This window comes from Phycicoccus avicenniae (assembly GCF_050496545.1).
Lineage (GTDB): Bacteria > Actinomycetota > Actinomycetes > Actinomycetales > Dermatophilaceae > Phycicoccus > Phycicoccus avicenniae_A.
In genome coordinates this window covers 1-55733 of the sequence record NZ_JBNVZV010000027.1, presented here as the reverse complement: position 1 = coordinate 55733, position 55733 = coordinate 1, and the positions used below count along the sequence as shown (strand labels likewise).

The 55733-nt window shown below is 73.6% G+C and carries 54 protein-coding genes (1 of these 54 running past the window's edge); 17 read left to right on the top strand and 37 right to left on the bottom strand.

Annotation, left to right across the window (positions count from 1 at the left end; all coding sequences use genetic code 11):
• From ACQZ2A_RS18245 to ACQZ2A_RS18200, 10 genes are all read right to left on the bottom strand, one after another.
• Window positions 1-1130: the 5' portion of a flotillin family protein gene (locus ACQZ2A_RS18245; RefSeq protein WP_430213928.1), read on the bottom strand. 442 nt of this gene lie to the left of the window's left edge; the window shows 1130 of its 1572 coding nt (coding positions 1-1130); it begins with the start codon at window positions 1128-1130; its stop codon lies beyond the left edge, outside the window.
• A 110-nt stretch (window positions 1131-1240) separates the two neighbouring features.
• On the bottom strand, window positions 1241-1738 hold the full coding sequence (locus ACQZ2A_RS18240; protein ID WP_430213926.1) for a hypothetical protein: 498 nt from the start codon (window positions 1736-1738) through the stop codon (window positions 1241-1243).
• Window positions 1739-1852: 114 nt separating this feature from the next.
• Window positions 1853-2077 carry a hypothetical protein gene (locus ACQZ2A_RS18235; RefSeq protein WP_430213924.1) on the bottom strand — a complete coding sequence of 75 codons (225 nt, stop codon included), beginning with the start codon at window positions 2075-2077 and terminating at the stop codon, window positions 1853-1855.
• A 59-nt stretch (window positions 2078-2136) separates the two neighbouring features.
• Window positions 2137-3036, bottom strand: coding sequence for a carbon-nitrogen hydrolase family protein (locus tag ACQZ2A_RS18230; RefSeq protein ID WP_430213922.1), 900 nt, complete (start codon window positions 3034-3036; stop codon window positions 2137-2139).
• Window positions 3036-3695 (bottom strand): SRPBCC family protein, encoded by a 660-nt coding sequence (locus ACQZ2A_RS18225; RefSeq protein ID WP_430213920.1) that lies wholly within the window; start codon window positions 3693-3695, stop codon window positions 3036-3038. Before ACQZ2A_RS18225 ends, ACQZ2A_RS18230 begins: the two co-directional genes overlap by 1 nt.
• Entirely contained in the window at window positions 3692-6097 is a 2406-nt protein-coding gene (cutA, locus tag ACQZ2A_RS18220) for an aerobic carbon-monoxide dehydrogenase large subunit (protein WP_430213918.1), read from the bottom strand. Before cutA ends, ACQZ2A_RS18225 begins: the two co-directional genes overlap by 4 nt.
• Window positions 6094-6606, bottom strand: a complete 513-nt coding sequence (locus tag ACQZ2A_RS18215; RefSeq protein ID WP_430213916.1) for a (2Fe-2S)-binding protein — start codon at window positions 6604-6606, stop codon at window positions 6094-6096. Before ACQZ2A_RS18215 ends, cutA begins: the two co-directional genes overlap by 4 nt.
• Complete coding sequence (locus tag ACQZ2A_RS18210; protein WP_430213914.1) at window positions 6603-7484, bottom strand: FAD binding domain-containing protein; 882 nt, start codon at window positions 7482-7484, stop codon at window positions 6603-6605. Before ACQZ2A_RS18210 ends, ACQZ2A_RS18215 begins: the two co-directional genes overlap by 4 nt.
• A gap of 113 nt (window positions 7485-7597) precedes the next feature.
• On the bottom strand, window positions 7598-9097 hold the full coding sequence (locus tag ACQZ2A_RS18205; RefSeq protein ID WP_430213912.1) for a uracil-xanthine permease family protein: 1500 nt from the start codon (window positions 9095-9097) through the stop codon (window positions 7598-7600).
• Window positions 9098-9271: 174 nt separating this feature from the next.
• Window positions 9272-10015 carry an SDR family NAD(P)-dependent oxidoreductase gene (locus tag ACQZ2A_RS18200; protein WP_430213911.1) on the bottom strand — a complete coding sequence of 248 codons (744 nt, stop codon included), beginning with the start codon at window positions 10013-10015 and terminating at the stop codon, window positions 9272-9274.
• 74 nt (window positions 10016-10089) lie between these two features.
• Here ACQZ2A_RS18200 and ACQZ2A_RS18195 point away from each other — a divergent pair, with 74 nt between their 5' ends.
• A complete protein-coding gene (locus ACQZ2A_RS18195) occupies window positions 10090-10602 on the top strand; it encodes a 2'-5' RNA ligase family protein (RefSeq protein WP_430213909.1) in 513 nt (170 codons plus the stop codon).
• A gap of 10 nt (window positions 10603-10612) precedes the next feature.
• On the opposite strand, the gene ACQZ2A_RS18190 is transcribed toward ACQZ2A_RS18195, so the two are convergent.
• A complete protein-coding gene (locus ACQZ2A_RS18190) occupies window positions 10613-12358 on the bottom strand; it encodes a lipase family protein (RefSeq protein ID WP_430213907.1) in 1746 nt (581 codons plus the stop codon).
• Between the two features lie 110 nt (window positions 12359-12468).
• On the opposite strand from ACQZ2A_RS18190, the gene ACQZ2A_RS18185 reads away from it, so the two are divergent.
• Window positions 12469-12858, top strand: a complete 390-nt coding sequence (locus tag ACQZ2A_RS18185) for a hypothetical protein (RefSeq protein WP_430213905.1) — start codon at window positions 12469-12471, stop codon at window positions 12856-12858.
• Between the two features lie 23 nt (window positions 12859-12881).
• Here ACQZ2A_RS18185 and ACQZ2A_RS18180 read toward each other — a convergent pair whose 3' ends face one another.
• The 3 genes from ACQZ2A_RS18180 to ACQZ2A_RS18170 all read right to left on the bottom strand — a co-directional run bounded on the left by ACQZ2A_RS18180 (window position 12882) and on the right by ACQZ2A_RS18170 (window position 16900).
• Window positions 12882-13703 carry a methyltransferase domain-containing protein gene (locus ACQZ2A_RS18180; RefSeq protein ID WP_430213903.1) on the bottom strand — a complete coding sequence of 274 codons (822 nt, stop codon included), beginning with the start codon at window positions 13701-13703 and terminating at the stop codon, window positions 12882-12884.
• Between the two features lie 38 nt (window positions 13704-13741).
• Entirely contained in the window at window positions 13742-14809 is a 1068-nt protein-coding gene (locus tag ACQZ2A_RS18175) for an HNH endonuclease signature motif containing protein (RefSeq protein WP_430213902.1), read from the bottom strand.
• Window positions 14810-15580: 771 nt separating this feature from the next.
• Window positions 15581-16900 (bottom strand): PucR family transcriptional regulator, encoded by a 1320-nt coding sequence (locus tag ACQZ2A_RS18170; RefSeq protein ID WP_430213900.1) that lies wholly within the window; start codon window positions 16898-16900, stop codon window positions 15581-15583.
• A gap of 76 nt (window positions 16901-16976) precedes the next feature.
• Between ACQZ2A_RS18170 and ACQZ2A_RS18165 the strand changes: the two genes are divergently transcribed.
• Genes ACQZ2A_RS18165 through ACQZ2A_RS18155 form a run of 3 tightly spaced genes read left to right on the top strand, consistent with a single transcriptional unit; the run spans window position 16977 to window position 20721 of the window.
• A complete protein-coding gene (locus tag ACQZ2A_RS18165; RefSeq protein WP_430213898.1) occupies window positions 16977-17822 on the top strand; it encodes a DUF2877 domain-containing protein in 846 nt (281 codons plus the stop codon).
• The gene (locus ACQZ2A_RS18160) at window positions 17819-19318 is read left to right on the top strand and encodes an FdrA family protein (RefSeq protein ID WP_430213897.1); all 1500 of its coding nucleotides are present in this window, start codon (window positions 17819-17821) and stop codon (window positions 19316-19318) included. Before ACQZ2A_RS18165 ends, ACQZ2A_RS18160 begins: the two co-directional genes overlap by 4 nt.
• Complete coding sequence (locus ACQZ2A_RS18155) at window positions 19315-20721, top strand: DUF1116 domain-containing protein (protein WP_430213895.1); 1407 nt, start codon at window positions 19315-19317, stop codon at window positions 20719-20721. Before ACQZ2A_RS18160 ends, ACQZ2A_RS18155 begins: the two co-directional genes overlap by 4 nt.
• Here the strand turns inward: ACQZ2A_RS18155 and ACQZ2A_RS18150 are convergent.
• Together ACQZ2A_RS18150 and ACQZ2A_RS18145 are read right to left on the bottom strand one after the other, a co-directional pair.
• Window positions 20657-21808, bottom strand: a complete 1152-nt coding sequence (locus ACQZ2A_RS18150; protein WP_430213894.1) for a hypothetical protein — start codon at window positions 21806-21808, stop codon at window positions 20657-20659. The two genes, ACQZ2A_RS18155 and ACQZ2A_RS18150, sit on opposite strands and share 65 nt — an antisense overlap.
• Window positions 21809-21828: 20 nt before the next feature.
• Window positions 21829-22179 (bottom strand): hypothetical protein, encoded by a 351-nt coding sequence (locus ACQZ2A_RS18145; protein ID WP_430213892.1) that lies wholly within the window; start codon window positions 22177-22179, stop codon window positions 21829-21831.
• A gap of 265 nt (window positions 22180-22444) precedes the next feature.
• Between ACQZ2A_RS18145 and ACQZ2A_RS18140 the strand changes: the two genes are divergently transcribed.
• Window positions 22445-23326, top strand: coding sequence for a bifunctional methylenetetrahydrofolate dehydrogenase/methenyltetrahydrofolate cyclohydrolase (locus ACQZ2A_RS18140; protein WP_430213891.1), 882 nt, complete (start codon window positions 22445-22447; stop codon window positions 23324-23326).
• A gap of 1 nt (window position 23327) precedes the next feature.
• Window positions 23328-24431, top strand: a complete 1104-nt coding sequence (locus ACQZ2A_RS18135) for a calcium:proton antiporter (protein ID WP_430213889.1) — start codon at window positions 23328-23330, stop codon at window positions 24429-24431.
• A gap of 87 nt (window positions 24432-24518) precedes the next feature.
• Here the strand turns inward: ACQZ2A_RS18135 and ACQZ2A_RS18130 are convergent, their stop codons facing one another.
• The gene (locus tag ACQZ2A_RS18130; RefSeq protein ID WP_430213887.1) at window positions 24519-25508 is read right to left on the bottom strand and encodes a malate dehydrogenase; all 990 of its coding nucleotides are present in this window, start codon (window positions 25506-25508) and stop codon (window positions 24519-24521) included.
• Window positions 25509-25604: 96 nt separating this feature from the next.
• Here ACQZ2A_RS18130 and ACQZ2A_RS18125 point away from each other — a divergent pair, with 96 nt between their 5' ends.
• A complete protein-coding gene (locus ACQZ2A_RS18125; RefSeq protein ID WP_430213885.1) occupies window positions 25605-26423 on the top strand; it encodes a ceramidase domain-containing protein in 819 nt (272 codons plus the stop codon).
• A 10-nt stretch (window positions 26424-26433) separates the two neighbouring features.
• Here ACQZ2A_RS18125 and aqpZ read toward each other — a convergent pair whose 3' ends face one another.
• The 4 genes from aqpZ to ACQZ2A_RS18105 form a co-directional block, all read right to left on the bottom strand.
• The gene (aqpZ, locus tag ACQZ2A_RS18120) at window positions 26434-27249 is read right to left on the bottom strand and encodes an aquaporin Z (protein ID WP_430213884.1); all 816 of its coding nucleotides are present in this window, start codon (window positions 27247-27249) and stop codon (window positions 26434-26436) included.
• Window positions 27250-27326: 77 nt separating this feature from the next.
• Window positions 27327-29540, bottom strand: a complete 2214-nt coding sequence (locus ACQZ2A_RS18115) for an NADP-dependent isocitrate dehydrogenase (protein WP_430213882.1) — start codon at window positions 29538-29540, stop codon at window positions 27327-27329.
• 107 nt (window positions 29541-29647) lie between these two features.
• Window positions 29648-30412: a class I SAM-dependent DNA methyltransferase gene (locus ACQZ2A_RS18110; RefSeq protein WP_430213881.1), complete on the bottom strand. Its 765-nt coding sequence runs from the start codon at window positions 30410-30412 to the stop codon at window positions 29648-29650.
• Window positions 30413-30432: 20 nt separating this feature from the next.
• Window positions 30433-31407 (bottom strand): hypothetical protein, encoded by a 975-nt coding sequence (locus tag ACQZ2A_RS18105; protein ID WP_430213879.1) that lies wholly within the window; start codon window positions 31405-31407, stop codon window positions 30433-30435.
• 96 nt (window positions 31408-31503) lie between these two features.
• Between ACQZ2A_RS18105 and ACQZ2A_RS18100 the strand changes: the two genes are divergently transcribed.
• Window positions 31504-32724 (top strand): hypothetical protein, encoded by a 1221-nt coding sequence (locus tag ACQZ2A_RS18100; protein WP_430213877.1) that lies wholly within the window; start codon window positions 31504-31506, stop codon window positions 32722-32724.
• On the opposite strand, the gene ACQZ2A_RS18095 is transcribed toward ACQZ2A_RS18100, so the two are convergent.
• Genes ACQZ2A_RS18095 through ACQZ2A_RS18055 form a run of 9 tightly spaced genes read right to left on the bottom strand, consistent with a single transcriptional unit; the run spans window position 32713 to window position 43349 of the window.
• Window positions 32713-34197: a hypothetical protein gene (locus ACQZ2A_RS18095; RefSeq protein WP_430213875.1), complete on the bottom strand. Its 1485-nt coding sequence runs from the start codon at window positions 34195-34197 to the stop codon at window positions 32713-32715. The genes ACQZ2A_RS18100 and ACQZ2A_RS18095 overlap by 12 nt on opposite strands.
• Entirely contained in the window at window positions 34184-35128 is a 945-nt protein-coding gene (locus ACQZ2A_RS18090) for a glycosyltransferase (protein ID WP_430213874.1), read from the bottom strand. The genes ACQZ2A_RS18095 and ACQZ2A_RS18090 overlap by 14 nt, the downstream gene beginning before the upstream one ends.
• A complete protein-coding gene (gene wecB, locus ACQZ2A_RS18085; protein WP_430213872.1) occupies window positions 35125-36258 on the bottom strand; it encodes a non-hydrolyzing UDP-N-acetylglucosamine 2-epimerase in 1134 nt (377 codons plus the stop codon). The genes ACQZ2A_RS18090 and wecB overlap by 4 nt, the downstream gene beginning before the upstream one ends.
• Window positions 36258-37358 carry an NAD-dependent epimerase/dehydratase family protein gene (locus ACQZ2A_RS18080; RefSeq protein WP_430213870.1) on the bottom strand — a complete coding sequence of 367 codons (1101 nt, stop codon included), beginning with the start codon at window positions 37356-37358 and terminating at the stop codon, window positions 36258-36260. Before ACQZ2A_RS18080 ends, wecB begins: the two co-directional genes overlap by 1 nt.
• Entirely contained in the window at window positions 37355-38398 is a 1044-nt protein-coding gene (locus tag ACQZ2A_RS18075; RefSeq protein WP_430213868.1) for a polysaccharide biosynthesis protein, read from the bottom strand. The genes ACQZ2A_RS18080 and ACQZ2A_RS18075 overlap by 4 nt, the downstream gene beginning before the upstream one ends.
• Window positions 38395-39345 (bottom strand): NAD-dependent epimerase/dehydratase family protein, encoded by a 951-nt coding sequence (locus ACQZ2A_RS18070; protein ID WP_430213866.1) that lies wholly within the window; start codon window positions 39343-39345, stop codon window positions 38395-38397. Before ACQZ2A_RS18070 ends, ACQZ2A_RS18075 begins: the two co-directional genes overlap by 4 nt.
• On the bottom strand, window positions 39338-40582 hold the full coding sequence (locus tag ACQZ2A_RS18065) for a glycosyltransferase family 4 protein (RefSeq protein ID WP_430213865.1): 1245 nt from the start codon (window positions 40580-40582) through the stop codon (window positions 39338-39340). The genes ACQZ2A_RS18070 and ACQZ2A_RS18065 overlap by 8 nt, the downstream gene beginning before the upstream one ends.
• On the bottom strand, window positions 40579-41553 hold the full coding sequence (locus tag ACQZ2A_RS18060) for an MraY family glycosyltransferase (protein ID WP_430213863.1): 975 nt from the start codon (window positions 41551-41553) through the stop codon (window positions 40579-40581). The genes ACQZ2A_RS18065 and ACQZ2A_RS18060 overlap by 4 nt, the downstream gene beginning before the upstream one ends.
• Window positions 41550-43349, bottom strand: a complete 1800-nt coding sequence (locus ACQZ2A_RS18055; protein WP_430213861.1) for a polysaccharide biosynthesis protein — start codon at window positions 43347-43349, stop codon at window positions 41550-41552. The genes ACQZ2A_RS18060 and ACQZ2A_RS18055 overlap by 4 nt, the downstream gene beginning before the upstream one ends.
• 124 nt (window positions 43350-43473) lie before the next feature.
• On the opposite strand from ACQZ2A_RS18055, the gene ACQZ2A_RS18050 reads away from it, so the two are divergent.
• On the top strand, window positions 43474-44049 hold the full coding sequence (locus tag ACQZ2A_RS18050; protein ID WP_430213859.1) for a low molecular weight phosphatase family protein: 576 nt from the start codon (window positions 43474-43476) through the stop codon (window positions 44047-44049).
• Between the two features lie 19 nt (window positions 44050-44068).
• Here the strand turns inward: ACQZ2A_RS18050 and ACQZ2A_RS18045 are convergent, their stop codons facing one another.
• Window positions 44069-45460 carry a polysaccharide biosynthesis tyrosine autokinase gene (locus ACQZ2A_RS18045; RefSeq protein ID WP_430213857.1) on the bottom strand — a complete coding sequence of 464 codons (1392 nt, stop codon included), beginning with the start codon at window positions 45458-45460 and terminating at the stop codon, window positions 44069-44071.
• Window positions 45461-45610: 150 nt separating this feature from the next.
• On the opposite strand from ACQZ2A_RS18045, the gene ACQZ2A_RS18040 reads away from it, so the two are divergent.
• Complete coding sequence (locus ACQZ2A_RS18040; protein WP_430213855.1) at window positions 45611-46567, top strand: hypothetical protein; 957 nt, start codon at window positions 45611-45613, stop codon at window positions 46565-46567.
• 191 nt (window positions 46568-46758) lie between these two features.
• Here ACQZ2A_RS18040 and ACQZ2A_RS18035 read toward each other — a convergent pair whose 3' ends face one another.
• The 5 genes from ACQZ2A_RS18035 to cysC all read right to left on the bottom strand — a co-directional run bounded on the left by ACQZ2A_RS18035 (window position 46759) and on the right by cysC (window position 50292).
• Window positions 46759-47052, bottom strand: a complete 294-nt coding sequence (locus tag ACQZ2A_RS18035) for a HigA family addiction module antitoxin (RefSeq protein WP_430213853.1) — start codon at window positions 47050-47052, stop codon at window positions 46759-46761.
• Window positions 47053-47066: 14 nt separating this feature from the next.
• On the bottom strand, window positions 47067-47348 hold the full coding sequence (locus ACQZ2A_RS18030; RefSeq protein WP_430213851.1) for a type II toxin-antitoxin system RelE/ParE family toxin: 282 nt from the start codon (window positions 47346-47348) through the stop codon (window positions 47067-47069).
• Between the two features lie 73 nt (window positions 47349-47421).
• Entirely contained in the window at window positions 47422-48201 is a 780-nt protein-coding gene (locus tag ACQZ2A_RS18025; protein WP_430213849.1) for a 3'(2'),5'-bisphosphate nucleotidase CysQ, read from the bottom strand.
• On the bottom strand, window positions 48198-49175 hold the full coding sequence (locus tag ACQZ2A_RS18020) for a sulfite exporter TauE/SafE family protein (protein WP_430213847.1): 978 nt from the start codon (window positions 49173-49175) through the stop codon (window positions 48198-48200). Before ACQZ2A_RS18020 ends, ACQZ2A_RS18025 begins: the two co-directional genes overlap by 4 nt.
• Window positions 49165-50292 carry an adenylyl-sulfate kinase gene (gene cysC / locus ACQZ2A_RS18015; protein ID WP_430213845.1) on the bottom strand — a complete coding sequence of 376 codons (1128 nt, stop codon included), beginning with the start codon at window positions 50290-50292 and terminating at the stop codon, window positions 49165-49167. Before cysC ends, ACQZ2A_RS18020 begins: the two co-directional genes overlap by 11 nt.
• 102 nt (window positions 50293-50394) lie before the next feature.
• Between cysC and cysD the strand changes: the two genes are divergently transcribed.
• From cysD to ACQZ2A_RS17985, 6 genes are all read left to right on the top strand, one after another.
• Window positions 50395-51315 carry a sulfate adenylyltransferase subunit CysD gene (gene cysD, locus ACQZ2A_RS18010; protein WP_430213843.1) on the top strand — a complete coding sequence of 307 codons (921 nt, stop codon included), beginning with the start codon at window positions 50395-50397 and terminating at the stop codon, window positions 51313-51315.
• Window positions 51315-52556 carry a sulfate adenylyltransferase subunit 1 gene (locus ACQZ2A_RS18005; protein ID WP_430213842.1) on the top strand — a complete coding sequence of 414 codons (1242 nt, stop codon included), beginning with the start codon at window positions 51315-51317 and terminating at the stop codon, window positions 52554-52556. Before cysD ends, ACQZ2A_RS18005 begins: the two co-directional genes overlap by 1 nt.
• 4 nt (window positions 52557-52560) lie before the next feature.
• Window positions 52561-53373 (top strand): exodeoxyribonuclease III, encoded by an 813-nt coding sequence (locus ACQZ2A_RS18000; RefSeq protein ID WP_430213840.1) that lies wholly within the window; start codon window positions 52561-52563, stop codon window positions 53371-53373.
• 202 nt (window positions 53374-53575) lie between these two features.
• Window positions 53576-54181, top strand: a complete 606-nt coding sequence (locus tag ACQZ2A_RS17995; RefSeq protein ID WP_430213838.1) for a helix-turn-helix domain-containing protein — start codon at window positions 53576-53578, stop codon at window positions 54179-54181.
• A 37-nt stretch (window positions 54182-54218) separates the two neighbouring features.
• The gene (locus ACQZ2A_RS17990) at window positions 54219-54923 is read left to right on the top strand and encodes a B3/B4 domain-containing protein (protein ID WP_430213836.1); all 705 of its coding nucleotides are present in this window, start codon (window positions 54219-54221) and stop codon (window positions 54921-54923) included.
• The gene (locus ACQZ2A_RS17985; protein WP_430213834.1) at window positions 54920-55225 is read left to right on the top strand and encodes an antibiotic biosynthesis monooxygenase family protein; all 306 of its coding nucleotides are present in this window, start codon (window positions 54920-54922) and stop codon (window positions 55223-55225) included. The genes ACQZ2A_RS17990 and ACQZ2A_RS17985 overlap by 4 nt, the downstream gene beginning before the upstream one ends.
• A 25-nt stretch (window positions 55226-55250) precedes the next feature.
• Here the strand turns inward: ACQZ2A_RS17985 and ACQZ2A_RS17980 are convergent, their stop codons facing one another.
• Window positions 55251-55613 (bottom strand): NUDIX hydrolase, encoded by a 363-nt coding sequence (locus ACQZ2A_RS17980; RefSeq protein ID WP_430213832.1) that lies wholly within the window; start codon window positions 55611-55613, stop codon window positions 55251-55253.
• Window positions 55614-55733: the final 120 nt, after the last annotated feature.

Here is a 55733-nt window from a genome sequence, read left to right as displayed (position 1 = left end):
TTGTCGGCCTCACCGCGCCGAGTGCCCTCGATGGCCTCGGCGTCCGCGAGCGCGGTGCGTCGGGCCTTCTCGGCCTCACCGGTGAGCCGGGCCTTCTCGGCGTCGGCCTGGGCGGCGGCGATGCTCGCGGCCTTGCGGGCCTCGGCCTCGGCGATGGCGGCGTTGCGGGAGGCCTCGGCCTCCTGCTCGACCCGGTAGCGCGCGGCGTCGGCGGGCTTGCGGACCTCGGTGTCGAGCTGGCGCTCCTTGAGCGCGGCCTGCCGGACGGCGACCTTCTCCTGCTCGGTGAGGATCGCCTGGTCGCGGTCGGCCTGGGCGAGCGGGCCGGCCGCGGCGGCCTGGGCCTGCGCGGCGTCGGTCTCGGCCTTGATCTCGGCGGTCTTCAGCGCGAGCTGGCGCTGGCTGACCGCGATCTCCTGCTCGGCGACGATGCGCGCCTGCTCGGCGGCCTGCCGGGCGTTGGCCTCGGCGATGGCGGCCAGCTGGCCCACCTTGGCCGACTCGGGGCGCCCGAGGTCGGAGAGGTAGGTGCCGTCGTCGGTGATGTCCTGGATCTGGAAGGTGTCGAGGACCAGGCCCTGGCCGGTGAGCGAGGACTCGGCCTCGTCGGCGACCCGCTGGGCGAACGCCGCGCGGTCGCGGATGATCTGCTCGACGGTCAGCGAGCCGACGATCGAGCGCAGCGAGCCGGCGAGCGTCTCCTGCGTGAAGGTCTCGATCTCGCCCTGCTGGGTGAGGAAGCGCTGGGCCGCGGCCCGGATGGAGTCCTCGTTGCCGCCGACCTTGACGATGGCCACGCCGTCGAGGTTGAGCTTGACGCCCTGCCCCGAGACGGCGCCACGGATCTGGACCATGATGCGGCGGCTCGACAGGTCGAGGATGTGCAGCCGCTGGACGAACGGGACGACGAAGATGCCGCCACCCATGACGACCTTCTGGCCGGACAGGTCGGTGGACATCTCGCCGGTCTCGGGGTTCTTCACCTCCTTGCCCTTGCGCCCGGTGACGATGAAGGCCTCGTTGGGCCCGGCCACGCGGTAGCGGGAGGCGATGACGAGGCCCGTGAGGACGACGAGGATGACGAGCCCGAGGACGGCGACGAGGCCGGCCGAGACGTCGAACCCGAACATGGTTCCTGACCTTTCAGGGGCACCGGAGGTGCCCCGGGTGTGTGTGGTGGTGTGTCGACGCGGCCGACGGTCCCCCGGTTCCGTCCGCCGGTGTGCGTCAGGGGAGTCGGTCAGCCCTCGCGGCGCGAGACGCGGACCGAGGTCGGGCTGAGGACGGCGGTGACGACGACGGCGGTGCCGCTGCCGAGCGGCTCGTCGGCGCGGGCGTTGAGCCGGGTGATGTGCCCCGCGGCGACGACGCTGACCATCCCGTACCCGTCGGCCGGCACGGGCTCGACGACGGTGCCGGAGAGCCCGACGAGGCCGGCGGAGCGCACCGTGGACTCGTCGCCGCCGCGCATCAGGCGCCGGCTGGCGTACCCGGCCCCCGCGGCGGCGAGCACCCCGGCGACCAGGCCGACGAGGATCGCGACCGGTCCGGACGCCCCGGCGCCGAGCACCAGGGCGCCGACGAAGCCGAAGGCCCCGAGGAACCCGGCGACGGCGAGGCCGGAGAGCAGGTCGGGGCCGACGCCGTCGAGGAGGCCGTCGACGACGTCACCGAGCACGAGTGAGACGAGCAGCAGGAGGATCCCCACGCCCCCGATGACGAGCATCGTGACCTGCATGCCTGCGTTCCTCCCCGGGTCCGGTGGCGCCGCGCGTCGCGGTCCTCCCGGTCGTGAGGGTAGCGAACGACCCGGCGGACCACCCGGGGTCGGCGGGATCCCGGCCGGACGGGCCTAGAGCTTGTGCAGCCGGCGGAAGGGGCTGGCGATCCAGGTGCGCTCGCCGCCGAACTCGACGACGACGGAGGTGGGGCCGACCTGGACGACGCGGCCGAGGCCGTCGGCGTCGTGGGTGACGCGGTCGCCGACGGCGAACACCGGCACCTCGGGCTCGGGACGGGCCGTGAAGGGGCTGCCTGCGGAGAACGTGGGCGCACCGGCGCGTCGCTGAGAGGTCACGTCTCAGTATGCGCCCTCCCGGGCGGCGACACGCCGGGCCACCCCTGCCCGGGTCGGGCTCAGGCGTGCGGGAACGAGGTCTTGGCCGGGGCCTCGAGGTCCTCGCGGTGGTTCCGGATCAGGTCGAGGTTGCGGTCGCGCAGGTGGTCGAAGCCCTGGGTGATGTTCGAGCCCGGTGTCAGGGAGGCCAGCGCCTCGGCGGGGTCGAGCCGGGCCGAGACCCAGCCCTCGTGCGAGGCGGCCTTGGCGACGATGTGGCCCACCGGCGTCACGACGTGGCTGTTGCCGAAGTAGTGCACGCCCGCGGCGTCGGTGCCCGTGGCGTTGGCACCGACCACGAAGACGTGGTTGTCGTAGGCCCGGGCCCGGGAGGTGAGCTCCCAGACGTCGGCCGAGCGCAGCAGCGCCGACGGCCGGGCGATCACCTCGGCGCCGCGGACGGCCTGGATGCGGGCCAGCTCGGGGTAGTCGCCGTCGAAGCAGATGATCATCCCGATCCGGCCGAGCTCGGTGTCGACGACGGTGACGGTGTCGCCGGGGGTCACCCAGCCGCCGCCGGCGACCGCCTCGGAGCAGAACGGATGCGTCTTGCGGTAGACGCCCCGGATCTCGCCCGCCGGGTCGACGAGGATCGAGGAGTTGAACACCGTCTCGGGGGTCGGGCCGCGCTCGTAGGTGCCCGCGACGAGGTGGATGCCGAGCTCGGCGGCGAGGTCGCACAGGCGCTGGGTGACCGGCCCGGGGACCTCGGAGACCAGCTCCCAGAGGTCCTCGGTGGGGATGCCGGGGGTGAAGCCGGTGGTGCAGGACTCGGGGAGGACCACGAGCTCGGCGCCGGTGGCCTCGACGCAGCGGCGCACGTACTCGATGCAGCGGTCGATGTTCCGCGTCACCGACTCGGCGGTCAGCGGGCCGGGGTGCGGGGCGACCTGGACCGCGGCGGCGGTGAAGGCGCGCATCAGGACCGCCGCCCCAGCAGCCGGCCGAGCGCGACACCCGCGAGGGCGAGCACACCGCCGACCAGGGCCGCGGCGAGGAGGTCGCGGGTGGGGGCGGCTCCGGCGGGGGCAGCCGACGCGGCCCGGCCGACGAACGTGGTGCCCACCGGTGTCTCGCCGGGTGACGCGAGGGCCTCCGTGGGGACGCCCGGCGGCGCGAGGACCGGGGTGGCGGGCCCGACACCGGCGATGTCGGCGTCGAGGGCGGTGAAGAACTGGCCGGCCATCTTGCGGGTGACGCCGGCGAGCATCCGCTGCCCGACGCCGCCGATGGTGCCGCCGACGGTGGCGTCCGCCTCGTACTCGAGCTCCGTGCCCCCGCCACCGGAGGGCGTGAGGTGCACCCGGACGTCGGCGTCGATCGTGCCCGGGGCGCCGGAACCGTTGGCGCGCAACCGCAGCGCCGATGGCTTCTCCATGTCGGTCAGCGACACCTCGCCGGTGTAGGTGCCCTTGATGGCGGCTACGCCGGCCGTGACGGTCATCGCGTACCGGTCCTCCCCGACGGTGGTCAGGGCCTCGCAGCCGGGGATGCAGCGGGCGAGGACGGCGGGGTCGAGGATCGCGGCCCACACGCGCTCGACGGGCGCCTCGAGGGTGGAGGTTCCGGAGATCTTCATGACGCACCTTCCTGTGCGGGAACGGTTTCGGCAGCGTGCTGGCGGCGCAGGTCCCACAGCGCGGCGGGGCTGATGGGCATCGAGCGGATGGGGAAGCCCTCGGCGTCCTCGAGGGCCGAGGCGATGACGGCGGTGACCGGGATGGTGCCCGCCTCGCCGGCGCCCTTGAGGCCGAGCGGGTTGAGCGGCGAGGGCGTCTCGAGGTGGTCGGTCTCGACGTGCGGTACCTCAGAGGCGTAGGGCATCAGGAAGTCCATGAACGAGGCGTTGAGGAGCTGGCCGCCCTCGTCGTAGACCATTCGCTCGTAGAGCGCCCCGCCGACGCCCTGCGCGACGCCGCCGTGGACCTGGCCCTCGACGATCATCGGGTTGACCATGACGCCGCAGTCGTGGACGACGCAGTAGCGCAGGATGCGGATCTCGGCGGTGACGGGGTCGGTCTCGACGACGGCGGCGTGCATGCCGTTGGCGAAGGTCGCCTGGGTGGGGGAGTAGAAGTCGCGGCCCTCGAGGCCGGGCTCGTCGTCGTCGGCGACCGGCGGCTTGTCGGGGTCGAAGGTGCCGGCGAACTGGGTGGCGGCCGCGGCCGAGGCGTCGAAGGCGTAGCGCAGCGGGTTGGAGAGGACGGCGACGGTACGCAGCTCGATGGAGGTGCCGGGGGCGCCCTTGACCGAGATGACTCCGTCGGCGATCTCGAGGTCGTCCGCGGAGACCTCGAGGGCGTCGGCGGCGATGCGCAGGGCCTTGTCGCGGACCACCTTGGCGGCGAGGGCGACGGCGTTGCCGGACATCACCGCGCCGCGGGAGGCGAAGGTGCCGACGGCGTACGGCATCCGGCGGGTGTCGCCGGTGGTGACGTGCACGTCGTCGAGCGGCACCCCGAGGGTGTCGGCGACGATCTGCGCCAGGACGGTCTGGTGGCCCTGGCCCTGGGTGGTCAGACCGGTGGCGACGTTGACCCGCCCGCTCGACTCGACCTGCACATGGCCGCCCTCGTAGGGGCCGACGCCCGTGCCCTCGACGTAGCAGCCGATGCCGAGCCCGACCGTGCGCCCCTCGCGCGCGGCCTGCTCGCGGTAGGCGGCGAAGTCGTCCCAGCCGACGAGCGCCTTGAGCTTGGCGAGGCTGGCGGGGAAGTCGCCGGAGTCGTACTTGAGCGGCCGGCCGTCCTGGAACATCAGGCCGTGGTCGTACGGCATCTCGTCGGGCTGGATGAAGTTGCGGCTGCGGACCTCGGTGCGGTCGAGACCGAGGTGGGCGGCGATGGCGTCCATCGTGCGCTCCATGGCGTAGCAGCCCTGCGGGCGGCCGGCGCCCCGGTAGGGCGTCACGAGAACGGTGTTGGTGTACATCGACCAGAACTCGACCCGGTAGGCGCCCGGCTTGTAGGGGCCGAGCAGCTGGGTGGCGCTGATGATCGGGACGATGATGCCGTAGGGCGTGTAGGCGCCGTTGTCGTGCCAGAAGCGGACGTCGAGGGCGAGCAGCCGGCCGTCGTCGTCGAACCCGACCTCGACCTCCTGGAGCTGGCCGCGCTCGTGGGCGCTGGAGACGAAGTGCTCGCGGCGGTCCTCGGTCCACTTGACGTCGCGGGCCAGCCGGCGGGCCGCCCACGGGACGAGCACCTCCTCGGGCCAGGGGTGGACGATCTTCACGCCGAAGCCGCCGCCGACGTCCGGGGTGACGACCTCGACCTTGGCCAGCGGCATCCCGAGCTTGGCGGCGACGGCCGCGCGCACCCCGGTGCTCGTCTGCGTCGAGGAGTAGAGGCGCAGCGACTCGTCGTCGGCGTCCCAGCGGGCGAGGACGCCCTTGCCCTCCATCGGCATGCAGGCGCTGCGCTCGATCTCGAGCTCGAGGGTGAGCCGGTTGGGCGCGAGGGCCATGGCGGAGTCGACGTCGCCGACCTCCTGGCGCAGGTTCGCCGAGACGTTGCCGGGGACGTCGTCGTGCACGAGCCGGCCTGCGGCACGGGCGTTCTCGATGCCCACCACCGCGGGCAGCGTCTCGTAGCGCACGGTGATGCGGGCGCAGGCGTCCTCGGCGACGTACCGGTCCCGGGCGACGACCATCACGACGGCCTCGCCGACGTGGTTGACCTCGTCCCTGGCCAGGCAGTACCCGGTGCGGGCGTGGGTCATCGCCGGGTGGGGGATCAGCACCGGCAGCGGCTCGGCGACCCGGCCGTCGAGGTCCTCCCAGGTGTAGACCGCCTCGACGCCGTCGAGCTCCCAGGCGTCGGCGATGTCGACGTCGAGCACGCGGGCGTGCGCGTGCGGGCTGCGGACGAAGGCGGCGTGGAGGGCGCCGGCGCCGAGGTCGTCGACGTAGCGGCCGTTGCCGGTGAGGAGGCGCGGGTCCTCGCGGCGCTGGACGCGCTCGCCGACCTGACGGGTGGTCATCGAGGACCCTCGCCGCGCTCGCGGCGGATGTCGGCGGCGCGCAGGACGGCGCTGACGATGTTCTGGTAGCCGGTGCAGCGGCACAGGTTGCCCGAGATGGCCTCGCGCGCCTCCTCGGCCGAGGGCGACGGGTTCTCGTCGAGGTACGCGGTGATGGTGGTGATGAACCCCGGTGTGCAGAAGCCGCACTGGAGCGCGTGGCACTCGGCGAAGGCCTGCTGCACCGGGCTGAGCGCAGCGGGGTCGTGGCCGATGCCCTCGACGGTGGTGATGTCGTGGGCCTGCGCGGTGACGGCGAACATCAGGCAGGCCCGGGCCGGTTCGCCGTCGACGAGGATGGTGCAGGCGCCGCACACCCCGTGCTCGCAGCCGACGTGCGTGCCGGTGAGGCCGAGGTCGTGGCGGAGGAAGTCGGAGAGCAGGCGGCGGGCCGGGGCGGTGGCCGTGCGGTGGACCCCGTTGACGCGCAAGGTGATCGAGAGCTGCTGCTCGGTGACCGGCTCGGTCATGCCGCTCCCTCCACGTGGTCCGGGCGGTCCGAGGCGGCCTCGCGCAGGGCGCGGCGCGTGAGCTCGGTGGCGAGCATCCGGCGGTACTCGGCGCTCGCGTGGATGTCGGTCTCGGGGTCGACGTGGGCGCGGGCGAGCTCGGCGGCGGCGTCGAGGGGGAGGTCGGCGAGCGGGTGCCCAGCGAGAGCCGGTGCGAGGTCGAGGACGTCGGGGACCGGGGTGACCGAGACGAACGACGCGGTGGCCGTGGTGACGACGTCGCCGTCGGTGCCGAGCGCGACGGCCACGCCGGCCAGCGCGTAGTCGCCGGAGCGGCGGGCCGACTCGAGGAAGGCGGTGCGGGTGCCGGGGGTGAAGCATCCGAAGCGCACGGCGACGACGAGCTCGTCTGCGCCCAGCGTGGTCTCCAGCGGGCCGACGAAGAAGTCGCCCGCGGGGACCTCGCGCGGGCCCCGCGGTCCCACGACCTCGACGACCGCGCCCGTGAGCACGGCGACGGCGGGCATCTCGCCGGAGGGGTCGGCGTGTGCGATCGAGCCGACCGAGGTGCCGCGCGAGCGGACGGCGGGGTGGGCGACGTTGCGCACGGCCCGGCGGAGCAGGGGGAGGGCGGCGTGCGCGCCGTCGTGGCGCTCGAGCCCGGCGTGCCGCACGAGCGCGCCGACCCGGACGTGGCCGTCGCTCACCTCGACGGTGTCGAGCCCGGGGACCCCGTTGACGTCGACGAGGTGGCCGGGGGAGGCGAGGCGCATCGAGAGCAGGGGGATCAGGCTCTGCCCGCCGGCGAGCACCTTGCCGTCGTGCCCGACCTCGCCGAGGACGGCGACGGCCTCCTCGACGGAGCGCGGCGCGTGGTGGACGAAGGGGGCGGGCTTCACCTGGTCGATCCTGCCTCTCGGACGGGGGTCGCGGAAGGGTGCGTGCGGGTGGGTCGGGAAACGGGTGCGCCCCACCCGGCGTCGTCGCCGGGCGGGGCGCACACGCGGGCGGGTCAGGGGCGGCGGTCGCGCTCCGGGTCGCGCGGACCCTTCGAGCCGGGGTAGCCCTCCTGGTAGAGGTCGTCGACACCGTCGCTGTCGCCGTAGACGTGGTCGCCCACGGCGATGGCGGTGCCCTCGGCGTCGGCCCTCACCTCGGAGGGGGCGATCATCCGGGCGAGGTGCCAGCCTGCGACCGTGACGATCGTGCCGAGGGCGATCCCACCGAGCGAGAAGTCGTCGGTGACCTTCAGCTCGACGTTGCCGATGCCGATGATGATGCCCGCGGCGACCGGGACGAGGTTGACGGGGTTGCCGAAGTCGACCCCGTTCTCCTTCCAGATCTTCGCGCCGAGCAGGCCGATCATCCCGTAGAGGACGACGGTGATGCCGCCGAGCACGCCGCCCGGTACCGAGGCCACGAGGGCGCCGAACTTCGGCGAGAGACCGAAGACGACGGCGACCACCGCGGCCACGTAGTACGCGGCCGTGGAGTAGACGCGGGTGGCGGCCATCACGCCGATGTTCTCGGCGTAGGTGGTGGTGGGCGAGCCGCCGACCGAGGTGGCGATCATCGTGCCGACGCCGTCGGCGGCGATGGCCCGGCCCATCACGGGGTCGAGGTCGTGGCCGGTCATCTCGGCGACGGCCTTGACGTGGCCCGTGTTCTCGGCGATCAGGGCGATGACCGCCGGCAGGACGAGGAGGATCGCGGTGGCCGAGAAGCTCGGCAGGTGCCACCCGACGACCTCCTTGCCGTCGGCGGCGACCATCGTCTGGCTCGGGAAGCCGAGCCACGCGGCGTCGCCGACCCCCGAGGTGTCCCAGCGCAGGTGCGTGGTGGCCTCGGTGGCTCCACCGAGCTTGGAGGTGATCTGGCCGACCGTGCTGTCGAGCAGCCACGAGAGGAGCGTCCCGAAGATCAGGGCCAGGAAGATCGCGATGCGGCTGACGAAGCCGCGGAAGGCGACGGCGCAGACGATCGTGAAGAGCATCGTCAGGATGGCGACCCACTGGTCCTGCGGCCAGTAGATGCCGGCGACCACGGGCGCGAGGTTGAAGCCGATGAGCATGACGACGGCACCGGTGACGACCGGCGGAAGCACCTTGTGCAGGACGCCCGAGCCGAGGACGTGGATGGCCACGCCGACGAGCGCGAGGACGAGTCCGGCGACGAGGATCGCGCCGGTGACCTCGGCGGAGTCCCCGCCCTGGGCGCGGATCGCGGCGACACCGCCGACGAAGGAGGCCGAGGTGCCGAGGTAGCTGGGCACCTTGCCCTGGACGATGAGCAGGAACGCGACGGTCGCGATGCCGCTCATCATGATCGCCAGCTGGGGGTTCAGACCCATGACCAGCGGGAAGACGAACGTGGCGCCGAACATCGCGACGACGTGCTGGGCACCGAGGCCCACCGTGCGGCCCCACGAGAGGCGCTCGTCGGGGGCGACGACCTCTCCGGGGGCGAGCGACTTCCCGTCGCCCTTGACCTTCCAACCGAGACCGAGCGACATGGGGTGGACCTCTCTGCCGGTGCCGCGGTGGTGACGCGGCTCACAGGGACCGTGATACCGGGAACCTAGTGACCGTGTCTCGCGACACCCCCGGCAATGGTTGACAGCCGGAGGCCTCGGCGGTTGGCAAGTCGGCCCGCGCGGGCGCAGGTCGGTCGCGTAGGAAGGGGCGGCTCAGGGGTGGAGGACCTCGCGGCGCTCGCCGTCGAGGAGGGTGACGACCCGCCCGCCGGCACCGTCGCGGGCCAGCGCCACGACCTCGGCGGCCACGAGCGAGGGCGGGACGAGGGCGGGCAGGCCGGCCCGCTCGTCCTCCGGGAGGGCGTCCCACTCGCGGTGGGCGCGGTCGAGCCCGATCCAGCCGGGGACGACCGTGGTCACCCGGACGCCCTCGGCCCCGAGGTCGGCCAGCGAGGTGGTGATGCGGACCAGGCCGGCCTTGGCGGCGGCGTAGGGCGGGCTCCCGTACGCGCCCGCCTCCACGCCGGCGCTGGAGGCGACGGTGACGACCGCGCCGGTGCCCCGGGCGCGCATCGACGGGAGGCAGAGCTGGAGCAGGAGCATCGGGGCCCGCAGGTTGAGGTCGAGCACGGCCGACCAGTCCCCGACCTCGGCGCCGGGGTACTGCTCGGATGCGCCGCCCCAGCCACCGGCGTTGGCGACGAGGAGGTCGACCCCGCCGAGCCCGCGGGTGAGGTCGACGAGGGCGCGCAGGTCGTCGTCGACGAGCACGTCGCACCGGACGTCGGTGGCCCGGCCGCCGCCGTCGCGGACCTCCTCGGCCACCCGGGCCGCGGCGTCGGCGTCACGGTCGGCGACGACGACGTGGCACCCCTCCCGGGCGAGGGCGTGCACGAGGTGGGCGCCCAGCCCGCCCCCGCCCGCAGTGACGACGGCGACCGCACCGGTGAGCTCCATCCCCGGGACGCTACGGGCCGGGTCGGACATCGCGGTGCGGCCGGCGGCCGGGGCGGGCGGGGCACGATGGGGTGGTGCACCACCTCGACCTCGTCCTCGACGACGCCTCCGACCGCGCCGTCCGTGACGAGTGGGCCGGGCTGGTCGCCGCCGACCTGCCGAGCCAGGCACGGCACCGCAGCGCGTCGAACCGGCCGCACGTGACGCTGACGACGTCCGAGGGATGGCCGGCCGGCGGTGCGCTGGAGGCAGCACTGGCATCGCTCGACGCCCTGCCGCTGGACGTCTCCCTCGGCCCGCCGGTGCTGTTCGGGAGGGGCCCGTACGTGCTGGCCCGGCTGGTCGTCGCGACGGCCGACCTGCTGTCCCTGCACGCGCGCGTGGCGGAGGCGCTGGCCCCGCTGTCATCCGACCTGGTCCGCCCCGGGCGCTGGCTGCCGCACGTCACGCTGGCCCGCCGCCTGACTGCCGAGCGGGTGGAGGAGGCGCTCGCGGTGCTCGGGAGCGAGCCGGGCGAGGTGCGCATCGTCGGTGCGCGGCACTGGGACTCGGTGGCGCGACTCGACGAGTCCTTGGTCGGGCCCTGACCGCGGTCGGTCAGAGGCTGGAGCAGCTGTCGGTGGCCGGGGCGCCGGCCAGCCGGTCCTTCGTCCACTGGACGAGCTCGGGGATGGCGGGCGAGTCCGGCTCGACGAGCGGCACGTGGTCGCGTCCGTCGTAGACGCGGTAGTCGAGGGCCTGGCCGGCGTCGCATCGTGCGGTCACGTACGCCTTCTGCGCAGCGGGGATGACGAGGGAGTCCGCGCCGCCCTGCCCGATGAGGAGCGGGGCCTCGATCGGGCCGTCGGGGATGTTCTCGCGCAGCCGGGCGGCGAAGGCGCCGCGGTCGGGGTCGCCGTTCCAGATCGGCTTGTCGAGGGACAGGGCGGTGGCCACCGAGACGAGGGTGCTCTTCTCGGCGAGGCAGCGGCCGGCCATCTCCCGGACGATCGGCTCGGCGCCGGGGCGCACGAGCTGCCGGTAGGTGACGTCGGGGTAGACCTTGCTGTAGGAGTCGATGACGTAGGAGGCGAACAGCTCGCCGCCGGTGACGTTCGGCAGGTTCTGGACGAGGCCGGGCAGGTTGCTGGCGGGGGCGAGCGCGGCGACGCCGTCGAGCTCGAGGTCGGGCGCGTAGGTGGGGGCCAGGATGCCGCTCCACAGCGCGGCGTGCCCGCCCTGGCTGTGGCCCCACACGACGGTCTTCTCGCCGAGCCCGGCCTCGGTCAGCCCCCGCGCGGCCCGGGCCGCGTCCAGGACCGAGCGGCCCTCGCCCTGCCCGATGAGGTACGGGTGCGGACCGGCGGTGCCGAGGCCGACGTAGTCGGTCCCGACGTACGCCCAGCCGTTGGAGAGGACCGTGTCGAGGGAGAAGAACGCCCCGGCCTCGAACGGGTCGATGACGGTCGGCGCACAACCGGGGGCCGCGCCCGTGGTGCCGTGGGCCCAGGCGATGACGGGCAGCCCGGCGGCCCGCTCCTTCGGCACGACGACCAGGCCGCTGGCCACCGCGGGCTGCCCGTCGTCGCGGGTCGTCGTGTAGAGGATGCGCCACGCCTGCGCGTCGTCCGGGATCTCGCGCGTGTACGCCTCGCTGCGCACCAGCTGTCCCGGCTCGGACGGCACCGACGACGGTGCCCGGTAGAACGCGTCCGGGGTGGGGGCCGACCGGTCCAGGGTGAGCCCGACCAGGGCCAGGACGAGCGCGAGCAGGGCGGCGGCGGCATTGCCGACCAGCCGCAGCCACGGGCGCCGCTGCGCGGCGGAGGGGCGGATGGCCCGCCACAGCAACCGGCCGCCGAGCAGGACCAGCCGGAGGCCGAACAGCACCCCGAGAACGATGACGCTGACGTCCGGCCAGGACAGGACCAGCACGCCGAACACGACCGAGGCCAGGCCGCCGAGGCCGGTGTTCCATCGCTCGACCCCGGCCTGGGTGCGCGCCTGGAACAGCTCGAGCAGACCGGTGAGGACGAGCGAGACCCCGATGACGACCAGGGCCGCACGCACCCCGGCGCCGGTCCAGACCAGCAGGGCCAGGGCCGCCGCGGCGTAGACCGCGGCACGGGCGTAGGCGAGATGGCGCAGGTTCGGCCCGTCGGGGAGGTCGCTCAGCTCGGATGCTGCCGCGACCGCCAGGCCGAGCAGCAGCAGGAAGAGGAGCACGGCGAGGGAGGTGAACGGGCGGACCGCCAGCCACCCGCCGAGCAGGATCGCGACGACTCCGAGGACGGCGGCGGCGGGTCGCCCCGGGGAGCGGCGCGGGGCGTCGTGGGTCGGGCCGCCGGTCGGCGCGGTGCTCATGGCCCGAGGGTAGGGCCGGGAGGGCCGGCTCGGCACCCGCTCCGTGCCCGGGGCGGACGCGTGTCGCACGCCCGACCCTGCGGCGGGGTGAGCGGCCGTAGCGTCGGGGGATGACGACCCAGCGCTTCGACTTCGCGTTCTCCCCGCCCTACCGGGTCGCCGGCCTGCCGTTCGGCGTGCTGCCGTCGACGACGTGGGTCGAGGTCGGGGACGGGATGCTCCGGGCGCGCTTCTCGTGGTGGCGGCTGGAGACATCCCTCCACAACGTCGCGCACGTCGAGCAGTCCGGCGGCTACGCGTTCGTCAAGACCGCCGGGCCGCCGCACCTGTCCTTCAGCGACCGCGGGGTGACCTTCGCGACGAACGGCGACCGCGGGACGTGCGTTTCGTTCCACGAGCCCGTCCCGGCGATCGACCCCACGGGGCGGATCCGCCACCCCGGGGCCACGTTCACCCTCGCCGACCCCGAGGCCTTCGCGGCGGCGCTGCAGGCCGCCTGATCCCGCTGGCGGCCGCCGCGCTCTCAGGTGCCGGACCTCGGGGTGCAGAGGATCTCGCCGTGCAGGACGGCGAACCACGCGTCCGGTGCGGCGGCCCAGCGCTGCCATCCCGCGGCCAGGCGGTCGAGGTCGCCGGCGCTCGCCACTCCTCGTTCGAGGGCCTGCTCGGCGAGCCCGGAGCCGACGACCCGCTCGGCCCACGTGCCGCCCCACCAGGCCACGTCCTCCGCGGTCGAGAAGCACCACACGCCTGCCGTCGACGCCACCACGTCGAGCCCGGCCTCCAGGGCCCAGCCCTTCAGGTGGCGGCCGGCGTCCGGCTCCGCGCCGTTGCCGCGGGCCACCGCCCGGTAGAGGCCGAGCCACTCGTCGAGCTCGGGTACGGCCGGAGCCCAGGTGAAGGCCGAGTAGTCGGCGTCGCGCACGGCGACGAGCCCCCCGGGCCGGCAGACCCGGCCCATCTCGCGGAGCGCGGCGACGGGGTCGGTGAGGTGCTGGAGCACCTGGTGGGCGTGGACGACGTCGAACGAGTCGGCCGCGTGGTCGAGGGCGTGGACGTCACCGACGGTGAGCTCGACGTTCGTCAGCCCGACCCGTCCCGCCGCCGCGCGGGCCTCCGCGATGACCGCCTCGGACCGGTCCGTGCCGACGACGTGCCCGGCGGGGACGCGTCGCGCGAGGTCGAGGGTGATGGTGCCCGGCCCGCAGCCGACGTCGAGGACACGGGCTTCCTGCGTGAGGTGCGGCAGCAGGTACGCGGCCGAGTTCTCGGCGGTCCGCCACCGGTGGGATCGCAGGACCGGTTCCGCGTGCCCGTGCGTGTACACGTCCTCGGGTGCGTCCATGGTCGCGATGCTTCCACCCCGACCTCGGGTGACGCCGGTCAGAAGGGGGGCGGGTCGTCAGGCGAGATGGCGTGCGGGAGCCGGGGTCGGCGGCGGTGGGTGGGGAGGGTGTCGAGGGTCATGGGGACACGGGGTCGGGTGATGTGGACGCGGCAGCTCCAGGCGGTGGCGGGGTCGGTGTGTTCGAGGTGGTGCTCGAGGGCGGAGTGGGGTCCGTCGGGCAGGACGAGGGAGGGGTTGCCGGGCGGTGCTGGGGGTGGGTCGGTGCCGCTGTCGCGCAGCTGGATCGGGTGGAGCTGGTCGGGTGGGTGGCTGGTGCGGACGCGTCCGGTGGGGTCGGTCCAGGTCATCGTGGCGTCGGGGTGGAGGGCGGCGCGCCAGCCGGGGCGTTGCTTGATGCGGTGGTGGCGCCGGCAGAGGCAGGCGAGGTTGGCGGCGCTGGTCGGCCCGGCGGGGTGGGGTCGGACGTGGTCGAGGTCGCAGTAGCGGGCGGCGACGGTGCAGCCGGGGAAGCGGCAGTGCCGGTCCCGGGCCCGGACGAACGCGGCGAGGCGCGGGCTGGGTCGGTAGGCGCTGGTGGTGAGGTCCTCGTCGGGGTCGACGGGTGCGCCGGTGCCGGTGTCGCAGGCCAGGATCCGCGGCCGGCCGAGGCGGTCGTGTCCGGTGACGGCGGTCGCGGCGACAGCGCGGTCGAGCCAGCCGCGCTCGACGAGCACGGGCTCCCCGGCGCGGCCCGTGTCGACCTGCACGAGGTCGGTGGCCGCCCGGCCGGCGACCTCGGCAGCCGCGTTCTCGGACGGGTCCGCGGCAGTGATCGCGAACCCGGCGGCCGCGCCGTCGGACAGGTCGTCGGCGGTGACCGCCAGGCCGATGACCCCGCCGTCCTCGACGGATGCGGGGGCGGCGCCGGGGTCGGCCGGGGTGGTCAGGACGACCTGGACGTCGATGGTGGCGTTGCTCGTGACGAGGTCGGTCAGGGCCTTGGCCCGGGCCCGGTCGATCCGCGGGCAGACCCCGTCGGCGACGTACTGCTGGGCCAGGGCGTCGATCGCGGCCCACGCGGTGCACGCCTCCTCGGAAGGGAACGTCCCGAGCCAGGTGTCCACCCCCGGCTCGTCGACCCACCGCCGCAACCCGGAGGCCTCCCGGGCCCGGACCGCCCGCTGGCGCAGCAGGTCCGGCGAGCCTCGCCAGCAGGCGCCGGGTCCGCCGGCGCAGGTGGCTGCCGTCCTCCCGCGCGAACCACTCCTGCAGCGAGGCGACCACCGTCTCGGCAACCGCGGCGGGGACCTCCTCCAGCTCGTACGCCACCACCTGCGCCCGGTAGCCGTCCAACCGGCCCTCGCGCATCGCGGCGTGCAGTCCGCCCAGCCCGGTGCACGACGACGACCCCTCGGGTCCGTCGGCGGCACGTCGGACCGCATCCCGCACCCGCCGCTCGGCGTGCACCGCGGATACCTTCAGCACCCCCGACACGATCGACGGGGCATCGAGCGCGACGTGCCCGAAGGGCTCACGGACCTCGACCAGCGTGCCGTCCTCGGCCCACTCGGGCTCCAGCGCTGCCAGGGCGACGATCGTCTCGTCCTGCACCGCGGTCGCCACGTCCACGACCTGTTGCAGGGCCGCCACGGCAGCGCACCACTCCTCGCGCGTGGCGCCGGCCACCGCCCGGGAGGGAAGGCCCGACAGCACACCGAGGGCCTGGTCGGCAGCGGCCAGGACGTCCTGCGGACTCGTCGTGGTGGTCATCGGCTCCCCCTCCCCTCGTACCCCCGATCCTACCGGACAGGCGTTCGATAGGGAAGGGTTGAGGGCGACGAAACATATTGTCGGACAGCAGAATCGAGCGTCAAACAGTGCCGTCGAACGACTCCTTACAGGCCCTTCATCCGGTGCACCCGCAACGCCAGCGCCAGCGTCAGCCGCAGCTGCGGATCGGTCGTGAACGGCCCGAGCATCCGCTCGAGCTTGGCGATCCGGTAGCGCAGCGTGTTGTAGTGGAAGAACAGGCGGCGCGCGGTCTCGGCGACGTTGAGGTTGGTGTCGATGAGCACCGACAGTGTGTGGCGCAGGTCGGCGTTCTCGGGGGCGTCGTCGGTGGCGAGCTCGCCGAGGCTCTCGTTGACGAACCGCCGCAGGTCCGCGGAGTCGGGCACCAGCGCGAGCAGCCGGTCGATGCCCAGCTGGTCGAAGTGCGCGACCCCGGAACCACCCTCCACCTGCCGGCCCACCTGCACCGCGGTCTGCGCCTCCTCGTACGCGCGGGGCAGGTCGGCGGCCGAGGAGACGGTGCGCGAGACCCCGAGGGTGAAGGTTCGCCGCCCGCCCCCGCCGTCGCCACGCACCACCCGCACGAGCTCGCCGACCCGCCGGAGCACCGCGTCGGCGTCGGCATCCGCCTCGACCGGCTGCAGCAGGACGACCTCCTGGCTGAACCCGGCGACCGCCATCGACGCGTCGCGGGCGCGCACGGCCTGCACCCACGCGCGGGCGAAGCGGTCCTGCAGGGCGCGCACCTCGTCGGCCGACCGCGTGCTCTCGGCGTCGTTCTCGTCGGTCTCGGCGACGACGACGGCCATCGGCCGGTCGAGGTCCCACCCGAGGGAGGCGGCGTGCGACACGGCATCGGCCGGTTCGCCGGCCCGCCCGGCGAGCAGGTCGCGGAGGAACTCGGCGCGGTACCGCCCCTCGACCGCGGCGACCGCCTGCTCCTTAGTGATGGCCAGCGCCGCGACGGTCGCGGCGCGCTCGAGGACGTGGACATCGGTGGGGGACAACGCAGGACCGGGGGAGAAGGCCGCCAGGACGCCGAGGTCGGAGGAGCCGGCGACCACCCGGACCAGGGCGCGCGTGGGGTCGGCCGACCCGGCGGGGTCCCGCCAGCCGACGGGCTCGTCCTCCACCACGAGCCGCCCCGTGCGGTCGAAGCAGGGGAGGGAGGTGAGGTCGTCGACGCCGTCGAGGGACCCGGCCCCGGCCAGCACCCGTCCGTCGCTCGTGGTGACGGCCGCGGCTCCGCCGTAGAAGCCGGCGACGGCCTCGGCGACCTCGCCCAGCCCGCCGCCGTCGAGGACGACGCGGACGAGGACGCGGTGCACCTCGTCCTCGCGCTGGAGGAGCGCGCGCTGCTGCTCGACGAGGGCGAGCAGCTCCTCACCCGCGGGATGCCCGCCGACCTCACCCGCCGATGGCAAGGTGTGTGCGTCGTGGGGGCCATCGTTGGCAACTCTGACCATCCGGCCACTGTAGTGGCGTCACTAGCGTCTCCGTATGCCCTCGCCCGCGCCGGCCCCGCCCCGCGGGGGAACCGTGCTCGCCGGGGCGCTCTCGCCGCTCACCGCCGACCTCGTGCGCGGGCCGCGCCGCCCGCTCGTCGTCCTCGGGGTCCACCGGGCCGGCGCCTACCTCGGAGCACACGACCGGGTGCTCCCGGTGCTGGGCCGCGAGGCCCTCGCGCTGCCGGGGGCGCTGCTGCTGGCCGGGCCCGGGCCGCTCCCGGACCTCGGGGTCTCGGCGGGTGACGTCGTCGTCGTGGGCGGTGGTGCCGTGCGCTTCCCGACCGTCGTCGTCCGGGGGGTCCGCACCTGGCGACCGGCGCGGGTGCGACGCGGCGTCGCCTCGGCCGTCCCACCGGGGTCCGCCGTGGACGACCTCCTCCACGCCGCCACCCCGAGCACCCCCGCCTGGCTCACCGACGCCGTGCGCGCTGCCCTCGCCGGGCAGGTCGATGCCGTCGCCCGTCTCGTCGGTCGGGGCCCGGGACTGACCCCCAGCGGCGACGACGCCCTCGCGGCGGCCCTCCTCGCCCGTCGCGCCCTCGGGATGCTCGCGCCGTCCTGCGCGCCCGACGCGCCCGACCCGCTCGTCACCGCCGTCCGCGACCGCCTGCACGCCACCACGGCGGTCTCGGCCTCGCTGCTGTCCTCCGCCGTCGACGGCTGGGCCACCCCCGAGGTCGTCACGCTCGTCGAGGCGGCCGCCCGCGGTGACGCCGCCGCCGTGAGCGCCGCGCTGCCCCCGGTGCTCGCCGTCGGCCACACCTCGGGCGCCGACCTCGTGGCCGGCCTGCGCACCGCCCTCGTCACCCTCGCTCCGTCCGGGAGGACCGCCGCATGACCGTCCACGTCGAGCTGCGCCGCGGCGCCTACCACGACTCGGTGAGCCTGATGCAGGTGTCCCGCACCGTCGCCGGCGCTCATGGCGTGGAGGCCGCGCAGGTCGCGATGGCCACCGAGCTCAACCTCGACGTGCTGCGCGGCATGGGGTTCGACGTGCCCGACGGTGCCGGCCCCAACGACCTCGTCGTCGCCCTCCGGACCCGGGACGAGGCCGCCGTCGCCACCGGCATCGCGGCCGTCGACGACGCGCTCGCCGCGCTGTCGGCCCCGGCCGCGGCGGGGGACGGCACGGACGACGACGTGCCGCCGGCCACCCTCGGCTCCGCCGTCCGTCGCGCGGGCGCCGGGCTCGCGCTCGTCTCCGTCCCCGGCGCGCACGCTGTCACCGAGACCTACGACGCCATCGCCGCCGGCGCCTCGGTGATGCTGTTCTCCGACAACGTCTCCGTCGAGGACGAGGTCGCGCTCAAGGATGCCGCTGCGGCCGCCGACGTCATCGTCATGGGCCCGGACTGCGGCACCGCGCTGGTCGGCGGGGTCGCGCTCGGGTTCGCCAACGTCGTCTCCGCCGGTCCGGTCGGCATCGTCGCCGCCTCGGGAACCGGTGCGCAGCAGGCGATGTGCCTGCTCGATGCGGCCGGCGTCGGCGTCAGCCACTGCCTCGGCGTCGGCGGGCGCGACCTGTCGTCGGCGGTGGGCGGGCGCTCCACGCGCCAGGCGCTGCGGGCCCTCGCCGACGACGCCTCGACCGAGTGGGTCCTCCTCGTCTCCAAGCCGCCGGATGCCACCGTGCTCGACGACCTCCGCCGCGAGGCAGACGCCCTCGGCCTGCGGGTCCACCAGGCCACCCTCGGCGACGGCCGCCCCGACCTCACGGCAGCGGTCGAGCAGGCGCTGACGGCCGAGGGCGTCGAGCCGCCGCAGTGGCCGGCCACCCCCGCAGCCCCGGAGCCCGACGAACTCACCCGTGGCCAAGCCCTGCGCGGCCTGTTCTGCGGCGGCACCCTCGCCGAGGAGGCGGCCCTCCTCGCGGCGGCCACCCTCGGCCCGGTCCGCAGCAACCTCGGACACGACCCCGCCACGGCCCTCGGGTCCGACCTGCGCTCGGACGGCCACCTCGTGGTCGACTTCGGCGCCGACGAGCTCACCCGCGGCCGGGCCCACCCGATGATCGACCCGACCCTGCGCACGGAGCGCATCGCGGTCGAGGCCGCCGACCCCGCCTGCGGGGTGCTCCTGCTCGACCTCGTCCTCGGCCACGGCTCCCACCCGGACCCGGCCGGCGAGCTCGCCGACGCCGTTCGCAGCGCCCGCGAGACCGCGCACGTCGACGGCCGCGCGCTGCCGGTCGTGGTGTCGCTCACCGGGACCGACGCCGACCCGCAGCACTTCACCCGGTGCGCCGAGGCGCTCGCGGCCGCCGGTGCCTCGGTGTTCCTCTCCAACGCCGCGGCCGCCCGCCACGCCGTGGACCTGCTCGGAGGCCCCCGATGACCGCGCCCCTGCACGGCCTGCTCGCCGCCGACCCGGTGGTCGCCACCTCGGGCGTCGCCCTCTTCGCCGACGCGCTGCGCGACCAGGCCGTCCCCGTCACCGACGCCGGCTGGCACCCTCCGATGCCCGGCACCGAGGCCGACCTCGCCCGGGTCATGGCCGACCCCCGGCGCGAGGCCGCCAACGCCACCGCCCTGGCCCGGATGACCTCCGCCGAGGCCGTGCTCGTCGACGTCGCCCCGGCCGCCGAAGCGCTCGGCCTCGAGCGGGGCACCTTCCTGCACGCGGGGCCGCCGCTGGACTGGGAGCGCGCCTCCGGCCCGTTGCGCGGTGCCCTCATCGGCGCTGTCCTCCTCGAGGGTCTCGCCGACACCGCTGAGGACGCCGAACGCCGGCTCGCCGCAGGCGAGTTCGACCTCGAACCGTGCCACCACCGCGGCGCCGTCGGGCCGATGGCCGGGGTCGTCAGCCCGTCGATGTGGGTCTACGTGCTCCGCGACGACGTGCACGACAACACGTCGTGGTGCTCGCTCAACGAGGGGCTGGGCAGGGTCCTGCGCTACGGCGCGTACGGCCCCGAGGTCATCGACCGGCTTCGCTGGATGGGCGCCGTCCTCGGCCCGATCCTCCGCCAGGCCGTCCGCTCGACCGGCCCGGTCGACGTCCGCGCGATCATCACGCAGATGCTCCAGATGGGGGACGAGGGCCACAACCGCAACCGCGCCGGCTCCCTGATGCTCCTGCGCGAGCTGCTGCCCGGGATGATCACCGCCGACGCGCCGTCGTCCGACGTCGCCGAGGCGGTGCGCTTCTCCGGCGCCAACGAGCACTTCTTCCTCAACCTCGGGATGCCCGCCTGCAAGCTGGCCACCCGTGCGGCGGAAGGCATCCCGGGCTCGACCGTCGTCACGACGATGGCCCGCAACGGCACCGACTTCGGCATCCGCGTCTCCGGTACCGGCGACGCCTGGTTCACCGGTCCGGCGAACACGCCGGAGGGCCTGTTCCTCGGCGACTACGGACCCGAGGACGCCAACCCGGACATCGGCGACTCGGCCATCACCGAGACCGGCGGCATCGGCGGCTTCGCGATGGCGGCCGCGCCGGCCATCGTCCGGTTCGTCGGCGGCGACGTGCCGTTCGCGCTCCGGGCGACGCGGCGGATGTACGAGCTGACCCTCGGCGAGCACCCGCTGTTCCAGGTACCGGTGCTCGGGTTCCGGGGGACGCCGGTGGGCATCGACGTCACGCGCGTCGTGCGCACCGGCGAGCTGCCGCAGATCAACACCGGGATGGCCGGCCGGGTCGCCGGCACCGGGCAGGTCGGCGCCGGGCTCGTCACGCCCCCGGCGGAGTGCTTCCCGGCGGCGTTGGCGGCCCTCGCCGCCGCCGTGCCGCGCTGAGCGCCCTCGCGACGACGGACGGGGGATGCTCCCCGGTCGGCCGGCGGAGCACCCGCACGAGCAGCTCGAGGGGGCCGGTGCCCCAGGTGCGGTCGAGCACCCACACCGCCGCTACGACGACCAGTGCCGTGACCAGGACCGTCGGCCAGGCCCCGCCACCGGCATCGCCCAGCACCAGCGAGCCCAGCGCGAGGACGAGCACCGTCATCGCATATGCGGTCAGCGACAGCCGGCCCAGCGAGAACACGGGGGAGAGGACGCGGGCGGCGGCCGCCCCACCACCGACGAGCTCCGCGAGCCCCACGCCGAGCACGACCACCCCGCAGGAGAGGAGCGTGCTCGCCGCCACCTGAGCAGTCGTGCCGGAGGAGGCCGCCACCCCCTCGGCCGAGGCCGCACCCAGCGCCAGCACGACCCCGCCGGACGCGAGCAGCACCCCGGCCACTCCGAGCGCCGGCCGCCATCCGGCCAGGCGCGGCAGGAGCAGTGCGAGCGCCAGCCCGCCGAGGGCCATCGGGAGGAACGAGACCAGCCGGTGGTTGGGCCCGGCGGCCAGCCAGTCCAGCAGCGTGCGGGCCACCGACCCGGAGGGCCGCGCCTCCCGGGCCCGCTCGAGCACCAGGGGGCCGAGGACGGCCGCGCCCGCCGCTACCCCGAGGGTCAGTACCGGCAGCCGGTGCAGCCCGAGCGCCAGCGGGGCGAGGACGATGACCAGCAGACCGAGCGGGGGCAGGACGTCGTCGACCGGAGCCCCCACCGACGGCAGCACGAGCCCGAGGACGACGAGCAGCACCCCGCGCACCACCTCGTCCACGACGAACCGCGGGCGCGAGACCCCCGGGCGGTCGAGCACGACCCCCACCGACAGCCCGACGAGCACGACGAACAGCGGCCCGGCGAGGAACCCGCCGAGGTCCCCCAGCGGTGCGAGCAGGGCCAGGAGCATCACGAGGACGGCGACCCCGCGGGCCAGGTCGGGACCCGGCAGCCGTGGACCCCTCGCGCCCGGCGCGATGTGGGGCGGTACCGACACCCGGCCGCCGGACGCGTGCCGGCCGGCGCGGCGGGTGCCCTGCTCGGCGGTCACGAGCTCACGCCCTCACGTGCTCACGCGCTCGTCGCGTCGAGGTGCTGGAGGAGGTCGTGCGCGGCGAGCTCGACCTCCTTGTGGCGCCACTCCGAGGCCCGGTAGACGCAGGCGATGAGGGCGCTGCGGTGGACCCGGCGGAAGTCGCCGGCGACGAACGCGTAGCGGGCCTTGGTCTCCTCGCCCGGCCCCTCGGTCAGTCCGAGGTGCCACGCGCCGTACTCGGACCAGTCGTGCCGCTCGAGGTAGGCGTTCTGCGCGGCGGCGTCGGGCTGCACGTCGCCCCAGTCGCTGTCGAGGACGTACTGGCGGGCGTCGATGAGGGCGCGCACGTGGGCCACCCCCGCCTCGTTCACCGCGTACCGCGCCACAGGGGTCACGCTAGTCACTTCCGTGCCGGGGTGCGAGGCCGACCGGCGGAGTCGGCCGTCCGGAGAAAGGTGCAGGTCACGACCCATCCGCCCGGGCGGGTTGGTCCGAACCCCATCTCGGGTGCCTGCTACAGGGGGCTGGCACCCTGCGCCGGTGGGGCGGCTCGTCGAGAGGCCGTCCCACCGGTTGCCCCCGCCGGTCGCCCACCGGCCGCCCCGCCGGACGGCGTCCGGGCGGCGCCTCCCCGGATGGGAGAATGGCGAGGTGAGCGCGACGACTCTGGACGGCAAGGCCATCCTGGCGACGATCAAGGACGAGCTGCGAGCCCGGGTGGCCGCACTCGCCGAACGGGGTGTCGTCCCCGGCCTCGGCACGGTGCTCGTCGGGGAGGACCCCGGCAGCCAGTGGTACGTCGGGGCCAAGCACAAGGACTGCGCGGAGATCGGCATCCACTCGATCCGCCGCGACCTGCCGAGCGGCTCGAGCCTCGAGGACGTCCTCGGCGTCGTGCGCGAGCTCAACGAGGACCCCGCCTGTACCGGCTTCATCGTCCAGCAGCCCACCGGCCTCGACGAGAACGCCATCCTCTCCGCGGTCGACCCCGCCAAGGACGTCGACGGCCTGCACCCGACCAACCTCGGCTGGCTCGTCCTCGGCGAGAAGGCCCCGCTGCCCTGCACGCCGGTCGGGTGCATCGAGCTCCTGCGCCGCTACGACGTGCCGCTCGCCGGGGCCAAGGTGGTCGTCGTCGGCCGCGGCATCACCGTGGGCCGCCCGCTGGGGCTCATCCTCACCCGGCGCTCCGAGAACGCCACCGTCACCCTGTGCCACACCGGCACCCGCGACCTCGCCGCCGAGGTGCGCCAGGCCGACGTCGTCGTGGCCGCCGCCGGCGTGCCCGGCATCGTCACGGCCGACATGGTCAAGCCCGGCGCGGCCGTCCTCGACGTCGGCGTCTCGCGCGTCGTCGACGAGGAGACCGGCAAGGGACGCGTCGCCGGCGACGTCGCCGACGACGTGTGGGACGTCGCCGGGTTCGTCAGCCCCAACCCCGGCGGGGTCGGGCCGATGACCCGCGCGATGCTCCTCTCGAACGTCGTCGAGGCCGCCGAGCGCGCCGCCGGCGACACCGCGGGGAAGGGCTGACATGGCGGCTGCCGGGACCAACCCGAACGTCGCCCGCCTCTGGAACATCACCCCGGTCCTCGGTCTCGTCGCGCTCGCCGCCACGTGGGGCCGCGACATCGGGCCGGTGCTCGTCGTCGTGGTCGCGCTGCTGCTGGCGCTCGCGGTGCTCGCCGCGGTCCACCACGCCGAGGTCGTCGCGCACCGCGTCGGGGAGCCGTTCGGCTCGCTCGTGCTCGCGGTCGCGGTCACCGTCATCGAGGTCTCGCTCATCGTCACGCTGATGCTCAGCGGCGGCGACGAGGCTGCCACCCTGGCCCGGGACACCGTCTTCGCCGCCGTGATGATCACCGTCAACGGCATCATGGGCCTCTCGCTGCTGCTCGGGGCCCGGCGCTTCGGGTTCGCGAACTTCAACGCCGAGGGCACCGGTGGCGCCCTGGCCACGGTCGCGGCGCTGGCCGCCACCTGCCTGGTGCTGCCGACCTTCACCACCGGCCAGTCCGGCCCGGAGTTCACCGCGCCGCAGCTGGTCTTCGCCGCCGTCGCGTCGGTGACGCTCTACGCGGCCTTCGTCGTCACCCAGACCGTGCGGCACCGCGACTTCTTCCTGCCCGTGACGCCCAAGGGCGACCCACTCGACGCCGACGAGCACGCCGACCCGCCGACCAACCGGGAGGCCGGGTTCTCGCTCGGGCTGCTGCTGCTCTCGCTCGTCGCGGTCGTCGGGCTGGCCAAGATCGAGTCGCCGGCCATCGAGTCGGCCGTCCTCGCGGCCGGCCTGCCGGTCTCGTTCGTCGGTGTCGTCATCGCGCTGCTCGTGCTGCTGCCGGAGACCATCGCGGCGGCCAACGCGGCCCGGCGCGAGCGCATCCAGGTCTCGCTCAACCTCGCGATGGGCTCGGCGATGGCCTCGATCGGCCTGACCATCCCGACGCTGGCGGTGGCCTCCATCTGGGTGCCGACGCCGCTGCACCTCGGGCTCGGGCCGACCCAGATCGTGCTGCTCTCGCTGACGATGCTGGTCGCGGTGCTCACGGTCGTCCCGGGGCGGGCGACCCGGCTGCAGGGCACGGTGCACCTCGTGCTGCTCGCGGCCTTCCTGTTCCTCTCGATGTCCCCGTAACGAACCCCCGACACGCAGAAGCTCCCGCGGCACCGGCGAACATCGCGGTGCGGCGGGAGCTTCTGCGTGAGGCCCCGTGGGTGGGGCTCAGATGAGGCCGAGGCCCTTGACGGCGTCGCGCTCCTCGGCGAGCTCGGCCACCGAGGCGTCGATCTTGCCGCGCGAGAAGTCGTCGATGTCGAGGCCCTGGACGATCTCCCAGCGGCCGTCGGTCACGGTGACAGGGAAGGAGCTGATGAGCCCCTCCTGCACGCCGTAGGAGCCGTCGGAGCGCACCGCCATCGACACCCAGTCGCCCTCGGGCGTGCCCTGCACCCAGGTGCGGGCGTGGTCGATGGTGGCCGACGCAGCGGAGGCGGCCGAGGACGCACCGCGCGCCTCGATGATCGCCGCGCCGCGCTTGGCGACGGTGGGGATGAAGGTGCCGGCCAGCCATTCCTGGTCGCCCACGGCCTCGGCGGCGTTGCGGCCACCGACCTCGGCGTGGAACAGGTCGGGGTACTGGGTGGCGGAGTGGTTGCCCCAGATCGTCATCTTCTTGATCTCGGTGACCGGCACGCCGAGCTTGGTGGCCAGCTGGCTGATGGCGCGGTTGTGGTCGAGGCGGGTCAGCGCCGAGAAGCGCTCGGTGGGGATGTCGGGGGCGTTGGACATCGCGATGAGGGCGTTGGTGTTCGCCGGGTTGCCGGTGACGGTGACGCGGATGTCGTCGGCCGCGACCTCGTTCAGGGCCTTGCCCTGCGGGGCGAAGATGCCGCCGTTGGCCTCGAGCAGGTCGCCGCGCTCCATGCCCGGGCCGCGCGGGCGGGCGCCGACGAGGAGGGCGTGGTTGACGCCGTCGAAGACCTTCGTGGCGTCGTCGCCGATCTCGACCTTCGCGAGGGTCGGGAAGGCGCAGTCGTCGAGCTCCATGACGACGCCCTCGAGCGCCTTGAGGGCCGGGGTGATCTCGAGGAGCCGGAGCTCGACGGGGGTGTCCGGGCCGAGCAGCGCGCCGCTCGCGATGCGGAACAGCAGGCTGTAGCCGATCTGGCCGGCGGCGCCGGTGACGGCGACCTTGACGGGCGTGGTGCTCACGGGTGTACCCCTTCGGACGGGCGGTTCTGTGGTCGGTTCGACGCTATCAGCGGGCAGGCGTGGCGCGGCAGGCGGCCGGTGTGCTGGGCTGGTCACATGACGGCTGCTGCGCCCGGCGGGCGCGACCGGCGACCGGTGGTCGTGACCGGGCTCACGGCCGTGCTCTCGCTGGCCCTCGCGGTGCTCGCCGCGCGGTTCGGATGGCTCGGCCCGGACGTCGGGCGGGGCGACGGGTTCTGCGAGGCCGCGCGGCCCGGATGGGTGCGCCAGCCGGCCAACACCTGGAGCAACCTCGGGTTCGTCGTCGCGGGCCTGGCCGTGGCGTGGCACGCGAGCCGGCCGGAGCGCCTCGGCGGCACGCTGCGCGCGCATCCCGGCTACGCGACGGCGATCGCCGTGCTCGTCGTGCTGCTCGGGCCGGGGAGCATGGCGATGCACGCCACCCAGTCCGAGCTCGGCGGCCATCTCGACCTGCTGAGCATGTTCCTGCTGTCCGGGTTCGCCGTCGCCTACGGCGCGCTGCGCTGGTGGCGGCGCGGGCCGGGCACGCTCGCGGCCGTGTTCGCCGGCGCCGTCGGCATCGGGATGGCCGGCCACGTCCGCGGCGGCGACGTGCCGGTGCTCGGGCACCTCGGCAACGCCGTCTTCGCGGTGCAGCTGTGGCTGGCCATCGGCCTCGAGGTCGCGCTCTGGCGCCGGGGACGACGGGGCGCCGGGCCGCGCCAGGACGTCGCGCTCGGGCTGGCCTCGGTCGGCACGCTGGCGCTGGCCTTCGCCATCTGGACGACCGGCAAGGGCGGGCACGCGTGGTGCCGGCCGGAGTCACTGCTCCAGCAGCACGCCGTCTGGCACGTCCTCGACGCCGTCGCGGCCTACCTGCTGTACCGGCACTACGCCGCGGAGGACCGCGGCTGACCCGTCGTCCTCAGCGGGGGGCGTCGGGGTCGACGCCCTCGGCCACCCGCAGGTCCTCGGGGTCGATCTCGCCGGAGATGTCGCGGTCGCGGCGGTCGACGCCGGTGATGAGGTGGAAGGTCGCACCCGCGATCGCCGCACCGATGATCGGCGCCACCCAGAACAGCCACAGCTGGCCCGGCGCGCCGTTGCCGTTGAAGAACGCGACGGCCGTCGAGCGGGCGGGGTTGACCGAGGTGTTGGAGATCGGGATGGACACGAGGTGGATCAGGGTGAGCGCCAACCCGATCGCGATGGGCGCGAAGCCCTCGGGGGCGCGTGAGTCCGTGGCGCCGAGGATGACGTAGACGAAGACCGCGGTGAGCAGGATCTCGGCGCAGAGCACGGCGACGAGGGAGTAGCCGCCGGGGGAGTGCTCGCCGTAGCCGTTGGCGGCCATCGAGCCGGTGGCGTCGAACCCCGGTGCGCCACGGGCGATCGCCCACAGGCAGAGCCCGGCCAGCAGGCCGCCGAGGACCTGGCTGACGACGTAGGCCGGCACGTCCTTCCACTCGAACCGGCGCGCGACGGCGACGCCGATGGTCACGGCCGGGTTGAAGTGGGCGCCGGAGACGTGACCGACGGCGTAGGCCATCGTCACGACGGTCAGGCCGAAGGCGAGGGCGACGCCGAGGAAGCCGATGCCGAGGTGCAGGCTGCCGCCGCTGACGACGTTGGGGGCGAGGAAGCCGGCGGCGAAGATCGCTGCGCCACAGCCTCCGAAGACGAGCCAGAAGGTGCCGAGGAACTCGGCGCCGAGACGCTGCGGCATCGTGGGGGGTCTCATGGACCCTCAGTGTGGCCCTCCCGCGGGCCCTCGTACAGAGGACCCGCGGGAGGGGATGCCACGTGCTGCGGGGAGGGTCAGCCCGACAGGCCGTCGAGCACCGCGTTGAAGGTCGGCGACGGACGCATCACGCCGGCGGCCTTCTCGGGGTCGGGGCGGAAGTACCCGCCGATGTCGGCCGGCTTGCCCTGCACCGCGAGCAGCTCGGCGTCGATGGTCTCGCTCTGGGCGACGAGCTGCTCGGCCACCGGGGCGAAGATCGCGGCCAGCGCCTCGTCCTCGGTCTGCGCCGCGAGCTCCTGGGCCCAGTAGCGGGCCAGCCAGAAGTGGCTGCCGCGGTTGTCGATCTGCCCGACGCGGCGGGCCGGCGACTTGTTCTCGTTGAGCAGCGTCTCGGTGGCGCGGTCGAGGGCGTTGCCGAGCACGCCGGCGCGCGCGTTGCCGCGGTCGGCCTCGTGGCGGAAGGACTCGGCGAGCGCGAGGAACTCGCCGAGGCTGTCCCAGCGCAGGTAGTCCTCGGCGACGAGCTGCTGCACGTGCTTCGGGGCCGAGCCGCCGGCGCCGGTCTCGAAGAGGCCGCCACCGTTCATCAGCGGGACGACGGAGAGCATCTTGGCCGAGGTGCCGAGCTCGAGGATGGGGAAGAGGTCGGTGTTGTAGTCGCGCAGGACGTTGCCGGTGACCGAGATGGTGTCCTCGCCGCGGCGGATGCGCTCGACCGAGAGCTTCGCGGCCTCGACCGGCGAGAGGACCCGGATGTCCAGGCCGTCGGTGTCGTGCTCGGGCAGGTAGGCCTCGACCTTGGCGATGAGGTTGCGGTCGTGGGCGCGGGTCTCGTCGAGCCAGAACACGGCTGGGGTCTGCGACGCGCGGGCGCGCGTGACGGCCAGCTTGACCCAGTCGCGGATGGGGGCGTCCTTGGTCTGGCAGGCGCGCCAGATGTCGCCGGCCTCGACGTCGTGGGACATGAGGACCTCGCCCGCGGCGTTCACGACCTCGACGCGGCCGGCGGCCTCGATCTCGAAGGTCTTGTCGTGGCTGCCGTACTCCTCGGCCTTCTGCGCCATCAGGCCGACGTTGGGCACGGAGCCCATCGTCGTGGGGTCGAAGGCGCCGTGCTCGCGGCAGTCGTCGATGACGGCCTGATACACACCGGCGTACGAGCTGTCGGGGATGACGGCGAGGGTGTCGTGCTCCTCGCCGTCCGGGCCCCACACGTGGCCGGAGGTGCGGATCATCGCGGGCATGGAGGCGTCGACGATGACGTCGCTCGGGACGTGCAGGTTGGTGATGCCCTTGTCGGAGTTGACCATTGCCAGGCGCGGGCCGTCGGCGAGGCCCTGCTCGAAGGCGGCGCGGATCTCGTCGCCGTTGGGGAGGGCGCCGAGGCCGTCGAGGATGCCGCCGAGGCCGTTGTTGGGGGAGAGGCCGGCCGCCGCGAGGTCGGCGCCGTAGCGCTCGAAGACCTCGGGGAAGAAGGCGGTGACGACGTGGCCGAAGACGATGGGGTCGCTGACCTTCATCATCGTGGCCTTGAGGTGCACGGAGAACAGGACGTCGTCGGCCTTGGCCCGGGCGACCTGCTCGCGCAGGAACGCGTCGAGCGCGGCGGCGCGCATCACGGTGGAGTCGACGACCTCGCCCTCGAGGACCTTCAGCCCGTCCTTGAGGACCGTGACGGTGCCGTCGGCGGCGGTGTGCCGGATGGTGAGGGTGTCGGCGGCGGGCAGGACGACCGACTGCTCGTTGGAGCGGAAGTCGTTCTCTCCCATGGTCGCGACGGTGGTCTTGCTGTCGCTGCTCCACGCGCCCATCGAGTGCGGGTGGCTGCGGGCGTAGTTCTTGACCGCGGCGGGGGCGCGGCGGTCGGAGTTGCCCTCGCGCAGGACCGGGTTGACGGCGCTGCCCTTGACCTTGTCGTAGCGGGCGCGCACGTCGCGGTCCTCGTCGGACTGCGGGTCGTCCGGGTAGTCGGGAAGGGCGTACCCCTGCGACTGCAGCTCCTTGATGGCGGCCTTCAGCTGCGGCATCGAGGCCGAGATGTTCGGCAGCTTGATGATGTTCGCCTCGGGCGTCGTCGCCAGGTCACCGAGCTCGGCGAGGGCGTCGCCGACCCGCTGCTCCTCGGTCAGGTGCTCGGGGAAGAGGGCCAGGATGCGACCGGCGAGCGAGATGTCGCGGGTCTCGACGTCCACGCCGGCGGAGGAGGCGAAGGCCTCGACCACCGGGAGGAAGGAGTACGTGGCCAGCATCGGGGCCTCGTCGGTCAGGGTGTAGATGATCGTGGCCATGGTCGTCGTCGACGCTCCTCGGGGATGGCGGTTATCTTGACGTCAAGAGAAATTCTAGCGGACCGGCGACCCGAGGGACAGACGGTGCCGGCGGCGGGACCGGTCGGTCAGCGCGGGGCGAGGACGTAGATCTGGTCCTCGCCGACCTTCTCGAGGAGCGGCTTCTGGCGCAGGGCCTCCTGGATCCTCGCCATCGGGCCGAAGGGAATCACCCGCAGCGCCTGCCCGCCGAGGAAGCCCAGCCCGTGCACGGACTCGACCCGTAGACCGGCCTGCTCGACCATCTGCTGCACCTCACGGTGCGAGAGCACGTTGCCGGTGAGCCGCTCACCGCCACCGCGAACGCGCCGCAGGCCGTGGGTGACCGCCTTGTGGCTCCAGAGGTTGGAGTGGTTGTTGACGACGACGCGGCCGGAGCCGTCGCGCAGCCGGTCCCTCATCCACCGCAGCGCCGGGACGCGGTCGCGCGCGTCGGCGTTGAGGAGGAAGCGGAAAGACGTCACGAGGTCGTAGTCACCGCCGACGACGTCGGGAGTGGCCGTGACGTCCGCCGCCTCGAGGCGTGCGTCGGGAACCCGCGCCTTGGCCTGCTCGAGCATCGCGGTCGAGATGTCGACCCCTGCCGCGGTCTCGAAGTGCGGTGCGACGAACGACAGCACCCGCCCGGTGCCGCACGCGAAGTCGAGGTACCGCTCGCGCCGAGGAACGAACGTGCTGGCCCCGAGGAGCTCGTCGAGGGTCCGCTGCTCGAGCTGCCAGAGGAGGGTCGACCACGACGTCGGGCCGTACTCCCGGGCGTCGTACTGGCGGGCGAGGTCGTCGGCGGCGAACTCGTCGCGGTAGCTGGCGCTCGAGGGGTCTCGATCGCTCATGGGAAGTCCTTCCGAGGAGGTCAGGGGGCCGGCCAGCGTTCCCCCACGACCTTCACGGCCCACGGCTGCCCGGTTCCAGCAAGATACCCGACCGCCCGGGCGGCCTCCGCGGCCGGCACCCCCCGCGCGGCCAGGGCGGCGAGCACGTCGTCGAGGACCTCCTGCGGCGTGGAGACAGTGTCGGACTCGACCCGTTGCGTCAGCACCGCGGAGGCGAGGTCGACGTACGCGGGCGCGTCGAGCGAGCCGTACTCCCAGTCGAAGAGCCACACCCGCCCCTCCGCGCGCACCGCGTTGCTCGGACGCAGGTCGCCGTGGGCGAGGCCGCTACCGCCTGCCGGCCCGGAGGCCATCAGGGCGCGGAACGAGGCCGAACCCGTCGTCGTCGGCGGTTCGACGTCCACGACGTCATCCTGTGACTCGGCAGACCGCGGGCCGGATGTGGCGTCGAGGGGGAGCAGACCGAGGACCTCGTCCCAGGTGAGGTGGGCGCGCGCGGTCGGGATGGGCTCGAGGACGACGGCGACCATCGTCGGGGTGTCGACCAGCGCGAGAACCGCCGGGACCACCACCCCCAGGGTTCGCCGTCCGACCTCGCGGAGCAGCTCGGCCTCGCGACGCAGCTCGGCGCCGTCGTCGTCCGGGCGGGTCGACACCTTGGCGAAGGCCAGCGGACGCCCGTCGGGCGCGGTGACGAAGAGGTAGCGGCGATGGGTGCGGTCACCCGCAGGCCACGCGACCATGACGGCGGCGACCCTCCCGTGCCCGTCCTCGATCGCGCGCAGGCAGGTCGTCACGACCTCGTCGGCCTCGGCTCGGCGGGCGATGAGCGGCAGGGCCCTCACGGTGGTGGCGGCGAGCAGGGCTCCCCGGACGAGACGTCGGCGGGGGGTGCTCGTGTCCAGGGCCCGGACCAGCTCACGGTGGTGGCGTCGGGAGCCGAGGAGGGTGACGACCCGCCGGCCGGCGAGCGTCACGACGTGCCCGTGCACCACGCACCCCCTCTCCTCTGCGGGCGACCCGCGGAACCGTGACAGTATGACCGCTCGGCACGACGGGGACGGTCTCCGGCGAGGGGAGGCGAGTCGCACGTGGCACGTACCGGCGGCAGCCGCGGCGTGGCCCTGGGCGTCGTGGACCAGGCGCTGTCCTCCGCGAGCAACGTCCTCGTCCTGCTGGCCGTCGCACGCACCTCGGACATCGAGCTCTTCGGGCTCGTGGCCGTCCTGTTCCTGGCCGTGTCGACGGCGCTGGCCGCAACGCGCGGCAGCCTCGGCACCCCGATCCTCCTCACCGGTGGTCGCGAGGAGGCCGGCTACCGCACGGAGGTGACCGGCGCGCTCGTCGCCGCGCTGGCGGTGGGTCTGGCGGTCGGGGTGCTCGTCGCGGTGGTGGGGGTGCTCGTGGGCTCGCCGCTGGTCGGTGCCGTGCTCGGCCTCTCCCTCCCGGTCGTGCTGCTGGAGGACGTGGCGCGCTTCGCCGCGCTGGCCCGCGGTGACCAGCTCGGAGCCGTGGTCTGGGACGGGGTGTGGGCGCTCGGGTCGGTGCTGGTCTTCCTGGCGACCGTCGTGCGACCGGACGGCATCGGGCCCGTGACCGTGATCGGCGTGTGGGGCCTCCTCGGCCTCCTGGCCGCGGTCGGTCTCGCGATGCGGGGTCGGTTGTCCCTGCGCCGACCGTCGCTCGGCAGCTGGTGGCGCCGCGATGGTTCGGGTCGCCTGCAGTACGGCACCGAGGGTCTGCTCGGGGCCGTCTCCTCCCTCGCGGTCGTCAGCGGCGCCTCGCTGCTCATCGGGGCCGACGCGTCGGCGGCACTGCGCGGTGCGGGCACGCTGCTCGGCCCGTTGAGCGTCGTGATGGCTGCCGTTCCGCTCGCCGTGGTGCCGCGGGCCGCGCGCGCGTCGGACGACCCGGCGCGGACCTGGGCGACCCTGCGGCGGATCGGCTTCGCCCTGACCGGGTTGGCCCTCACGGTCTGCCTCGTCGCGCTCGTGCTGCCCGATGCGGTGGGACGGCTCCTCCTGGGTGACACGTGGAGCGTCGCCGGTCCGCTCCTGCCCATCACCGGGCTGGAGTACGCGGGCCTGGCGTGGATCTCGGTGACCTACACCCTCTTGCGCTCGCACGGGCAGAGCCGGACCCTGCTGCGCACCCGCGTCGTGCACTCCGTCGCGTCGCTCGTGCTCGCGCTCGGCGCCGCCGCGGTCTGGGGGACCGCGCCGGCGGTGGCCTGGGCGCTGGTCGTCACGGCGGCCGGGGTCGCGCTCCTCGTCCGACGGATGGCCCGGCCGGAGGCCCTCCTAGCGGACTGAGACGCGTGTGCGCGCCGCCGACCCGGGGGCACGTCGTCGACGGCGTCGGAGGCTCTCGGTCGGGCTGGTGGCGAACCACGAGATCCCGAGGATCACCCAGAACGCGCCGATGCCGGAGAGCAGCGAGCCGCGGAGCAGCACCACGCTGTAGGCGGCGACCGCGGGCGTGACGAGCATCGCCCAGGTCACCGACCGTCCGGGCGCCCGTCCTCGGAACCGCTGCGCCCAGGTGGCCGCCATGCTCAGCAGCACGAAGAACGTCGCGACGAGCAGCAGGCCGCCGTCGGTGTAGGTCTCGACCCAGAGGGGGGACGAGACGTTGGTCTGCGGGAACCCGACGAACTGCGTGAGCAACGCGCCGGTGTTGACGGGCTTCTCCGACCAGAGGCTGCGTGGGACGAAGAACCCGGCGACGCCGAGCAGCTGGTGTCCGTGGGTGCCGCCGGTCGCGTCGACGTAGTCGATGACGTTGGACATCTGCACGGAGGCGTCGTAGTCGAGCTTGTTGACGAACAGGTAACCGAGGGGTTGGGAGACCGCCACCTCGTCGGCGTACCGGTAGCGGTCTGCGTACGGGAAGACGACGAGGAGCGCCAGGAGGACGGCGGACAGCGTGACCCGGTACCCCCGAGCCGTGCTGGTGCGGAACAGGCTGAACAGGATGCTCAGGATGATGGTCCCCGTCCAGAAGCGGGGGTTGCTGATGGGGTTGCCCACGAAGAGCGTGACGCTGCCCAGCAGGACGAGCAGGGCGATCCACGACGGCCGTCGACGCAGCTCGCGGTGCGTCTGCAGGACGGCGATCACGGCCAGCAGGGCGACCAGGGGGAGCGCGTTGGTCACGGCGAGAAGGATGCCGCCGGTCACCTTCGACTCATCCGTGATGAGGCCGCTGGCGCTCAGGCCGGCCGTGCGCTGGGACCGCGGCGCCAAGAAGCTCGCCGGACCTCCGAGCAGGAGCACCAGCACAGGCATCGATGCGAGCGTCACCACGCCCAGGACGAGCGTGCGCCCCGGAGACACCCGTCGGCCCTGCGGGTCTGCAGTGGGGAGGTTGCGCGGTTTGAGCAGCACCTTCCCCAGGTCGTAGGCCAGGAAGCCGACGAGGGCGAGCATCGCGGCTCGTTCGTACGTCGAGGTGCTGATCGACACGTCGTAGGGGTTGAGGCGGGCCGTCATCTGCGCCCATCCTGCGAGACCGATCCAGCCGTAGGAGAACGCCCAGAACATCGTGTCGAACCACAGCGGGGCCCCGCGGCGCAGCAGCACCGCGAGGTGCACTCCGGCGTACGCCAGCACCAGCCACTGGCCGACGAGCGCCAGCTCGCTCAGCTCCTGGGTCGCGTCCCCGAGGAAGATGAGGGGCAGGACGAGGCAGAGCAGCGCGATCGCGACGAGGAACAGACCGTCGGCGCGCCTCGGGACGCCGGGCGCGTCTGCGACCCGGTTCGTCGCCAGCTCAGCCGAGACCATGGAGGAACCCTGTCAGGCGAGCGGCCCATTCCGCACGCCGGGCGTCCCGTGTCGCGGCGTCCTCGAGCGCGTGGGGTGCCCGGCCGTCGTACTCGTCGAGCGCCTCGAGGGCGCCGGCGACGGACCGCGGGTCGCTCGAGTCGAAGCGGGGCATCGGCTCGCCGTCGAGCAGCTCGTCGTGCGCCCTGATGCGGCTGCACGCCACCGGGCGGCCGAGCGCCCTCGCCTCGAGCAGCGTCATCGGCGAGGCCTCGACCGACGACGGGAGGAGGACGCCCCGGGACCGCGCCATCGCCCGCAGGGCCCCTGGCCGGTCCACGCCACCTCCGTGGTGGGTCAGACCCTCGACGGTCGCGGCGAGGTCTGCGAGCGAACCGTCCACCGCCGGGCTGCCGGCGCTGGTGACGATCGTGAGACCGGTCCGACCTCCCCGACGGCGGTACTCCGCGTACCCACGGGCGAGTGGGACGAGGTGCCGGTAGCCGTGGGCCGAACCGATGCTCACGAAGTGGTTGCCGGGCGCGGCAGCCTCGGGCAGGACCTCCTCGAAGCCTGTGTCGAGGACGTTGTGCAGGACCTCGCTGGTCGGACGGCGACGCGGCAGGGGCGGAATCGCCCCCGAGATGCGGACCAGAGCCCTGGCCCGTGCCGCGACGAGGGTGGAGGCGAGCCTGAGCGTCCGCTGGAGGGAGCGCTCCTCAAGGGACGGCGGGCCCCAAGGAAGCGCGTTCTGCGGCATCCAGACGAACGGGTGCAGCAGTGCGGACCGCGAGCTCGGAACGTTGCGGGGGACGAGGGGCACGGTGGCGGGACCGGGGGTCGTCGTCAGCACGTCGTCCGATGCCGCCGCGAACGCGAGGTTGGCGATGACGGCGCCACCGCCTCCGGACCACTGGCCCGCGGCATCGACGTGGAAGCGCGCCGTGCTCACGAGGGGCGGATGCCCGCCCAGGCGTGGTGCCGCCGGGCCGTCGAGAGGATGAAGTTGGCGGTGCGCTCGCTCGTGTTGTCGATGAGGTAGTCGTCGGGGGTGAGGTGGCCGACCCCGTCGCGCGTGTGCCCGGAGGCCATGGCCACCGCGACCGCCTCGACGACGTCGTGGGCGTCGAGCCCGGTCATGAGGATGCCGCCGGTGTCGAGGGCCTCGGGGCGCTCGATCGAGTCGCGCAGGGTGACCGCCGGGAAGCCGAGCAGGGTCGACTCCTCGGCGATGGTCCCGCTGTCGGACAGGCAGCACGCGGCCTTGAGCTGGAGGTGGTTGTAGTCGTGGAAGCCCAGCGGGTCGCTGAACGTGACGCCCTCCGGCTCGGACCACTCGGGGAGGGCCTCGAGCCGCTTGCGGGTGCGCGGATGGGTGGATACGAAGACCGGCAGGCCGAAGCGCTCTCGGACGGCGACGAGGCAGTCGAGGAGGGCGCGCAGCCGCTCGGGGGAGTCGACGTTCTCCTCGCGGTGCGCGCTGACGAGGAAGTAGCCGCCCTCCTCGAGCCCGAGCCGCCGGAGGACGTCCGAGGCGAGGATCTGGTCGCGGTAGGCGTCGAGCACCTCGCGCATCGGGGAGCCGGTCTTGATGATGCGGCGGGGGTGCAGGCCCTCTGCGAGGAGGTTGCGCCGGGCGTGCTCGGTGTAGACGAGGTTGAAGTCGGCGACGTGGTCGACGAGTCGCCGGTTGGTCTCCTCCGGCACGTTCTCGTCGAAGCACCGGTTGCCGGCTTCCATGTGGTACACCGGGATTCGCAGGCGCTTGGCCATCACGGCGGCGATGCAGGAGTTGGTGTCGCCGAGGACGACGACGGCGTCCGGGCGCTCCTCGAGCATCACCTTCTCCGCCGCGACCAGCGTGCCGCCGAGGACCGCGCCGAGGGACGAGGTGTCGACGCCGAGCATGTGGTCGGGCTCGCGGATGCCGAGGTCGCGGAAGAAGACCTCGTTCAGCGCGTAGTCGTAGTTCTGCCCGGTGTGCACGAGCACGTGCTCGACGGTGGCGTCGAGGCGGGCGATCACGCGCGAGAGCCGGATCAGCTCTGGGCGGGTGCCGACGACGGTCATGACCTTGAGCATCAGGCGCCGGTCTCCTGGGTGACGGGGTGGGGGAAGGTGTCGGGCGCGTCGGGGCGGAAGAGCTCGTGCGACCAGAACTGGGTGAGGAGCACATCATCCCCGGTGTTCGTGATGTTGTGCGCCCAGCCCACGGGCATGTCGACCGCGCACGGCGCCTCGCCGCTGACGGGGAACTCGACGACCTCGTCGTGGAACATCCGGCGCAGGGCGATGGTGGCCGTGCCCTGCACGACGGCGAAGCGCTCGATCTTGGTCAGGTGGTAGTGCTCGCCGCGGGTGACGCCGGGCACGGTGGTGGAGATGCTCGACTGGCCCTCGCCGCCCCGGCTGCGGACGGTCTCGACGAAGGTGCCGCGGGCGTCGGAGTGCGGCTGGAGGGGGAGCGGGTAGCGCTGCGGGAAGAGCGCGGTGCGGTAGGTGTTGAACAGCGCGATGCGGAAGGGCGTCGAGAGGTCGGGGAACTCGCCCGTGGAGTAGCTCGCCTCGAACTCGTGGAGGAGGTCGAGCACCTCCTGGACGCCGACCTCGGTGCCCCGCGGGTCGAGCCGCTCGGCGTCGGTGGTGAGCGCGTCGAGCAGGCTCTGGGCGGCGTCCTGCACGTGCAGCAGCTCGACGGCGCGGTCGGTGACCTGCGGGGACTCGCCCTTCGCGACCGCGTGGACGAAGGTCGCGACGAAGCTGTTGTACCGGGGCCGTCCGTGCTCGCCGAAGATGTTGGGGAGCCGGACGTCGACGACGGTGTGGCCCTCGGTGCGCAGGGCGGCCAGTCGGCCTGCCGCGCTTGCCTTCCCACTGCCGTAGGGCGTGCCGTTGCCGTCCTGGATGGAGTTGGCGTACACCACGCGCACCGGCCGGCCGGCCGCGCGCACGGCGGCCGCGACGTCGTCGGCGAGCCGGACGTTCCCCTGCTCGACCTCCTCGTCGGTGCCCCGGTTCACGCCGGCGACGTGGAGGACGGCGTCCGCGTCCGCGACGAGGGAGGCCAGCTCGCCCCACGTCTCGCGCGACACGGGGACGACCTCGTGCTCGCCCTGGGCGTGGGCCCGCAGGCGGGTGTGCCAGCCGAGGAAGCCGGCCGCTCCGGTGAGGACGACCTTCATGCGCGGGTGCCCTCGAGCACGGCGCGGATCTCCGGCAGCGTGCGCAGCATGGCCTCGGTGTCCTCGACGCCCATCTGCTCGGTGGTCGTCGAGTCGTACTCGTCGACGACCGCGCCACCCGGCTCGCCCCGCTCGACGTAGATCCCGTAGTCGAGGGCGCGGGCGTCGAGCGAGACGCGGAAGTAGTCACCCTGGTCCTCCGAGCGCGACGTCTCCTCGCGGGTCAGCAGCGTCTCGTACATCTTCTCGCCGTGACGGACCCCGATGACCTGGATGTCGGGCTCGCCGAACCCGAGGACGCGCGAGGTGGCGCGAGCCAGCGTCTCGACGGTGCAGGCCGGCGCCTTCTTGACGAAGAGGTCGCCCGGCACGGCGTGGAGGAACGCGTGCTCGACGAGGTCGACCGACTCCTGGAGGGTCATGAGGAAGCGCGTCATCGACGGGGCGGTGAGGGTGAGGGGTTTCCCGGCTTCCAGGAGCTTCACGAAGAGCGGGATGACCGACCCGCGTGAGTACATGACGTTGCCGTACCGGGTGACCGACACGGTGGTGGCCGACTCGGGGTGGTTGCGGGCGAAGGCCTGGGCGGTCTTCTCCATCAGCGCCTTGGACATGCCCATCGCGTTGACCGGGTAGACCGCCTTGTCGGTGCTCAGGCAGACCACCGAGCGCACCCCGGCGCGGTGCGACGCCTCGATGACGTTGTGGCTGCCGACGACGTTGGTCTTGACGGCCTGGTCGGGGAAGAACTCGCACGACGGTACCTGCTTGAGGGCCGCCGCGTGGAAGACGAAGTCGGCACCGGTGACGGCGTTGCTCACGCTCTCGAGGTCCCGGACGTCACCGACGAAGAACTTGACGCGAGGGTCCCCGAGCCGCTGACGCATCTCGTCCTGCTTCGCCTCGTCCCGGCTGAGGATGTTGATGCGGTCCACGCCGCGGTCGAGCAGGTGGGCGACCATCGTCGAGCCGAACGATCCCGTGCCGCCGGTGATGGTCACGGCGCTGCCGCTGAACGGGCTGGTGCTGGCGTCGGTCATCGCTCTCCTTGGTCGTCTGGCTCTGCCCTGCGCGCGACGGTCTCGCCCAGTCGTTCCCAGTCCTCGATCTGCGTGACGGGCCGCCAGCCGTGGTTCTCCAGCCAGCTCGGTGCCTGGTCCTGACCGAGCCACAGGACGTCGAGCCGGCGCGCCAGGGCACCGATGCGCCCATGGGCCCGCCCGGCGAGCGAGGCCCCGGCGAGCACCGTCCGCGCCACCGGCATCGGTACCCGGCGGGGGCGTGCGCCGCCGCCCAGCAGCTCGAGGAGGTGGCGGGTGGTCACGCCAGCGGAGGGGTGGTGCACGACAGAGGGGAGTGGAGCCTCGATGAGGGCCAGCTCTGCGACGGCGTCCGCGACGTCGGCGAGCAGCGCCTGCGGGCTGTTGGCATCTCCGCTGCCGGCGACCGTGCGGAACGGGCCACGGGCGAGAGAGGTCAGCCGCCTCGTGACCGCCCGGTCCTCTCCGTGGACCCCGGCCGGGCGGTAGACGACCGCAGCCGGGTCGGCCGCGAGGACGAGCCGTTCGCCTTGGGCCTTCGCCCGTGCGTACGGGGTGACCGGCGCGACCTCCCGGGAGGAGTCCAGCACCGGGCGGCGGCCCTGGACCGCCGCGCTGCTGATGTGGACGAACCTCACCCCGAGATCGTGACAGGCCCGCGCGAGCAATCCGGGCAGCAGGGCGTTCGCGCCGAGCAGCGCTTCCTCGTCGTCGGCGCCGGCGTCGGACAGGCCGGCAGCGTTGACCACTACCGAGCATCCGCGAAGCCGCTCCTCGACAGCCGCGGGAAGACCAGCGGTCGCTGCCTCGTCGAGGTCAGCAGGGGAGACCGTCAGGCGAGGTGCGCCGACCGGCACGACCGCGACGCCTCGCCCGCGGAGGGCGGCCGCCACGGCCGATCCGACGAAACCGCTGGCGCCGACCACGGCGACCTTACGCTCAGCCATCGGCCACCGCCTCGCGAAGGACACGGTCGAGCATCGCGCTCACGGTGGCGCGGGAGAAACGGTGCTCGTACGTGCTGCGTGCCGTGCGGCCCATCTCGGCACGAGCTTCCAAGGGGAGCTCAGCGAAGCGCGCGATGGCGTCGGCCAGGGCGCGGGCGTCGCCGGGCGGGACCACGATTCCCGACCCGGAGTCGGCGATCACCGAGGCGGCGTCACCTCGGACCGCGCCGATGACCGGGTGCCCCGCTGCGAGGTTGGCCTGCAGCTTGGACGGGAGTGTTGAGCGGAGCAGCGGGACGTCCTTGAGCGTCACGAGCTGGGCGTCCGCCAAGGCCAGCACGGTCGCGATCTCCTCGAACGGCTGCGGCGGGACGAACCGGACGTTCGTCAGTCCTCGGTCGGTGACCGCGGCCTTGAGACGCGCCTCCGCCACACCCGACCCGACGAGAGCGACCAGGATGTCGTCCCGGTCTCGCAGCAGGGCTGCCGCGTCGACGACCGTGCCGAGGTCCTGGAGCTCGCCGAAGTTGCCCGCGTACATGACGACGGTCGGTGCCTGCAGCCCGAGCTCCGCGGCCAGGCTCTGGGACCGTGGGCGCGGGCCGAAGTGCTCCTCGTCGGCCCAGTTGGGGACCAGGCGCAGCTTGTCGGCTGGAACCCCCCGTTCTTCCAGGATGTCGATCATGCCGGGAGCGGAGACGGCTACCGTCGTCGATCGGCGATAGGTCAGCGCGCAGAAGCGGTGCAGCAGCCTCTCGACAAGGCCGGCCCGCGTGGACGCGACGAAGCCGCTGGCGGTCACGCTGTCGGGCCACAGATCCTGGATGTGCAGCACGACCGGCCATCGGCGGAAGGGCCCGAGCACGAGAGCCGGGAGGGCCGTGGTAGCCGGGGAGGAGTAGACGTACACGACGTCGACACCGCGAGCACCGCGCAGCGTCGTGAGGATGCCGGACAGGGCGAAGCTGAGGTAGGTCGCCATGCGGCGGGAGGCGCGGGCGTCGTGGCTCGGGAAGATCGGGCCGCGGTGCACCGTGACGCCGTCGATGAGCTCGCGCTGGTACAGGCGGTTCCGATACTCCGGAAAGACTTTGCCGAGGGGGTAGATGGGCACGCCGGTCACGACGTGGACCTCGTGGCCGAGGTCGCGCAGTGCTCGGGCCACCACGCCCGGGTGGCCGGCGGCGCCGCCCTCCGGGTCGTACCACTGGGTCAGCATCAGGACGCGCAGGCTCATGAGGCCACCGCCCGGGGAACCACACGCGGCGCGACCACGAGGAACCCGACGACGGCCACCGCCGAGGCCACCAGACCCGGCAGCCAGCCGCCGAGGAAGGCGCCCACGACGACGGCTGCGGCGGCGGCCATCGCGAACGACACCACCCAGTGCGGCAGGCCGTGCCCGTGGACGAGGCGCTGGTAGGCGTGCTCGCGGTGCGCCTCGAGCAGCGGCTCGCCGCGCCGGCGCCGCCGGACGAGGGTCGTGGCGGTGTCGGCGGCGAAGAGGAGGTAGGGGGCGGCGAGGCAGCCGATGACCTCCGGGCGCCACGCGTCGGCGCCGGCGGACAGACCCGCGGTGACCGAGAGACCGGCGAGGCCGCCGAGGAGGTAGCTGCCGACGTCGCCCAGGAACATCCGGGCCCGCGGGGCGTTCCACGGCAGGAAGCCCAGCGCCGCCCCGCTCGTGAGGGCACCGAGCACGGACAGCGGCGCCGACCCGAGGGCCTGACCCGCCAGCAGCGCGCCGACTCCACCGACGACGGCGTGGGCGGCGCAGATGCCGTTGATGCCGTCCATGAAGTTGACCATGTTCACGGCCGCCGGCACCACGAGCGCCCCGACGACGAGGCCGAGCGCGCCGCCCACCACGAACCCGGCGGCGGCGCCGACGACGACCTGGGCCAGCAGCCGGGGGACCGGCGGCAGCCCCCGCACGTCGTCGAGGAGGCCGACCAGGGCGAGCACGAGGGATGCGCCGAGCAGCACCCAGGTGTCGGCGGGCCAGGCGTCACCGGTGAGCGCCACCAGGACCGCGGTGACCACCGTGCCCACCACGAGGGCCAGGCCCCCGCCGCGGGGGGTCGGCACCGTGTGCGAGGAACGGTGGTTCGGCACGTCGAGCCGGTGCCGGAGCACAGGGAGGAGCAGACCGGCGGTCACGGTGGTCGCGAGACCACACCCGACCCCCGTCAGGAGCAGAGACGTCACGGGCGAGAGCTCACCGGCCCGGTCCCCGAGTACGCCACGAGCCAGGAGCGCACCTCGTCCGGAGCGGGGGTGTGCAGCCCCTCGGGGTCGAGTCCCGGTACCTGGACGGCGGTGATGAGCGGGTGGCCCGCGTCGTGGACCTCTTCGGCGGGGGAGAAGAGCTCCTCGCTGAGCTTCTCGCCGGGGCGCAGCCCGGTGAAGACGATCTCGACGTCGCGGCGGCCCGACAGGCCGATCATGGTGCGGGCCATCTCGGTGATCTTCACCGGGGTACCCATGTCGAGCACCATCACCTCGCCGCCGGTACCGATGCTGCCGGCCTGGAGCACGAGCTGGCAAGCCTCCGGGATGAGCATGAAGTAGCGCTCGACATCCGGGTGGGTGACGGTGACCGGCCCGCCACGGCGGATCTGCTCGGTGAAGGAGAGCACGACCGAGCCGCGCGAGCCCAGGACGTTGCCGAAGCGGACGCTGATGTAGCGCGCACCGGGCTCGTGGGCGTCGGCTGCCGCGGTGAGCCGCTCGGCGATGCGCTTGGACCAGCCGAGCACGCACGACGGGTTGGCGGCCTTGTCGGTGGAGATGTTGACGAAGGTCTCGACGCCCGAGCGGCGGGCGGCGTCGATGACGTTCGCCGTGCCGAGGACGTTGGTCTTCAGCGCCTCCTCGGGGTGCCGCTCGAGGAGCGTGAGGTGCTTGAGGGCGGCGGCGTGGAACACGACGTCGGGCTTCGTGCGCTCGAACACCTCGCGGAGCGCCTCGACGTCGCGGATGTCGCAGAGGACGAGGGAGTCGGTGTCGAGGAGGCCGTGGCCCTCGATGGACATCTGGGTGGCGTGCAGCCCCGACTCGTCGCGGTCGAGCATGAAGAGCTGCCCGGGGAAGAAGCGGGAGATCTGGCGGCACAGCTCGGAGCCGATGGAGCCGCCCGCGCCGGTGACGAGCACGCGGCGCCCGGAGAGCTGCTCGGAGATGAGTGCCATGTCGAGGTCGACCGGCTGGCGGCCGAGCAGGTCGGCGACGTCGAGGTCGCGCAGGTCGCTGGCGCTCGGGCGCTGGCCGAAGAGCTCGCGGACCGGCGGCAGGACGAGCACCGAGAGGTTGGCCTCGGCGGCGAGCGCCGAGACCTCGCGGACCACCTCGGCGGACGCGCTGGGGGTGGCGATGACGAGGGTGTCGGCGGCCAGGCGGGACGCGACGGAGACGAGGTCGGAGCGGCCGCCCCGCACCCTCACCCCGGAGATGGCCAGGCGGCGCTTGGCGGGGTCGTCGTCGAGCAGGGCCACGGCCTGGATGCCGCTGCCGGGGTCGCGGACCAGGCTCCGGACGAGGAGGCGGCCCCCGGCGCCGGCGCCGAACACGATTGCGCGGCGGTCCCCGGCGGTCGAGCGGGTGCGCCGGGTCGAGCGGGCGCGGACGAGGAAACGTGCAGCGAACATCGCGGTGAGGGCCAGGACCGTGCCGCTGACCGGCACGCTGCGCGGCAGCTGGATCAGGTCGATGACCGCGACGCAGATCCCGAGGACGATGCCGCTGAGGACGGTGGTGCGGCCGAGCTCGCCGGCCTCCTCGAAGGACCCCAGCTCGTGGCTGACCGCGTACGGGCCGGTGAGCCAGCCGATGGCGACCTGGAGGACGGCGACGAGGACGGTGCCGATGAGCAGCCCCCGCGCGAACTCGTACGGGATGGCGAAGTCGAGGCGGAGGGACGCCGCCAGGGTCAGAGCCGCAGCCCACAGCACCACGTCGACGGCCGTCCAGCGGAGTCGAGTGGCGAGAGCGCGACGGTAGGACAAGTGGTGGGCCCCTAGGTTCGAGAGAGAGTGCGCACAGCGCTGGTTAGGGTTGGGCCTGCTGCCCGTCGGTGACGTGGCGCCCCCTGCTCCGACGTGCGGAAACGATGGTACCCGAGGTGAAGAAGTGAACGGTCGAGGACACGTGCTCGTGGTCTGCACGGGCAACGTGTGCCGGTCGCCCTACCTCGAGCGGCGGCTGCGCCAGGAGCTCGCGGGCACCGGCATCGAGGTGTCGAGCGCCGGGACCCAGGGCCTGGTGGGCCGCGACATGGACCCCGGCAGCCGGGAGCTCCTCGTGCGCGCCGGCGGCAGTCCGGAGGGGTTCGCGGCGCGCCTGCTGACCGAGGAGCTCGTGGCCGGCGCCGACGTGGTCATTACCGCCGCTCGTGAGCACCGGGCGGCCGCCGCCCGACTGCACCCCGCCGCGCTGCGTCGCACCCTGACCCTGCGCGACCTCGCCGACCTGCTCGAGGGCGTCGGGCCCGAGGACCTCTCGCCGGAGCCGACCGACCGATCGTGGGTGCGGCACGTCGTCGATGTCGCCACCGCGCGCCGGGGCCTGGTGCCCGCGCGGCAGGAGGGCGTCGACATCACCGACCCCATCGGGCACGGACCGGCCGTGTTCGAGCAGATGGCGGCCGAGATCGACGCCGCGATCGTCCCCGTGGTCGCCGCCCTGCGGGGCGGCACGCGGGCCTGAGAGCAGCCCGCGGCCCCGGTCAGGCGCGGCCGACCCGGCTGCGGTCGCGGCGCAGGGCGGCGTCGTCGGGCGTCTCGTACGAGTACCCGTAGCCGTAGGTGCCGGCGCCCCGCGGGGGCACGCGGTTCATCACGACGCCCAGCACCTTGCCGTCGACCGAGGCGAGCGTCTCGAGGGTGTGCGCCAGCTGGTCGCGGTCGACGAGGCCGGAACCGGCCACCACGATCGCACCGTCGGCGAGCTTGGAGAGCACCACGGCGTCCGTGACCGGCAGGGTCGGCGGGGCGTCGATGATCACGTAGTCGAAGCGGCGCACGAGGTTCTGCAGGAGGCTCTGCATCGAGCTCGAGCCGAGCAGCTCGGAGGGGTTCGGGGGGATGCGGCCGGCGCCGAGCACCCAGAGGTTGGTGCCGCCGTACGGCTGGATGACGTCGATGACGTCGGCCTTGTCGATGAGCGCGTCGGTGAGCCCGACCGAGCCCTCGAGGCCCATGTACTCGAGCACCTTCGGGCGGCGCAGGTCGGCCTCGATGAGGCAGACGCGCGCGCCGGCCTGGGCCATCGTCAGGGCGAGGTTCGCGGTGAGCGTGCTCTTGCCCTCGCCCGCGAGCGAGGAGGTGACCACCAGGGTGCGGGGGTGGTTCGCGGCGTCGACGAACTGGAGGTTCGTGCGCAGCGCGCGGAAGGCCTCGGCGCGCGGCGAGCGCGGGTCGACCTCGACGATGAGCGGCCGCTTCTGGGCGTCGGGGTCGTGCTGGATGGCGCCGAGGATCGGGGCGTCGGTGATCTGCTTGACGTCGTCGGCGGTCTTGATGCCCTTGTCGAGGACCTGGCGCAGCACGGCGAGGCCGAGGCCGAGCAGGAGGCCGAGCACGGCGCCGAGCGCGACGTTGCGCAGCGGCTTGGGGCTGACCGGGCCGGCCGGCGTGGTGGGCGGCTGGACGACGGTGACCTTGACCGGGCTGGACTTGGCGCCCTGGGGGCTCTCGAGCTCGGAGACGGCCGCGGGGAACTCGGCGGCGATCGCCGTGCCGATGGCCCGGGCCCGCTCGGGGTCGGAGTCGCGGACGGCGACCTCGATGAGCACGGTGTCCGGGGGCGTGGTGGCCGTGACCTGCCGGGCGACCGAGGTGGCGTCGCCGCCGACCGCCTGCGCGACGGGGTCGAGGATGCGCGGGGTGGAGAGCAGCTGGGTGTAGGACTTCACCCGCTGCTGGGTGAAGGTGCTGCCCTGGAGGAGGCTGACGCTGTCCTCGGACCCGGTGGTGGAGACGAAGAACTGCGTGGTCGACTCGTACTGCTTGGTCGAGGTCAGCGTCGCGACCGTCGAGAGGAAGACCGCCGCGAGCACGACGAGGACGATGACCCGCCAGCGCTTGCGCACGACGAGCAGGTAGTCCTGGAGTTCCACGTGTGTCGTCCTCGAGATCGCGTCGGCCCGGGCCCCTGAACCGGATGTCCGTCGTGAATCGTAGCCCCACGCGGCACGCACGTCGCGATGGCCACGGCTTCCTCACGTGTTTGCGTTGAGCGGTGCCCCTCCGTCGTGGATGCTGGCCCGATGGACCGCCGATCGCTGCTCACCGCGGGTCTCGCGGCCTTCTTCGTGCTCGACCTCGTGCTGGTCGTGTGGGCGGTCCGCTGGTCCTCGACGCCGACGGCCGCCGTGGCGAGCCCGGCAGGGGGGAGCCCGACCCCCTCGTCGTCGATGACCACCACCCCGGTCGGGGAGCCGTCGAGCACCCCGAAGCCCACCCCGTCGCCCAGCGCCTCGCCCTCCTCGCCCGCCACCACCACCGCGCTGACCCGCTTCGTGGTGGCCGCCTCCGCCACCGAGGCGTGGGTCGCGGACACCGGCTCGTGCGAGAAGCCCGGCGCGGTGCGCGTCACCGCTGACGGCGGCGACTCGTGGTCGAGCCGGACCGCCCCGGGCGCCGTGACGCGCATCCGGCCGGCGTCGGGCACCGAGGCGTTCGTCATCGGCGGGGACGGTGGCTGCGACCTGCGGCTCTGGACCACCGACGACGCCGGCCGCTCGTGGGGCGACCCCGGCAGCGCGGGCCGCGGGTGGGCCCGCGTGCCCGAGAGCGGCACCGGGGTGCACACGCCCCGCGACGAGGTCGCCCGCCCGTGCGGCAAGACCCGTGTGCTCGACCTCTCCGTCGACGGCGCCACCCGCGCGACCGCCCTGTGCTCGGGCGGGCAGCTGCGCGTCACCACCGACAGCGGTCAGTCCTGGGAGGACGGCGCCTCCGTCGAGGGAGCGGTGTCCGTGGCCGGGCGCGAGGACGGCACGGGGGTCCTCGCGGTCGTCACCGCCGAGTGCCCCGGCACGGTCGTGAGCGCCTTCGAGGGCACCGACGTCACCGAGGGCACCTGCTTCGCGGATGCGGTGCCGGCGGCCGGGCGCACCTCGGTGTCGGTCAGCGGGAAGGCGGTCTGGCTGGTCGCCGGGGACGCCGTGTGGCGCACCACGACCTTCGGCGGCGACTGGGCGTCGGCGGGCTCGTTGCGCTGACGCCGCCCGCCGCTCCGGCGCCGGCGGTCAGGTCGAGAGGTCGGGCGCGTCGAGCGGGAACATCCGCGTCATCACCGTGACGACGCGGAAGTTCGGTGGGGGCGGGGATGCATCCCTGTCGCAGGCCAGCTTCCGCGTCATCACCGTGACGACTCGAATCCTCCGGCTCCGCCGCGGCGAATGCGTCTCGGTCAGGCGCTCTGCAGCGGCTGGATGTCGTCCAGCGCGCCCCCGAGGTGGTCCTTCTCGATCTCGAGGTCGTAGCGGGTCTGCAGGTTGAGCCAGAACCGGTCTGTGGTGGCGAAGTAGCGGGCCAGCCTCAGGGCGGTGTCGGCGGTGATCCGGCGCTTGCCGTGGACGATCTCGTTGATCCGCCGCGGGGGGACACCGATGGAGACGGCCAGCCGGTGCTGGGTGACGTCCAGCGGGACGAGGAACTCTTCGAGGAGAACCTCTCCGGGGTGGATGGGCGCGATGGTCGCCATGTGTGTGCCTCCTTCTAGTGGTAGTCGACGATCTGGACGCCTTCGGGACCGGCGGGGGTCCAGACGAAGCAGATGCGCCACTGCTGGTTGATGCGGATGCTGTGTTGACCGGCGCGGTCACCTTTGAGTGCTTCGAGCCGGTTCCCGGGCGGGACTTTGAGGTCGTCCAGGACTTCGGCGGCATCGAGCATGACGAGCTTGCGAAGGGCGGTGCGTTCGATGCGGGGGTCCAGTTTCCTGGTGCGTTGTCGTGCCCAGAGACGTTCGGTGGGTGCGTCCCCGAACGACCTGATCACCTACTGAGCATAACGCCACGCGTTATGTTCCGTCCATCCGTCGCCGGCCGCCCGTCCGGGTGGTCGGGACCGGTCAGGCCGGGAGGTCGAGGGCGTCGAGTGCCTCGCGCACCGCGCCGGCCACCTCGGGCCGGGCGATGACCAGGTCGGGCAGCCACGGGCTCTCGCGGTTGTACTCCAGCGGCGAGCCGTCGACCCGGGTGGGAGCGAGCCCGTGCCCGAGCGCGACGGCCACCGGAGCGGCCGAGTCCCACTCGTACTGGCCGCCCGCGTGCACATAGGCGTCGACCGTGCCGTCGAGGACGGCCATCGCCTTGACGCCCGCCGAGCCCATCGGCACCAGCTCGGCGCCGAGGCGCTCGGCCAGGGCGACGACGAAGGCCGGGGGTCGGCTGCGGCTGACCGCGAGGCGCACGGGTGACGGGGCGCCGTCCTCACCGGTCGGCCGCTCGGGGAGGGGCGCGGGCCGGTCCATCCGGTGCACGACACCGCGGGCCGGGATGCCGACCGCCCCCGCGACGAGCCTGCCGTCCTCCCACAGCGCGACGTGCACGGCCCAGTCGTCGCGCGGCCGCTCGGAGAACTCGCGCGTGCCGTCGAGCGGGTCGACGATCCAGACCCGGTGGGCCGCGAGCCGGCGTGGGTCGTCGGCGCCCTCCTCGCTGAGCACCGCGTCGTCCGGGCGCAGGCTCGCGAGGAGTCGGACGATCAGCTCGTGCGCGGTCTCGTCGCCGAGGTCCTTGAGCTCGTGGCCCTCGAGGTCGGCCCGCTCGGCGCGCACCGCGACCAGCGCCCGGCCGGCCTCCTCCGCGACGGCGGCCGCCACCTCGTGGTCGTCGGGTCCGTCGGTCATCGGGGTGCCTTCTCGGGGTCGGTGCTGCCGGGGAGGTCGCCGAGGTCGGGGTCGGCGGCGGGGGAGTGGTTGCGGTGCGGGGTGAAGGCCGGGAGCCCGTGCGCGCGGCGCAGGACGGCCCAGGCCAGCGGGCCGAGGACGAGCAGGGCGGCCCCGATGGCGCCGACGGTCATCGGGGGGACCTTGAGCAGGCTGAGGCCGGTGAGCGTCAGCACGATCACGATGCCGCGGCGGATCGCCGACCCGGGCACCCACGCCGCGAGCCGCGCGCCGACGAACGTGCCGGGCGTACCGCCGAGGACCAGCGGGATGAGCACCGCCCAGTCGATGCCCGAGACGATGACGTGCGAGACGGCCGCCGCCAGCACGAGCGGCACGGCCTGCACGAGGTCGGTGCCGACGAGCTTGCGCGCACCCAGGCCGGGGTGGAGCAGGAGCAGCGAGACCATGATGATCGAGCCCGACCCCACGCTGGTCAGGCCGACGAGCAGCCCGCCGATCGCGCCGACGACGACCGTGGCCACGACGCGCACCGGCACCTCGCCGTCGGGCGAGCTGCGGCCCCAGTGGTGGAAGACCGTGCCGTAGATCCGCAGCGTGTACGTGGCGGCGGCGAGCAGCAGGGCCACGCCGATCGCCAACCGCAGGAACGCTTCCCGCTCCTCGGCCGACCCCACCGCATGGACGATGAAGGCGCCGGCGAACGCGAACGGCACCGAGCCGATCATCAACAGGCGGGCCAACCGCCAGTTCGGTGAGCCGTTGCGGGCGTGGACCGTGGCCCCGACCGACTTGTTGATGGCTGCCGCCACGAGGTCGTTGGCCACGGCTGCGGTCGGCGGGATGCCGAGGAAGACCAGCGCGGGAGTCATCAGGGCTCCGCCGCCCATCCCGGTCAGCCCGACGACGATGCCGACGAGGAAGCTGACGGCGAGCAGCGCCAGGGCGGCACCGGAGATCAGGTCATCGGGCACTGCGGTCTCCTGCGGTGAGCGAGTGGAGCAGGGCGAGGACCTCGTCGACGCACTCCTCGACCGGGCGCCCGGTCGTGTCGATGCGCAGGTCAGGGTGCTCGGGGACGTCGTAGGGAGCGGAGATGCCCGTGAAGTCGGGGATCTCGCCGCGGCGGGCGGCGGCGTAGAGGCCCTTGCGGTCGCGGCGCTCGCACTCCTCGAGGGGGGTCGCGACGTGCACGAGGACGAACCGCCCGCCGCGGGCCGCGACCGTGGCGGCGACCTGGGCGCGCACGCCCTCGTGCGGGGCGATCGGGCTGCAGATGGCCAGGCCGCCGTGGTGCGCGACCTCCGCGGCGACCCAGCCGATGCGCCGCACGTTGGTGTCGCGGTCCTCGCGGGAGAAGCCGAGGCCCGCGGTGAGGTGGTGGCGGACGCGGTCGCCGTCGAGGAGCGTGACCCGCGTGCCCTCCTCGACGAGCCGGGCCGCCACCGCGCGGGCGATGGTGGACTTGCCCGAGCCGGAGAGGCCGGTGGCGAGCAGGACGATGCCGCCCGTGGGGGTCGTGGCCGCGGCCGGCGTGCCGTCCCCGAGGTCCTCGACACCCAGCGTGGCGAACAGCGCGCGCAGGCGCTCGTCGTCACCCTGCGGCACCGGGACGACGTGGACGCCGGCGCCCGTGCCGCGGGCGGCCGTGACGGCGGCCCGCACGGTGTCGTTGCCCGAGGCGTCCTCGTCGAGCGAGGTCGAGGCGAGGACGAGCAGGTCGGTGCCGTCGGGCACCCGCTCGGGCAGGTCCGCGGGGGAGGCGACCACGAGCAGGGGCCGGCCGGCGAGCGCGGACGCATCGTGGAGGTGGAGGGACTGGAACGGGCGGGGCGAGGGCTCGGCGAGCCACTCGGGGCGGCCGGTGACGCGGCCGTCGCCGTCGTCCCGGAGGTCGGTGAGCCGGGCGACGGGCACGCCCTCGGGGTCGAGGAGCACGAGGGCGCCGTCGGCCAGGGCCTTCTCGAGACGGTCGGCCGGCAGCGTGAGCGGGCGCGGCCGGGCATCCGGGCCGTAGAGGCCGCGCCGGAGCACGTCGAGGTCGTCGAGGTGCTGGCGTGAGGGAGTGAACACCCCTGCGGTGTCGGTCACGGGCCCAGTCTGCACGGATGCGCGCGTCCAGTCTCCGGATCCGCGTCAGATGGACTCCGGGCCGCAGGTACTGTCGGAGCGCCCGGACCGAGAGGACACACGGTGACATCACCGCAGGCCAGTGCCGACTACCGGCTCTCCCAGCTGGAGGAGCTCGAGTCGGAGTCCATCCACATCTTCCGCGAGGTCGTCGCCGAGCTCGAGCGCCCCGTGCTCATGTTCTCCGGCGGCAAGGACTCCATCGTCATGCTCCGGTTGGCGGAGAAGGCGTTCTACCCCGCGCGGCTGCCGTTCCCGCTGCTCCAGGTCGACACCGGCCTGGACTTCCCCGAGGTGCTCGCCACCCGCGACAGCTGGGTCGAGCGGCTCGGGGCGCAGCTGGTGGTCGCGTCGGTCGAGGAGGCCATCGCCACCGGCATCGTCGTCGACGACGGCAAGACCAGCCGCAACCGGATGCAGACCGCCACCCTCCTGGACGCCATCGAGAGCAACGGCTTCACCGCGGCCTTCGGCGGCGGCCGGCGCGACGAGGAGAAGGCCCGCGCCAAGGAGCGCGTGTACTCGCACCGCGACGAGTTCGGCCAGTGGGACCCCAAGAACCAGCGCCCCGAGCTGTGGTCGCTGTACAACGGGCGGCTCCACGAGGGCGAGCACCTGCGCATCTTCCCGCTGTCGAACTGGACCGAGCTCGACATCTGGCACTACCTGGCCCGCGAGGAGGTCGAGATCCCCTCGATCTACTTCGCGCACCAGCGCCGCGTGTTCGAGCGCGACGGGATGCTCCTCAGCGAGAGCCCGTTCAACCCCTGCCGCGACGGCGAGACCGTCACCGAGCGCACCGTGCGGTTCCGCACCGTTGGCGACCTCAGCCTCACCGGGTGCGTCGAGAGCACCGCGTCCACGCTCGAGGAGATCGTCGAGGAGGTGGCGCTGGCCCGGGTCACCGAGCGCGGTGCCACCCGCGGCGACGACCGGTTCTCCGAGGCCGCCATGGAGGACCGCAAGAAGGAGGGCTACTTCTGATGGACCTGCTCCGCTTCGCCACGGCCGGCTCGGTCGACGACGGCAAGTCCACCCTCATCGGGCGGCTGCTCCTGGACTCGAAGGCGATCTTCGAGGACCAGCTGGAGGCCGTCGAGGCCACGTCGAAGACCAAGGGCTACGACTACACCGACCTCGCGCTGCTCACCGACGGGCTCCGCTCCGAGCGCGAGCAGGGCATCACCATCGACGTCGCTTACCGCTACTTCGCCACTCCGCGACGGAAGTTCATCATCGCGGACACCCCCGGGCACGTGCAGTACACGCGCAACATGGTCACCGGTGCCTCGACCGCCGACCTCGGGCTGGTGCTCGTCGACGCGCGGCAGGGGCTCACGGAGCAGTCCCGCCGGCACGCCGTCATCCTGTCGCTGCTGCGGGTCCCGCACCTCGTGCTGGCCGTGAACAAGATGGACCTCGTCGACTTCGACCAGGAGGTCTTCGAGCGGATCCGCCAGGAGTTCGTCACCTTCACGCAGCGGCTCAACGTGCCCGACCTGGCGGTCATCCCGATCTCGGCGCTCCAGGGCGACAACGTGGTGACGCGCAGCGAGAAGATGCCCTGGTACGAAGGGTCTTCGCTGATGCACCACCTCGAGAACGTGCACATCGCCTCCGACCGCGACCTGCGCGACGTCCGCTTCCCGGTGCAGTACGTCGTTCGGCCGAAGTCGGACGAGCACCACGACTACCGCGGGTACGCGGGGCGCGTGGCGTCGGGCGTCCTGAAGCCCGGCGACGAGGTGATGGTGCTGCCGAGCGGCCTGACCAGCAGGATCGCGGGCATCGACTCGTACACCGACCAGGTGGAGGAGGCGTTCCCGCCGATGTCGGTCGTGGTGCGCCTCGAGGACGACCTCGACGTCTCGCGCGGCGACATGATCTGCCGCGTCAAGAACGCGCCGGAGCCCACCCAGGACGTCGACGCGATGGTCTGCTGGATGACGCGCGAGCCGCTGCGCCCGCGCCAGAAGCTGGCCATCAAGCACACGACGCGCTCGGCGCGGGCGGTGGTCAAGGACATCCAGTACCGGCTCGACATCAACACGCTGCACCGCGATGCCGAGACGCGCGAGCTGGGGCTCAACGAGATCGGCCGCGTCGTGCTGCGCACCACGCAGCAGCTGCTCGTCGACCCGTACGAGCAGAACCGGACCACCGGCTCGTTCATCCTCATCGACGAGGCCACCGGCAACACCGTCGGCGCGGGGATGATCAACTAGGTCCGTGCTCCTCGTCTCCGCCAACGTCAACGGGATCCGTGCTGCGCTGCGGCGCGGCGGCATCGACTGGCTGGTCGCCAGCGGTGCCGACGTGATCGCGCTGCAGGAGGTGCGGGCGGATGACGCCCAGCTGCGAGATGCCCTGTCCGACAGCGTGTTCGCCGGGTGGGAGGTGGCGCACTCCCCGTCGTCCGTGAAGGGCCACGCCGGCGTCGCGGTGCTCACGCGGCACGCGGTCAAGGACGTGCGCACCGGCGTGGGTGACGAGTTCGACGGCCAGGGCCGGTGGCTGGAGGCGGACGTCGTCGTCGACGGCGAGGTCGTCACGGTGGCGTCGGCCTACGTGCACACCGGCCAGGCGGGGACGCCGCGCCAGGAGGAGAAGGAGCGCTTCCTCGCGGCGGTCGGGGACCGGGTGGGGGAGTGGGCGGCCGACGGCCGGCTCGGTGTCGTCACCGGCGACCTCAACGTGGCGCACACGCAGGACGACCTGAAGAACTGGAAGGGCAACCGCGGCAAGGCCGGGTTCCTGCCGGCCGAGCAGGCCCACCTCGACCGCTGGGGCGCCGAGCACGGGCTGGTCGATGTGACGCGCCGGCTGCACGGTCCGGGGCCGGGGCCGTACACCTGGTGGTCGTGGCGCGGGCAGGCCTTCGACAACGACTCCGGGTGGCGCATCGACTACCAGCTGGCGACGGCGCCGCTGGCCGCGCGGGCCGTGCGGGCCTCGATCGGGCGGGCGGACTCCTACGCGGAGCGCTGGAGCGACCACGCGCCGGTACTCGTCGAGTACGCGGTGGGCGCAGGCGCGGTGTAACGCCTTCCGGCCTCTGGTGTTCGGACCGGGTCGAGGTGATGCCGGGCCGTCTGGCGGGGCGGTTCCACCTCGAACCAGCGGTGGTGCGGATCGGGTCGAGGTGATGCCGGACCGTCTCGGGTGCCTCTTTCACCTCGACCCGGAGGAGCTGCCCCTCCCGGAGGTCCCTCATGGTGCACTCGAAGTGCACTATTATGCACTCATGGACGAGCAGGCGGCCGCTCTTGCGGCGACCATCGGGTCCCGTGTGCGCGGGCGCCGACAGGCCAAGGGTTGGACCCTGGACCAGCTGGCAGGCGCCGCCGACGTGAGTCGTCGGGCGGTGGTAAACGTCGAGCAGGGGGTGGCCAACCCCAGCGTCGGGACGCTCCTGCGCCTCAGCGATGCGTTGGGTGTGGGGCTGCCGGTACTTGTCGGCCCCGCGGAGCCGCTGCCCGTGGCGATGACGCGGGCCGGTGAGGGGGCGGTGCTGTGGAACGGCGAGCACGGCGGCCGAGCGGTTCTCGTTGCCGGCACCGAACCTCCGGACGTCGCCGAGCTGTGGGACTGGACCCTGGCCGTAGGGGAGTGCCACGAGAGCGAGGCGCATGCCGCTGGGACCCAGGAGCTCATCCAGGTGCACGCCGGGACGTTGACGCTGGGCGTCGGCGACCAGAGCCTGACCCTGTCGCCGGGCGACGCCGTCGCGTTCTCGGGGGACGTCGCGCACCGGTACGCCAACGAGAGTGGTTCGCGAGTCCAGTTCTCCCTGGCCGTCTTCGAGCCCGGGGTGGGTGCGTCCCCGACGTCGGAGGCATCCCATGGCTGAGCACGGGACCGCTGTGGCACGCCTCGTGGGTGCCCGCGTGAGCGCCGACGTCCTCGCTCTCCGTCCCGACTACCGGGCTCTCCTGCTGGTGGCCACCGGGCTCGTCCCGGGGCAGGGTGAGGCGGGGGCCGAGGCCCTGCTGCGCCGTGCCGAGGCGCACGCCATCACCCTGCTCGAGGACCGGCCGGTCGAGGAGCTCGCGCACGTCGCGTCGTGGCGCGAGGCCTACCGGGCCTTCGGCGCCAAGCCGCAACGCACCCGCAACAGCCTCGAGGCGCTGACCCGACGGGCGCCGAGCGGACTGCCCCGCGTCAACCCCCTGACCGACGTGTACAACGCGATCTCCGTCCTGCACCAGGTGCCCGTCGGCGGGGAGGACCTCGACGCCTACCGGGGCAGCCCGAGGCTGGTGCGCGCCGACGGCACCGAGGCCTTCGACGCCACCTCCGACGGCCAGGAGGTGCTCGAGCACCCGGAGGTGGGCGAGGTGGTCTGGTGCGACGACGCGGGCGTGACCTGCCGGCGCTGGAACTGGCGCCAAGGACGACGGACGGCGCTCCGCGCCGACACCACCAGCGCGCTGTTCATCGTCGACGCGCTCGACGCGGTGAGCGACGCCGACCTCCGGGCGGTCGCCACCTCGCTCTCGGACCACCTCCGCGACCTCGGCCCCGACGTGCGGGTCGCCGAGCGCCTGATCGGTCGGGTGACGCGGACCGACCGGGGCGAGGTGCCGTCGTGATCTGTGTCCAGTTCGTCTTCCGGCCGGGCACCTACGACGAGGTGTTCCACCGCCTCGACGGCGAGATCGACGAGTACGCCCGCTCCCTGCCCGGGTTCGTCCGGACCGAGACCTGGACCATGCCCGACCAGGGGCTCGTCAACGCGATCTACTACTTCACCGACCAGCAGGCCTTGGCACACCTCGCCCGCTTCCCCGCCCACCGAGAGGCCAAGGGGCAGGTGCGCCGCTGGTACGAGGCCCACCACGTCGTCGTCACCGAGGTGAAGGCCACCTACGGCGACGGCCCGTTGACCGGCTGATGCCGTGAGCCGGCAGCGGTCGTCGTCAGCCGTCGCGCCGGGGGTGCAGCGGCCACCAGTGTCGCTCTGCGAGCAGCGTTCTCGCTGATGCCTCGTCGAGCCACCGACCGTCCGGCTCGACGCCCTGCGGGGCTACGCACTGCCAGACGGTGAAGTGCGCGACGGGCACCGGCCACGGGTAGTGCGGAGTGGGGTCGGGGACGGTGTTGCGCACGTACCCCAGCAGCCGTGCGGGCGCGTGGCGTCCGAGCACCCGCTGCGCCAGCCCGGCCAGGGCCTCGTCCGGTGTCTCTTCACCGACGGCGGCGTTCGGGAGGTCGGGGCCTGCCCCGTCGGCTCGGGGCACCGTCAGCACGGAGCCGTCACGGCTGAGGAGGAGCCGCACCACGCACGTGGGCTCGGGCGCGCGGCCCTCAGGGCCGGCCAGGACGACCTCGGCGTGGGGGGGGGGGGGGGGGGGGGGGGGGGGGGGGGGGGGGGGGGGGGGGGGGGGGGGGGGGGGGGGCGG

Excerpts from the sequence above, each read along its gene's own strand:
- aqpZ (WP_430213884.1), bottom strand. The coding sequence starts at position 27,249 with ATGAGACCCCCCACGATGCCGCAGCGTCTCGGCGCCGAGTTCCTCGGC.
- ACQZ2A_RS18040 (WP_430213855.1), top strand. The coding sequence starts at position 45,611 with ATGGACCGCCGATCGCTGCTCACCGCGGGTCTCGCGGCCTTCTTCGTG.
- ACQZ2A_RS18095 (WP_430213875.1), bottom strand. The coding sequence starts at position 34,197 with ATGGTCTCGGCTGAGCTGGCGACGAACCGGGTCGCAGACGCGCCCGGC.
- ACQZ2A_RS18035 (WP_430213853.1), bottom strand. The coding sequence starts at position 47,052 with ATGGCGACCATCGCGCCCATCCACCCCGGAGAGGTTCTCCTCGAAGAG.
- ACQZ2A_RS18070 (WP_430213866.1), bottom strand. The coding sequence starts at position 39,345 with ATGGCTGAGCGTAAGGTCGCCGTGGTCGGCGCCAGCGGTTTCGTCGGA.
- ACQZ2A_RS17995 (WP_430213838.1), top strand. The coding sequence starts at position 53,576 with ATGGACGAGCAGGCGGCCGCTCTTGCGGCGACCATCGGGTCCCGTGTG.
- ACQZ2A_RS18185 (WP_430213905.1), top strand. The coding sequence starts at position 12,469 with ATGACGACCCAGCGCTTCGACTTCGCGTTCTCCCCGCCCTACCGGGTC.
- ACQZ2A_RS18025 (WP_430213849.1), bottom strand. The coding sequence starts at position 48,201 with ATGACCGACGGACCCGACGACCACGAGGTGGCGGCCGCCGTCGCGGAG.
- ACQZ2A_RS18155 (WP_430213895.1), top strand. The coding sequence starts at position 19,315 with ATGACCGCGCCCCTGCACGGCCTGCTCGCCGCCGACCCGGTGGTCGCC.
- ACQZ2A_RS18125 (WP_430213885.1), top strand. The coding sequence starts at position 25,605 with ATGACGGCTGCTGCGCCCGGCGGGCGCGACCGGCGACCGGTGGTCGTG.
- wecB (WP_430213872.1), bottom strand. The coding sequence starts at position 36,258 with ATGCTCAAGGTCATGACCGTCGTCGGCACCCGCCCAGAGCTGATCCGG.
- ACQZ2A_RS18160 (WP_430213897.1), top strand. The coding sequence starts at position 17,819 with ATGACCGTCCACGTCGAGCTGCGCCGCGGCGCCTACCACGACTCGGTG.
- ACQZ2A_RS18135 (WP_430213889.1), top strand. The coding sequence starts at position 23,328 with ATGGCGGCTGCCGGGACCAACCCGAACGTCGCCCGCCTCTGGAACATC.
- ACQZ2A_RS18110 (WP_430213881.1), bottom strand. The coding sequence starts at position 30,412 with ATGAGCGATCGAGACCCCTCGAGCGCCAGCTACCGCGACGAGTTCGCC.
- ACQZ2A_RS18180 (WP_430213903.1), bottom strand. The coding sequence starts at position 13,703 with ATGGACGCACCCGAGGACGTGTACACGCACGGGCACGCGGAACCGGTC.
- ACQZ2A_RS18230 (WP_430213922.1), bottom strand. The coding sequence starts at position 3,036 with ATGCGCGCCTTCACCGCCGCCGCGGTCCAGGTCGCCCCGCACCCCGGC.
- ACQZ2A_RS18115 (WP_430213882.1), bottom strand. The coding sequence starts at position 29,540 with ATGGCCACGATCATCTACACCCTGACCGACGAGGCCCCGATGCTGGCC.
- ACQZ2A_RS18005 (WP_430213842.1), top strand. The coding sequence starts at position 51,315 with ATGGACCTGCTCCGCTTCGCCACGGCCGGCTCGGTCGACGACGGCAAG.
- ACQZ2A_RS18080 (WP_430213870.1), bottom strand. The coding sequence starts at position 37,358 with ATGAAGGTCGTCCTCACCGGAGCGGCCGGCTTCCTCGGCTGGCACACC.
- ACQZ2A_RS18200 (WP_430213911.1), bottom strand. The coding sequence starts at position 10,015 with ATGGAGCTCACCGGTGCGGTCGCCGTCGTCACTGCGGGCGGGGGCGGG.
- cutA (WP_430213918.1), bottom strand. The coding sequence starts at position 6,097 with ATGACCACCCGTCAGGTCGGCGAGCGCGTCCAGCGCCGCGAGGACCCG.
- ACQZ2A_RS18215 (WP_430213916.1), bottom strand. The coding sequence starts at position 6,606 with ATGACCGAGCCGGTCACCGAGCAGCAGCTCTCGATCACCTTGCGCGTC.
- ACQZ2A_RS18190 (WP_430213907.1), bottom strand. The coding sequence starts at position 12,358 with ATGAGCACCGCGCCGACCGGCGGCCCGACCCACGACGCCCCGCGCCGC.
- ACQZ2A_RS18165 (WP_430213898.1), top strand. The coding sequence starts at position 16,977 with ATGCCCTCGCCCGCGCCGGCCCCGCCCCGCGGGGGAACCGTGCTCGCC.
- ACQZ2A_RS18240 (WP_430213926.1), bottom strand. The coding sequence starts at position 1,738 with ATGCAGGTCACGATGCTCGTCATCGGGGGCGTGGGGATCCTCCTGCTG.
- ACQZ2A_RS18075 (WP_430213868.1), bottom strand. The coding sequence starts at position 38,398 with ATGACCGACGCCAGCACCAGCCCGTTCAGCGGCAGCGCCGTGACCATC.
- ACQZ2A_RS18065 (WP_430213865.1), bottom strand. The coding sequence starts at position 40,582 with ATGAGCCTGCGCGTCCTGATGCTGACCCAGTGGTACGACCCGGAGGGC.
- ACQZ2A_RS18205 (WP_430213912.1), bottom strand. The coding sequence starts at position 9,097 with ATGTCGCTCGGTCTCGGTTGGAAGGTCAAGGGCGACGGGAAGTCGCTC.
- ACQZ2A_RS18225 (WP_430213920.1), bottom strand. The coding sequence starts at position 3,695 with ATGAAGATCTCCGGAACCTCCACCCTCGAGGCGCCCGTCGAGCGCGTG.